Source organism: Flavobacterium esculini (assembly GCF_048284325.1).
Classification (GTDB): Bacteria; Bacteroidota; Bacteroidia; order Flavobacteriales; family Flavobacteriaceae; genus Flavobacterium.
Window position 1 is genome coordinate 230,687 of record NZ_JBLVPI010000003.1, and the last position, 56,246, is coordinate 286,932.

General features: G+C 34.2%; 53 protein-coding genes, 1 tRNA gene and 2 pseudogenes. 27 read left to right on the plus strand and 29 right to left on the minus strand.

Annotated elements, in window-relative coordinates:
* Positions 1–589: 589 nt before the first annotated feature.
* The 9 genes from moaA to ACNQGG_RS04330 all read right to left on the minus strand — a co-directional run bounded on the left by moaA (position 590) and on the right by ACNQGG_RS04330 (position 7,678).
* Entirely contained in the window at positions 590–1,597 is a 1,008-nt protein-coding gene (gene moaA, locus ACNQGG_RS04290; protein WP_417961801.1) for a GTP 3',8-cyclase MoaA, read from the minus strand.
* Positions 1,584–2,498 (minus strand): bifunctional molybdenum cofactor biosynthesis protein MoaC/MoaB, encoded by a 915-nt coding sequence (gene moaCB / locus ACNQGG_RS04295; protein WP_417961802.1) that lies wholly within the window; start codon positions 2,496–2,498, stop codon positions 1,584–1,586. Before moaCB ends, moaA begins: the two co-directional genes overlap by 14 nt.
* Positions 2,499–2,936, minus strand: coding sequence for a molybdenum cofactor biosynthesis protein MoaE (locus ACNQGG_RS04300; protein ID WP_417961803.1), 438 nt, complete (start codon positions 2,934–2,936; stop codon positions 2,499–2,501). It lies immediately after the preceding gene.
* Positions 2,937–2,954: 18 nt separating this feature from the next.
* Positions 2,955–4,034 carry a molybdopterin-synthase adenylyltransferase MoeB gene (gene moeB, locus ACNQGG_RS04305; RefSeq protein WP_417961804.1) on the minus strand — a complete coding sequence of 360 codons (1,080 nt, stop codon included), beginning with the start codon at positions 4,032–4,034 and terminating at the stop codon, positions 2,955–2,957.
* A gap of 100 nt (positions 4,035–4,134) precedes the next feature.
* The gene (locus ACNQGG_RS04310) at positions 4,135–4,371 is read right to left on the minus strand and encodes a MoaD/ThiS family protein (RefSeq protein WP_416858039.1); all 237 of its coding nucleotides are present in this window, start codon (positions 4,369–4,371) and stop codon (positions 4,135–4,137) included.
* Positions 4,368–5,165: a uroporphyrinogen-III C-methyltransferase gene (gene cobA, locus ACNQGG_RS04315; protein WP_417961805.1), complete on the minus strand. Its 798-nt coding sequence runs from the start codon at positions 5,163–5,165 to the stop codon at positions 4,368–4,370. Before cobA ends, ACNQGG_RS04310 begins: the two co-directional genes overlap by 4 nt.
* Positions 5,166–5,170: 5 nt before the next feature.
* The gene (locus tag ACNQGG_RS04320; RefSeq protein WP_417961806.1) at positions 5,171–5,734 is read right to left on the minus strand and encodes a molybdenum cofactor guanylyltransferase; all 564 of its coding nucleotides are present in this window, start codon (positions 5,732–5,734) and stop codon (positions 5,171–5,173) included.
* Positions 5,735–5,751: 17 nt separating this feature from the next.
* Entirely contained in the window at positions 5,752–6,495 is a 744-nt protein-coding gene (locus tag ACNQGG_RS04325) for a sulfite exporter TauE/SafE family protein (RefSeq protein WP_417961807.1), read from the minus strand.
* A gap of 10 nt (positions 6,496–6,505) precedes the next feature.
* On the minus strand, positions 6,506–7,678 hold the full coding sequence (locus ACNQGG_RS04330) for a molybdopterin molybdotransferase MoeA (RefSeq protein ID WP_417961808.1): 1,173 nt from the start codon (positions 7,676–7,678) through the stop codon (positions 6,506–6,508).
* Between the two features lie 619 nt (positions 7,679–8,297).
* On the opposite strand from ACNQGG_RS04330, the gene ACNQGG_RS04335 reads away from it, so the two are divergent.
* A complete protein-coding gene (locus ACNQGG_RS04335) occupies positions 8,298–9,074 on the plus strand; it encodes a ferritin-like domain-containing protein (RefSeq protein WP_416858034.1) in 777 nt (258 codons plus the stop codon).
* 28 nt (positions 9,075–9,102) lie between these two features.
* On the plus strand, positions 9,103–9,906 hold the full coding sequence (locus ACNQGG_RS04340; RefSeq protein WP_417961809.1) for a ferritin-like domain-containing protein: 804 nt from the start codon (positions 9,103–9,105) through the stop codon (positions 9,904–9,906).
* Between the two features lie 166 nt (positions 9,907–10,072).
* Here the strand turns inward: ACNQGG_RS04340 and ACNQGG_RS04345 are convergent, their stop codons facing one another.
* The 3 genes from ACNQGG_RS04345 to ACNQGG_RS04355 all read right to left on the minus strand — a co-directional run bounded on the left by ACNQGG_RS04345 (position 10,073) and on the right by ACNQGG_RS04355 (position 13,341).
* Positions 10,073–11,059: an arginase gene (locus ACNQGG_RS04345; RefSeq protein ID WP_417961810.1), complete on the minus strand. Its 987-nt coding sequence runs from the start codon at positions 11,057–11,059 to the stop codon at positions 10,073–10,075.
* Complete coding sequence (gene rocD, locus ACNQGG_RS04350) at positions 11,046–12,296, minus strand: ornithine--oxo-acid transaminase (RefSeq protein WP_417961811.1); 1,251 nt, start codon at positions 12,294–12,296, stop codon at positions 11,046–11,048. The genes ACNQGG_RS04345 and rocD overlap by 14 nt, the downstream gene beginning before the upstream one ends.
* 163 nt (positions 12,297–12,459) lie before the next feature.
* Positions 12,460–13,341: an IS982 family transposase gene (locus ACNQGG_RS04355; RefSeq protein WP_417961812.1), complete on the minus strand. Its 882-nt coding sequence runs from the start codon at positions 13,339–13,341 to the stop codon at positions 12,460–12,462.
* Positions 13,342–13,509: 168 nt separating this feature from the next.
* Between ACNQGG_RS04355 and ACNQGG_RS04360 the strand changes: the two genes are divergently transcribed.
* The 3 genes from ACNQGG_RS04360 to ACNQGG_RS04370 all read left to right on the plus strand — a co-directional run bounded on the left by ACNQGG_RS04360 (position 13,510) and on the right by ACNQGG_RS04370 (position 15,873).
* Positions 13,510–13,962 (plus strand): Lrp/AsnC family transcriptional regulator, encoded by a 453-nt coding sequence (locus ACNQGG_RS04360; protein WP_417961813.1) that lies wholly within the window; start codon positions 13,510–13,512, stop codon positions 13,960–13,962.
* 96 nt (positions 13,963–14,058) lie between these two features.
* On the plus strand, positions 14,059–14,832 hold the full coding sequence (locus ACNQGG_RS04365; protein ID WP_417961814.1) for a dienelactone hydrolase family protein: 774 nt from the start codon (positions 14,059–14,061) through the stop codon (positions 14,830–14,832).
* Positions 14,833–14,859: 27 nt separating this feature from the next.
* Positions 14,860–15,873: a M28 family peptidase gene (locus tag ACNQGG_RS04370; protein WP_417961815.1), complete on the plus strand. Its 1,014-nt coding sequence runs from the start codon at positions 14,860–14,862 to the stop codon at positions 15,871–15,873.
* A 198-nt stretch (positions 15,874–16,071) separates the two neighbouring features.
* Here ACNQGG_RS04370 and ACNQGG_RS04375 read toward each other — a convergent pair.
* The 6 genes and pseudogenes from ACNQGG_RS04375 to ACNQGG_RS04400 form a co-directional block, all read right to left on the minus strand.
* Positions 16,072–16,831 (minus strand): annotated as a pseudogene (locus ACNQGG_RS04375) (sulfurtransferase).
* A 266-nt stretch (positions 16,832–17,097) separates the two neighbouring features.
* Positions 17,098–18,294, minus strand: coding sequence for a PAS domain-containing sensor histidine kinase (locus tag ACNQGG_RS04380; RefSeq protein ID WP_417961816.1), 1,197 nt, complete (start codon positions 18,292–18,294; stop codon positions 17,098–17,100).
* A 381-nt stretch (positions 18,295–18,675) separates the two neighbouring features.
* Positions 18,676–18,751, minus strand: a tRNA-His gene (locus tag ACNQGG_RS04385).
* A gap of 74 nt (positions 18,752–18,825) precedes the next feature.
* Positions 18,826–19,542, minus strand: a complete 717-nt coding sequence (gene bshB1 / locus ACNQGG_RS04390) for a bacillithiol biosynthesis deacetylase BshB1 (protein WP_417961817.1) — start codon at positions 19,540–19,542, stop codon at positions 18,826–18,828.
* 47 nt (positions 19,543–19,589) lie between these two features.
* The gene (locus ACNQGG_RS04395; RefSeq protein WP_417961818.1) at positions 19,590–20,666 is read right to left on the minus strand and encodes a chorismate-binding protein; all 1,077 of its coding nucleotides are present in this window, start codon (positions 20,664–20,666) and stop codon (positions 19,590–19,592) included.
* A complete protein-coding gene (locus tag ACNQGG_RS04400; protein ID WP_417961819.1) occupies positions 20,666–21,103 on the minus strand; it encodes a PaaI family thioesterase in 438 nt (145 codons plus the stop codon). Before ACNQGG_RS04400 ends, ACNQGG_RS04395 begins: the two co-directional genes overlap by 1 nt.
* A 307-nt stretch (positions 21,104–21,410) precedes the next feature.
* On the opposite strand from ACNQGG_RS04400, the gene ACNQGG_RS04405 reads away from it, so the two are divergent.
* From ACNQGG_RS04405 to ACNQGG_RS04455, 11 genes are all read left to right on the plus strand, one after another.
* Positions 21,411–22,937, plus strand: a complete 1,527-nt coding sequence (locus ACNQGG_RS04405) for a hypothetical protein (RefSeq protein ID WP_417961820.1) — start codon at positions 21,411–21,413, stop codon at positions 22,935–22,937.
* A gap of 84 nt (positions 22,938–23,021) precedes the next feature.
* Positions 23,022–26,675, plus strand: a complete 3,654-nt coding sequence (gene purL / locus ACNQGG_RS04410) for a phosphoribosylformylglycinamidine synthase (protein ID WP_417961821.1) — start codon at positions 23,022–23,024, stop codon at positions 26,673–26,675.
* A 191-nt stretch (positions 26,676–26,866) separates the two neighbouring features.
* Positions 26,867–27,628, plus strand: a complete 762-nt coding sequence (locus tag ACNQGG_RS04415) for a LuxR C-terminal-related transcriptional regulator (RefSeq protein ID WP_417961822.1) — start codon at positions 26,867–26,869, stop codon at positions 27,626–27,628.
* 109 nt (positions 27,629–27,737) lie between these two features.
* Positions 27,738–28,175: a hypothetical protein gene (locus ACNQGG_RS04420; RefSeq protein ID WP_417961823.1), complete on the plus strand. Its 438-nt coding sequence runs from the start codon at positions 27,738–27,740 to the stop codon at positions 28,173–28,175.
* Between the two features lie 186 nt (positions 28,176–28,361).
* Positions 28,362–30,137: an AMP-dependent synthetase/ligase gene (locus ACNQGG_RS04425; RefSeq protein WP_417961824.1), complete on the plus strand. Its 1,776-nt coding sequence runs from the start codon at positions 28,362–28,364 to the stop codon at positions 30,135–30,137.
* 24 nt (positions 30,138–30,161) lie between these two features.
* The gene (locus ACNQGG_RS04430) at positions 30,162–31,214 is read left to right on the plus strand and encodes a proline iminopeptidase-family hydrolase (RefSeq protein ID WP_417961825.1); all 1,053 of its coding nucleotides are present in this window, start codon (positions 30,162–30,164) and stop codon (positions 31,212–31,214) included.
* A 425-nt stretch (positions 31,215–31,639) separates the two neighbouring features.
* A complete protein-coding gene (locus tag ACNQGG_RS04435) occupies positions 31,640–32,032 on the plus strand; it encodes a hypothetical protein (RefSeq protein ID WP_417961826.1) in 393 nt (130 codons plus the stop codon).
* A gap of 135 nt (positions 32,033–32,167) precedes the next feature.
* The gene (locus tag ACNQGG_RS04440; RefSeq protein WP_417961827.1) at positions 32,168–32,680 is read left to right on the plus strand and encodes a MarR family winged helix-turn-helix transcriptional regulator; all 513 of its coding nucleotides are present in this window, start codon (positions 32,168–32,170) and stop codon (positions 32,678–32,680) included.
* Positions 32,681–32,812: 132 nt separating this feature from the next.
* Positions 32,813–35,203, plus strand: coding sequence for a 3-hydroxyacyl-CoA dehydrogenase/enoyl-CoA hydratase family protein (locus tag ACNQGG_RS04445; protein ID WP_417961828.1), 2,391 nt, complete (start codon positions 32,813–32,815; stop codon positions 35,201–35,203).
* An 80-nt stretch (positions 35,204–35,283) separates the two neighbouring features.
* Positions 35,284–36,465 carry a thiolase family protein gene (locus tag ACNQGG_RS04450; RefSeq protein WP_417961829.1) on the plus strand — a complete coding sequence of 394 codons (1,182 nt, stop codon included), beginning with the start codon at positions 35,284–35,286 and terminating at the stop codon, positions 36,463–36,465.
* 143 nt (positions 36,466–36,608) lie between these two features.
* A complete protein-coding gene (locus ACNQGG_RS04455; protein WP_417961830.1) occupies positions 36,609–38,414 on the plus strand; it encodes an acyl-CoA dehydrogenase family protein in 1,806 nt (601 codons plus the stop codon).
* A 90-nt stretch (positions 38,415–38,504) separates the two neighbouring features.
* Here ACNQGG_RS04455 and ACNQGG_RS04460 read toward each other — a convergent pair whose 3' ends face one another.
* The 3 genes from ACNQGG_RS04460 to ACNQGG_RS04470 all read right to left on the minus strand — a co-directional run bounded on the left by ACNQGG_RS04460 (position 38,505) and on the right by ACNQGG_RS04470 (position 40,592).
* Positions 38,505–39,029, minus strand: coding sequence for a DUF4251 domain-containing protein (locus ACNQGG_RS04460; RefSeq protein ID WP_417961831.1), 525 nt, complete (start codon positions 39,027–39,029; stop codon positions 38,505–38,507).
* 77 nt (positions 39,030–39,106) lie between these two features.
* The gene (locus ACNQGG_RS04465) at positions 39,107–39,535 is read right to left on the minus strand and encodes an META domain-containing protein (RefSeq protein WP_417961832.1); all 429 of its coding nucleotides are present in this window, start codon (positions 39,533–39,535) and stop codon (positions 39,107–39,109) included.
* A gap of 142 nt (positions 39,536–39,677) precedes the next feature.
* On the minus strand, positions 39,678–40,592 hold the full coding sequence (locus ACNQGG_RS04470) for a YihY/virulence factor BrkB family protein (protein WP_417961833.1): 915 nt from the start codon (positions 40,590–40,592) through the stop codon (positions 39,678–39,680).
* 235 nt (positions 40,593–40,827) lie between these two features.
* Here ACNQGG_RS04470 and ACNQGG_RS04475 point away from each other — a divergent pair, with 235 nt between their 5' ends.
* The 3 genes from ACNQGG_RS04475 to ACNQGG_RS04485 all read left to right on the plus strand — a co-directional run bounded on the left by ACNQGG_RS04475 (position 40,828) and on the right by ACNQGG_RS04485 (position 43,232).
* Positions 40,828–41,355 (plus strand): superoxide dismutase family protein, encoded by a 528-nt coding sequence (locus ACNQGG_RS04475; protein ID WP_417961834.1) that lies wholly within the window; start codon positions 40,828–40,830, stop codon positions 41,353–41,355.
* Positions 41,356–41,373: 18 nt separating this feature from the next.
* On the plus strand, positions 41,374–41,943 hold the full coding sequence (locus tag ACNQGG_RS04480; protein WP_417961835.1) for a YdeI/OmpD-associated family protein: 570 nt from the start codon (positions 41,374–41,376) through the stop codon (positions 41,941–41,943).
* 86 nt (positions 41,944–42,029) lie between these two features.
* Positions 42,030–43,232: an LETM1-related biofilm-associated protein gene (locus ACNQGG_RS04485; RefSeq protein WP_417961836.1), complete on the plus strand. Its 1,203-nt coding sequence runs from the start codon at positions 42,030–42,032 to the stop codon at positions 43,230–43,232.
* 26 nt (positions 43,233–43,258) lie between these two features.
* Here ACNQGG_RS04485 and ACNQGG_RS04490 read toward each other — a convergent pair.
* Positions 43,259–43,697 (minus strand): annotated as a pseudogene (locus tag ACNQGG_RS04490) (carbonic anhydrase); the annotation flags it as partial.
* Positions 43,698–43,717: 20 nt separating this feature from the next.
* Positions 43,718–44,197: a Dps family protein gene (locus tag ACNQGG_RS04495; protein WP_417961837.1), complete on the minus strand. Its 480-nt coding sequence runs from the start codon at positions 44,195–44,197 to the stop codon at positions 43,718–43,720.
* 97 nt (positions 44,198–44,294) lie between these two features.
* Here ACNQGG_RS04495 and ACNQGG_RS04500 point away from each other — a divergent pair, with 97 nt between their 5' ends.
* On the plus strand, positions 44,295–45,239 hold the full coding sequence (locus tag ACNQGG_RS04500; protein ID WP_417961838.1) for a LysR substrate-binding domain-containing protein: 945 nt from the start codon (positions 44,295–44,297) through the stop codon (positions 45,237–45,239).
* Between the two features lie 30 nt (positions 45,240–45,269).
* Here ACNQGG_RS04500 and ACNQGG_RS04505 read toward each other — a convergent pair whose 3' ends face one another.
* Both ACNQGG_RS04505 and mnmC2 read right to left on the minus strand, forming a co-directional pair.
* Positions 45,270–45,467, minus strand: coding sequence for a hypothetical protein (locus ACNQGG_RS04505; RefSeq protein ID WP_143388061.1), 198 nt, complete (start codon positions 45,465–45,467; stop codon positions 45,270–45,272).
* Positions 45,468–45,614: 147 nt separating this feature from the next.
* Positions 45,615–46,277 (minus strand): tRNA (5-methylaminomethyl-2-thiouridine)(34)-methyltransferase MnmC2, encoded by a 663-nt coding sequence (gene mnmC2, locus ACNQGG_RS04510; protein ID WP_417961839.1) that lies wholly within the window; start codon positions 46,275–46,277, stop codon positions 45,615–45,617.
* 307 nt (positions 46,278–46,584) lie between these two features.
* On the opposite strand from mnmC2, the gene ACNQGG_RS04515 reads away from it, so the two are divergent.
* Entirely contained in the window at positions 46,585–47,652 is a 1,068-nt protein-coding gene (locus tag ACNQGG_RS04515) for a branched-chain amino acid aminotransferase (RefSeq protein WP_417961840.1), read from the plus strand.
* Between the two features lie 91 nt (positions 47,653–47,743).
* Here the strand turns inward: ACNQGG_RS04515 and ACNQGG_RS04520 are convergent, their stop codons facing one another.
* Positions 47,744–48,133: a pyrophosphohydrolase domain-containing protein gene (locus tag ACNQGG_RS04520; RefSeq protein WP_417961841.1), complete on the minus strand. Its 390-nt coding sequence runs from the start codon at positions 48,131–48,133 to the stop codon at positions 47,744–47,746.
* Between the two features lie 81 nt (positions 48,134–48,214).
* Between ACNQGG_RS04520 and ACNQGG_RS04525 the strand changes: the two genes are divergently transcribed.
* Positions 48,215–48,403, plus strand: a complete 189-nt coding sequence (locus tag ACNQGG_RS04525; RefSeq protein ID WP_417961842.1) for a hypothetical protein — start codon at positions 48,215–48,217, stop codon at positions 48,401–48,403.
* Between the two features lie 77 nt (positions 48,404–48,480).
* Here ACNQGG_RS04525 and ACNQGG_RS04530 read toward each other — a convergent pair whose 3' ends face one another.
* Positions 48,481–50,517 carry a dipeptidyl-peptidase 3 family protein gene (locus ACNQGG_RS04530; RefSeq protein ID WP_417961843.1) on the minus strand — a complete coding sequence of 679 codons (2,037 nt, stop codon included), beginning with the start codon at positions 50,515–50,517 and terminating at the stop codon, positions 48,481–48,483.
* Positions 50,518–50,807: 290 nt separating this feature from the next.
* Here ACNQGG_RS04530 and ACNQGG_RS04535 point away from each other — a divergent pair, with 290 nt between their 5' ends.
* The 4 genes from ACNQGG_RS04535 to ACNQGG_RS04550 all read left to right on the plus strand — a co-directional run bounded on the left by ACNQGG_RS04535 (position 50,808) and on the right by ACNQGG_RS04550 (position 53,581).
* Complete coding sequence (locus ACNQGG_RS04535) at positions 50,808–52,028, plus strand: SRPBCC family protein (RefSeq protein ID WP_417961844.1); 1,221 nt, start codon at positions 50,808–50,810, stop codon at positions 52,026–52,028.
* A gap of 63 nt (positions 52,029–52,091) precedes the next feature.
* The gene (locus ACNQGG_RS04540) at positions 52,092–52,634 is read left to right on the plus strand and encodes an RNA polymerase sigma factor (protein ID WP_417961845.1); all 543 of its coding nucleotides are present in this window, start codon (positions 52,092–52,094) and stop codon (positions 52,632–52,634) included.
* A 31-nt stretch (positions 52,635–52,665) separates the two neighbouring features.
* Complete coding sequence (locus ACNQGG_RS04545; RefSeq protein WP_417961846.1) at positions 52,666–53,079, plus strand: hypothetical protein; 414 nt, start codon at positions 52,666–52,668, stop codon at positions 53,077–53,079.
* Positions 53,080–53,122: 43 nt separating this feature from the next.
* The gene (locus ACNQGG_RS04550) at positions 53,123–53,581 is read left to right on the plus strand and encodes a sensor of ECF-type sigma factor (protein WP_417961847.1); all 459 of its coding nucleotides are present in this window, start codon (positions 53,123–53,125) and stop codon (positions 53,579–53,581) included.
* 252 nt (positions 53,582–53,833) lie between these two features.
* Here ACNQGG_RS04550 and ACNQGG_RS04555 read toward each other — a convergent pair whose 3' ends face one another.
* A complete protein-coding gene (locus tag ACNQGG_RS04555) occupies positions 53,834–54,007 on the minus strand; it encodes a hypothetical protein (protein ID WP_417961848.1) in 174 nt (57 codons plus the stop codon).
* A gap of 36 nt (positions 54,008–54,043) precedes the next feature.
* Positions 54,044–54,214 (minus strand): hypothetical protein, encoded by a 171-nt coding sequence (locus tag ACNQGG_RS04560; protein WP_417961849.1) that lies wholly within the window; start codon positions 54,212–54,214, stop codon positions 54,044–54,046.
* Between the two features lie 592 nt (positions 54,215–54,806).
* Between ACNQGG_RS04560 and ACNQGG_RS04565 the strand changes: the two genes are divergently transcribed.
* Positions 54,807–56,246, plus strand: a 1,440-nt coding sequence (locus tag ACNQGG_RS04565; RefSeq protein WP_417961850.1) for a hypothetical protein, incomplete at its 3' end; no start/stop codon positions are given.

The window sequence follows — 56,246 nt, forward strand, 5'->3', positions numbered from 1 at the left end:
AGGCAATACTTTTACAACTTAAAAAAAAATAGTACCTACTTATATTCCCAATCAAGAAGCAATTTTATTTCGGTGAAATAACTATATAGCGTTAAAAAGTTATTTTTCAGTATTGTACTTTCGCAAAAGTTACTTGTACTGTTGAGTTGACAAATGACGGAAAAATAAAAAGAGGTTCTGCAAATGTTATTGCGGATTATTCTGAAAAATCGATAAAACCATTATATGACCAGCATATAAGTAAAGATGCAAATATCAAAACAGACCAGTGGGTAGCTTACAAAATAATAGCAAAGACCTAAAAATTACCTAAGAGAAAAGCGTTCCTGGGAAAAGCTAATTAAGCTTTATGTCTTTTTCAAAAGTAATCCCTTTCCGTTCTGGGATTTTACGGGAAATCGCATTCACGGTCTTTTTGCACAAAATCCCTAGCCCCGGTAGCAGTGAAAACCGGATGCAGGTGGAGAACCACTTTTTCTGGTGGTGGCAGAGCGACCGCAGGGAGCTCCTGCCAGCGCAAAGAAAAAGGGTTTGAGAGCAAATGGGTTGTAACGAATAACGGGATTAGCTCCTAAAAAAAAAGCGTAAATTAACCGCCAATTGCAATCATACTGCGGTTATCTTGATTCAAAGCGGGATTGTTTACATCCTCGATAGTAGTCATTCCTGCCCGAACTTTCTTTTTGTTTTTAATAGCAAAAGCAATCAAATCTTCTATCGCTTCGCCATTTCTGAAAGGCGTCAGTAAATCTGTTTCGGAGTTGGAGAACAGACAGTTTTTTAGTTGCCCGTTTGCTGTAAGGCGAATTCTGTTGCAACCATCACAAAAAGGATTGGTTATCGAACTGATAATCCCAAAGCTTCCCAAGTAGTTTTTTATTTTGAATTCTCTTGCAGTAAAATTTTTTTCATCTTCTAATTTCTCTAAATGGGATTCCGGAAAATGATTTTGCACCTGATCCAGAATTTCATTTTGAGAAACCATTTTACTTCTATCCCACTCATTTCCTGCAAAAGGCATGAATTCTATAAACCGAATCGAAATCGGTAAAAATTCGGTGAGTTTTATAAAATCAATGATTTCATCGTCATTGAATCCTTTAATCAAAACCACATTTACCTTGATTTTGAAATCATTGTTCAGCAATAAATGTAAATTATCAATTACACTCTGAAACTGGTTTCTAAGCGTAATCGAATGAAATTTTGAAGCAACCAAAGTATCTAAACTCAAGTTGATTTTTTTGACGTTAAATTGCTTTAAAACATCTATATGCTTGTTAATCAGAATTCCGTTTGTAGTTATGGAAATCTCGGTTTGAAGTGAAGCCAGTTTGGCTATGATTTCAGGAAAATCTTTTCTTAACAACGGTTCTCCGCCGGTAAGTCTAATTTTATCAACACCATTATTGACGAATGTTTGGGCGATGGCGTGAATTTCGTCAGCCGTCATCAAGCTTGCTTTTGGACTTAATACAATTCCGTCAGCAGGCATGCAATAGGTACAACGCAAATTGCATTTCTCAATTAAGGAAATACGCAAATAGTTGTGTTTACGTCCAAAATCATCCGTTAAAACAGCATTATTTGGTGTCATGATTTTTGCCTTTTAAAATATGAAAAACATGCAGCACATGAGGAAATATAGCATCCATGGATTCCTTAGCGCCATTGGTTGAACCCGGTAAAGCCAATACCAAAGTATTCCCTAAAGTTCCTGCAACTGTTCTGGAAAGCATTGAATACGGCATGCGCTGTTGCCCATAACTGCGTATGGCTTCCTCAATTCCCGGAATTCTGGTTTCTAATAACGGTTCCAATGCTTGCGGTGTAACATCTCTTGGCGAAAGCCCGGTTCCTCCAGTAAAAATGATCAATTGATTTTCTTTTGCGAAAGTTTTAGTTCGCTCTTGAATCACATCCATTTCATCCGGTATGATTTCGTAATGCGTAGTTTCGACTCCGCTAATTTCCAGTTTTTCAACAATTATTTTTCCGGAACGATCTTGCTTATCTCCTGCAAAAATAGAATCGGAACAAACAAAAACCGCCGCTTTAATGGCGGATGGAAATCTATTTTTGAAAGACGATTTTCCGCCTTCTTTACTGATTAATTTAATGGTTGAAATCTCAATATTTTTGTCAATTGGTTTGAGCATATCATACATCGTAAGCGCCACAATGGAGGCACCGTGCATCGCCTCGACCTCAACTCCGGTTTTGTAAACCGTTTTCACGTTGAAAATAATATCAATGCTCAATTCGTTGATTTGATATTCCACCGATGTAAATTCAATAGGGATAGGATGGCAATCCGGAATGGATAAATGCGTGTTTTTCACTGCAAATAAACCCGCCGTTTTGGCCATTTCTAGTACGTTTCCTTTAGGAACCAGATTATTTACAACGGCATCAATAGTGGCTTGAAGACTCACAATTACTGTTGCCTTTGCTGTTGCTGTTCGGAGCGTACTTATTTTATGTGTGATATCAACCATTTATAACGTGTTTTTCTTCCAGGTAAAAGTACTGTTTTCAAATATTTCTTTACCAAAAATAGGTACGTCTGTTTTAATCCAATTCACGATCGTTTCCGTGGCTTCATACACTTGCTTTCTTCTGGTTGCCGAAACAAAGACAAACAAACAGATTTCTCCCGCTTTAACCACGCCCAAACTGTGATAAATGTGCATGCAAATCAAATCGAATTGCGCGAACGCTTTCTCTCTAATCACGTTCAGTGCTTCGTCAGCCATTTCTTCGTAAGCGGTGTAATCAATTGCAGCTACGGTTTGACCATCAATTGCATCGGCTCTGACTTGACCCAAAAAAATATTGTGCGCACCAATAGTGGTTTTCGATTGGTGTTTCTCAATCGACTGCCCTATAAATTCCGAAGAAATTGGTCCCTGAATGAAAACAGTTTTCTTACTCATGATCTTTATTTTTATATTTTAGGAAACAGAAACCGTTCCTTTATGCAGAATTTCATCTAATGCTTTCGCACCACCGGCAATACTTTTGGCAGTCGCAAAATTATTATTTCTAAGGATTTCAACCGCCTTTTTACTTCTAATTCCGGATTGGCAAAAAACAAATAATTCCGCATTAATATCCAACTGATGCAATGCAGATTCTAAACAATCCAACGGAATTTGAAGCCCATTTTTGATTGTTATTTTTGGATACTCCTCTGAATTTCGAACATCAAGAAAAACAACTTCCGGATGATGCATTTGTTCCAATGCAAGAGCAGCACTGATTTCAATAGTTGCACTTTCAACTGAGGTATATTTATTTTCGAAAGCTACTGTATCGATCGTATTTGTGTCTGTTTTTGAAAAATCATACTTCTGTTGTTCGTTATTCAACATATTATAAACCAATAATTTACCAGATAACAACTCCCCTATTCCCAAAACCATTTTTAATACTTCATTCGCTTGAAACATACCGATGATTCCAACCGATGTTCCCATAACCCCCGCATCATTACAGTTCCTAACTTCGCTGGCTTCCTCTGGAAACAAGCAACGGTATGTGGGTCCATTTTCATAATTAAAAATAGAAACCTGCCCTTCAAATTTATAAATAGAACCGTAAACAAACGGTTTATTGGTTACGCAACACGCATCATTAATTAAATATTTCGTATTCAGATTATCCGTGGCGTCAACCATAATATCATACTGCTCGAATAACGAAATTGCATTTTTCGAGTCTAGTTTTTCAGTAATTGCAATTATTTTTATAGAAGGATTGAGGTCCAAAGCCATTGCTGCTGCCTCCAGCACTTTACTTTTGCCCACCGAGCTGCTTTTGTAAATCACTTGGCGTTGCAAATTGCTCACTTCGATTCTATCATCGTCAATAATACCAATTTCCCCTATTCCGGCTGCAGCCAAATAAGGTAAAACAGCCGCACCCAATCCCCCGGCACCAATAATCAAGACTTTGGCCTGTTGCAGTTTTTGTTGCCCATTAATACCTACTTCTGGAAGTATAATTTGTCGGTTGTATCGTGCTGTTTCCATAAATTTATGGTTTAGTAAAAAAAATCAAAAAATTTATTACTGAATTGCTAACTTTTTTTAAATCTTCAATCAACAATCGTTAATCTGAAATCAAAAATCTCTAGCCTCCAGCAAATGGTGGTAATAAAGCAACAATATCATTGCTTTTCAGAATATAATTTGCTGTATCCTGTACTATTTTTTGATTAATTGCTACACTAAAAGAAAGTTGACTCAATTGGTACTTTTGCTCTAATGATGATAATAATTGATGTAAAGGTAAATCAGAAAAAGAAATTTCTTCTCCTTGACTTTTGGTTTTTTCAGCAATGGCGCCAAAATATTTTACTGCTATCATGCCGTTAAATTTAAATTTTGAAAAATAAACTCCTCTTCTGATAATTCCTCTTGAAAATAAGTCGTTAATTTTGAAGCATTTCGCACCACTTCACCAATGACAATAATTGCAGGAGAGGAAAGTTGTTGCTCTTCGACTAATTTCGTTATAGAACTTATGGTTCCTACCACTTTTTTCTCCGTGTCTTTTGTTCCGTTTTGAATGATGGCAACAGGCAAATCATCGGTTCTGTTCTTTTGATAAATCGAAATAATTTCGTCCAATTTATTCATTCCCATCAAAATAACCACTGTGGCTGATGATTGAGAAGCCAAAGATACGTCTTTAGATAATTTATGATCCGAAGTAGTTCCGGTAATTACCCAGAAACTTTCGGCTACTCTTCTTTGTGTCAGACTAATTCCATTAGACGCCGGCACCCCTAAAGCAGATGAAATTCCTGGAACAATAGCGGTTTCCAAATCAAATTTTTGAGCATATTCTATCTCTTCACTTCCTCTTCCAAAAACAAATGGATCACCGCCTTTCAATCGAACGACATGACCAAAACGTTTAGCCATCGTCACAATCAATTCATTAATTTGATCTTGACTGTACGCGTGACAACCAAAACGCTTTCCAACAAAAATGATTTCTGCATGGGTCGCATACTGCAACAACTCTTCATTTACAAGCGCATCATACAAAACAACATCAGCACTTTCCAATGCCTTAATTGCTTTTAAAGTGATTAACTCCACATCTCCGGGACCTGCCCCTACGATTGTCAATTTTGGTGTATTTGAATTTTTCATTTTAACTAGGATAAATTGGTATTCAATTCGTCTAACTCGGCAACAGAATTTATATTTTTAAACAGATCTCTTTTGGCATTCGGAATCGGAATCAATTGATGTTTTACATTTGAAATGAAGCGCATCATTTTCAAATCATTATCATCAATTGCCTTTTTTAAAACAGGTATTACTATTCTAGAATAAATTCCTATCAAAGGATGAATCCGATCATTATCTTTAAAAACAGAAACATCAAAATTTGTACCATGATTTTCAATCAATTCCAATAGTATTTCGGTAGAAATCATTGGAATGTCGCAACTCAATATCAAATTCATCTCCGTTTCTGAATGAACCAGTGCCGTATATATTCCGCCCAAAGGTCCTTTATCTGCTATTATATCTTTTACTTTCTTGTATGCTAAATAATCGTAATCATTCGTATTGGTAACCAATTGAATGTTACGCGATATTGGCAAAACCGCTTCAATAATATGCTCGATAAAAGGTTTGTTTTGGTACAATACCAAACCTTTTTCCGATTGCATTCGGCTGCTTTTTCCTCCACAAAGAATCGATACTTGCATACTTTTAGTTTATTGATTTAAACAATCAACTTCACGCTCGCTAATAGGATTACCGTGGCCAGCACATATTTTAACACTTTATTGGAAAAATATCCGCTCCCGTAATAGGCGCCTAACATTCCTCCGAAAACAGCTATTGGAACTAAATAAAAACTTTCTGTTGGAAACGTTTTGTCTCCCATAAAATAGCCCGAAAGTCCTGCAATAGAATTCACCAGAATAAATAAACTTGAAATGGCTGCTGTTTCTTTTAACGTTGCCCAACCCAATAATAAAATGATTGGACTCAGGATAACGCCACCACCAATTCCTAACATTCCAGATAACAAACCTATTCCAAAACCTATTGCCATAGCTAGCGGAATATTTATTTTAGTGCTTTCTGCTTCTTTCGAATTAAAAAAACCGAACAATCTTAACGCCGCCAGAATCAATACGATTCCTAACAATATTTTATAAAAACTATTTTCTAACGGAATCATTCCGCCTATAAAAGCCGCTGGTACCGAAGTAATCGCGAAAGGATAAAACAGTTTGGGTTTGAAAAAATCTTTTTTGTAATAAAAGAAAAAAGAAATTCCTGAAACAAACAAATTAAGCAATAAGGCAGAAGGCTTCATCACCGAAACAGGGAATGCAAAAATCGCCATCAATGCTAAATATCCCGATGCACCACCATGTCCTACGCTAGAATACAAAAACGCAACCACCGCTAATAATACGCCGAATAAAATCAAAAAATCATTATTTACTATTGACATCTTTAATCTATTAATTTACTGGTATAATCATTACTTCCTGATCTTTTTCAATATTTACCACATCATAGGGCAAACAAATTAATGCATTCGCTACTGCAAAAGTATTTAGCATGGCAGAACTTTGACTCTCTAAAACCGTAACTTTTTCCTCATCATAGAAACCTTTCAAAAATAAAGTTTTCCCTGATGTGTTTTCAAATTGGGTAGTTATTTTTCTTTTGATTTTTGGCAAATGAATCGCTTCAAAACCCATATTTATTTTTAGCGCCGGATGAACATAAATATAAAAACTGGTCAATGTCGAAGCTGGATTTCCAGGCAAAGCAAAAACTATCGTTTTGTCTTTTCTTCCAAAAAATAACGGTTTTCCCGGTTTCTGATTAATTTTATAAAATAACTCTTCTACTCCATTAGACAAAAGCGCTTCTTTGACAAAATCATAATCCCCAACCGAAATTCCACCGGAAACAAGCACAACATTAAAAGAAGCAAGACAACTTTTTAAAACTCTTTTTGTTGCTTTCAAATTATCCTTTACCCGAAATGTTTCTATTTTTTTAATCCCAATTCCCTGCAAGGCAGCTTCAAGCATAATGGAATTACTTTCGTAAATCTTTCCTTCCGATAATTTTTTGCCCACTTTTACCAATTCGTTTCCAGTAACCACAATTGCTACTTTTGGTTTGGCATAAACTGTTATTTCCGTAATTCCCAAACAAGCTAAAAACCCTATAGCTGCCGGAGTAATTACCGTACTATTTTCAAGTACAAGTTCGTTTTCTTTTATTTGCTCACCTTTGTTTCTGACATTCGCAAAACGGTCAGGCATTTTGGTAATTTCAACCGTTTCATTTTTAACCGCAGTATGTTCCTGCATGACAACTGTGTCCAAATTATCTGGAACATAAGCTCCAGTGAATATTCGAACCGCCTGATCTTTCTTTATTTTCTTATTCGAAAAATCACCTGCCTGTGAAGTGCTAACCACGTTAAACTGTTGCAATTCACCATGCATAAAAGCGTAGCCATCCATCGCTGATTGACGGAAAGGCGGCATATCCATTGGAGAATAAATTGCTTCCGCCAAAATAAAACCAAGTGATTTAATCACTTTAATTTTTCTAATAGGCATCTTGCAACTATTTTCTGCAATAATCGATAAGGCTTGGTCCACTTGTATCATACATTTTTGAATAAAACTAAGTAAAAATACTTATTGCAAATATACGTAAATATGTGAAGTTGAACCAACAATTAACTATAATTGCATGCAAAATGAATATAGCAAGATTTAAACCGTTTTATTTATTAAAAAATGAACAAAGCAATACCAAATCTATAAAATCCGTAAAAAAGAAATCCTAAAATCTTGAAAATATTTTGAGAATTATTTTTTACAGATTTTTATCCAGTCCAGAAATAGGATATTTAAAAAAGAAACTTAACCCTATTATAATCCAAAAACATAAATCATAAAGCAAAAAAAGATGATTCAATATATTAGCAAGCATTTTCCTAAAAAAATCATAACTTTTTGAATTTAAGATACTTACTTTAATTATGTTGATTTTTTTTATTAATTTTATACCCCTCAAAAAAAAACCGTTTTAAAAATAACCAACCTGCTCGATTTAAATTTACTAATGTTAATCAATTATTGTTTAACTGGGATTGTCATCGAAATTACTTAATAACTATTAAATAAAACTTGTAAAACACTCATCTCAGAAAATACCCTCAAATATAATACACCTACTAAGTCATTTATTAACACAATTAATAACTTTTTAAATGTTTAAATTATGAAAAATGTAGTACAGATTAAAGAAGTGAATTCTTCTATCAAAAACAGGAGGGAATTCCTCAAAATTAGCGGTCTTACCGTTTTGAGTACTGGTTTATTATTATCTAGTTGTAACAATGACGACAATTTAATTCTTAGTCCAAATAGTACCGCCCTTACATCTAAATATGGAAAAGGTCATTTTCCAGGAACAAAAGATGGTGTGTTTGATTTAGGTGCAGGCGACTTAGGTATATTGACATATGCCTATGCTCTGGAACAATTAGAAGCAGATTTTTATACCAAAGTTGTAAATGCAAGTGGATTCACAAGCAATTTTACAGCTGAAGATCAACAAGTGCTACAGGATCTGTACTATCATGAAGTAATTCACCGCGAATTCTTTAAAACAGCGTTGACTGGAGCTCTTCCTAATCCAAAAAAACAGTTACTGCCTGATTTAGAATTTAATTATGGAAGTTTAAATTTCAGCAGTCGTTCCCAGGTATTAGCTACTGCCAAAGCACTAGAAGACACAGGTGTAGCAGCCTACAATGGTGCAGGAAGATTAATTAGCAATCCAGATTATTTACTTCTAGCTGGTAAAATAGTTTCTGTAGAAGCAAGACACGCATCTGCAATTAGGAGTTTAATAAATCCAAATTCTAAAGATTTTGCAGGAGATGATGTTGTTGATACTACTACAGGACTTGATGTAAAGAAAAACCCATCAGAAGTTATTACAATTGCAGCAGGATTTATCACAACTACTTTCACGGCCTTATACTTACCGTAATACAAAAAACATTAAAAAATTAGAAATTATGAACATATTAAAATTTATAGCGTCTTTTACTAATGACGAATTAATGCAAAGTAAAGGATCAAGAAGAGATAGTTTTGGAAAAATAAGTCAATTAGGGAAAAATTTAGCATTAGCCTCAATTCCATTTGGGCTTTCATCACTAACAAATGTGGCTTATGCTGGAAAAATAAAACCTACTCCTAGCAACCCTATAGGAGCATTACAGCTGGCATTAACATTAGAATATCTTGAAAAAGAGTATTATATCATGGGATTAGAATCTGGTGTAATTCCTACCGGAGGAAGAGATGAAAAAATTTTCATGCAGATTTCAGACCATGAAACCGATCACGTTACTTTTTTGATTAATGGTTTAGGAGGTGTTGGAAGTCCAAATTTTGTTGAGAAACCAACTTTTGATTTTACCGTCAATGGAGCTTTCGATCCGTTTAATCATTATCCTACATTTTTAGCTTTAGCTCAGGCTTTTGAAGATACAGGTGTAAGAGCTTATAAAGGCCAGGCCACTAATTTAATGTCTGCTCCAGATTTGTTGACAGCAGCACTACAGATTCATTCTGTGGAAGCACGTCATGCCTCCGAAGTAAGAAGACTTCGTGGTCTTAAAGGATGGATTACATTAAATCAAAGAGGAGCAGGAATGCCTGAGGCAACGCAAGCAGTCTACAATGGTGAAGAAAATATCATTCAAGCAGGTTACAACACATCATCATTATTTGGTGCAAACGCAGGATCAGAATCCTACGATGAACCTTTGACTACGGAACAAGCAGTTGCTATTGCAGGATTATTTATTGTGTAAATATTTGAATATTATAAAATAGAGTGTAGTATACTGATGTAAAAGATCATAGTTATTCTATTATCCTTTGAGATTTATATTACTTAAAATTTTATTAAAAAATAAGAAGCCCAAAATCTAATTGTAGATTTTGGGCTTCTTTGCATACGTTAATTATTAGATACGTTTATTCAATAGGTAAAATAAGTGTTGAAGTTACTGCCTCCAAAACCTCAAAAGCCGTTTCAGCCATCTTGTTTCCTTTAGTGTCCAAAAGTGGATTTATTTCTACAAATTCGAGGCAAACCACCTTTTTACTTTCGATAATCTGGTTAATAATTGCAATGACCTCGTATTGATCAAACCCTTTTGGTACCGGAGTTCCTGTCCCATAGGAAATCATATCACAATCCATGGAATCCACATCAAAAGAAATATAAATCATGTCACAATTCGTTAGCTCTGCCAAAGCTTCAGTAACACAAATTTGAAGTCCTCTATAGCGCACTTCATGAACCTTATAATTCCTCATATGCAACTTTTCAATCTGCTTATCTTCGGCTTCTTCGGTATCTCGAACACCAAAATAAATAATGTCTTCAGCCATTACTTTAGCACCTTCACTACCGATATTTTTCATTTTCTCCCAATGCTGTTGCGTTTCAAGAGGCACTTCATTATTCTGACAACTTAAATTATCATCCGCAAGAGCCGCCGATAATGGCATGCCATGAATATTTCCCGAAGGTGATGTGTAAGGCGAATGCAAATCAGCATGAGCATCAATCCAAATCACTCCTAAGGTCTGTTCCGGATAAGTCGCTTTTATACCACTTATAGTTCCTAGCGCTGAGGAATGATCTCCTGATAAAACTATGGGGAAATAATTCTGTTCCAGATTTTTCTTTACCGTATGACAAACTCTGGTACACTGCTCCACAACATGTTCAATCCTTTTGGCAGAAGTGCTTCGGTTTTTATCATAAATGGATTCGTTATGCGTTTTCACATCCTCAAACTCAAATTGATTAAAATAGTCGCTGTCTTGATTAATTGCGGCTATTTCAATAGCATCGATCCCTAAATCCGAACCTCGGGTTCCAGCACCGATATCAGACCGGTTTTTGATTAATTTTATTGCTTTTTCCATGACAATTAAATTATCTGAAATCATTTAATGCTCTTTCGATAATTCCAAGACACTCATGAATTTGAGTTTCAGTAATAACTAATGGCGGTGCCAAACGTATTTTATTTCCGTGTGTAGGTTTTGCCAATAAACCGTATTCGCTGAATTTCATACAAATATCCCAAGCCAAATCCGAGTCTTCATCACAATTGATAACAATCGCATTAAGCAATCCTTTACCTCGAACTAATGTAATTAGAGGATTTCTAGAAGCAATTTCGTTAAGGCCTGTTCTTAAAACAACGCCTAAATAAGCGGCATTTTGCGATAAATTTTCATCACGAACCACTTCAAGTGCTGCAATAGCAACCGCTGCAGCCACTGGATTTCCTCCAAATGTAGAACCGTGCTGCCCTGGTTTGATGACATTCATAATCGCATTATTCGCCAAAACTGCCGAAACTGGATAAACGCCACCTGAAATCGCTTTTCCTAAAATTAAAATGTCAGGTTGAACATTTTCATGATGTACGGCTAATAATTTTCCGGTACGTGCAATTCCTGTTTGCACCTCATCAGCTATAAATAAAGTATTATAGTGTTCACAAAGCGCTTTGGCTTTCGCCAAATAACCATCGGCTGGAACATAAACTCCGGCTTCTCCCTGAATAGGTTCCACTAGGAAACCAGCGATATTATTAGTTGATTTCAAAGCGTTTTCCAATGCTTCGATATCATCATATGGTATTTTGATAAATCCTGCTGTGAAAGGACCGAAACTTTTACGCGCATTTTCATCATTGGAAAACGAAATAATCGTAGTCGTTCTTCCATGGAAATTGTTCTCACAAACAATGATTTGTGCTTGATTTTCAGGAATTCCTTTTACTTCATACGCCCATTTTCTACAGATTTTCAAAGCTGTTTCCACTGCTTCTGCACCAGTATTCATTGGTAAAACTTTATCGAAACCAAAATATTCTGTTATAAATTCTTCGTAAGGTCCTAATTGATCGTTATAAAAAGCACGAGAAGTCAATGTCAATGTTTGCGCCTGTTTTACCATTGCTGCAACAATTTTTGGATGACAATGTCCTTGATTTACCGCCGAATAAGCCGACAAAAAATCATAATATTTTTTTCCGTCAACGTCCCAAACATACACGCCTTCCCCTTTTTCTAAAACTACCGGTAAAGGATGGTAATTATGAGCGCCATACTTATTTTCTTTTTCTATAAATGCTTCAGATTTTGAAGAAAGTGCTTGATGTGATTGTTTCATGACTTGTTATTTAATAAAAATTTTAAACAAAAATATATAATATTTTTTATTTTACAACAAAAAATGATAATTTTGACTTAATTTAATCATCTAAAAATAAATAATCACTTTTATTTGTACGAAAATAAGTCATTAAACAATATAGGTTACCCGTAGTGCATTATTAAATTAAATTGATTTTCAAATTATTTATGTTTCTATCAAACACGAACATGTTTAGATATTGAACCATTGTTAAAGCGAATAATTTGCTTAATATTCTTGTTTTAAAACCATGAAAAGATTTAGCATAATTCCTTCTAATCATAAATTGGTCGCACAATTGAGAGAATAAAGTTTCTATTCTTTTTCTGGATTTCATAAAAATATAAGCTTGGGTTTTATAGTTTTTTTGGTTGGCTCTCATTGGAGTTTCTAATTTTATATTTACTGTTTCAAAAAGATTTAATTGTATCTCAGCAGACAAGTAACCTCTATCTCCAAGCAATACACAATCAGTCATTTGTGTTTTAATATCTTTCAAGTAATGAATATCATGAACCGATGCGGGACTTATATCAAAATTTTGAAAAACACCTGCAACAGAGCAAACTGCGTGAAGTTTATAACCATAAAAATGACTTTTTTGAGAAGCACAATATCCTCTATTGGGTATTGCATTTTCAATCTCTTTACATATTTTTGAACGTGTTGCTCTAGATAATTTGCATACCTCTAATGGCATCGAATCAACTACATAATAATCTTCAAATTTATTTAATTTCAAGGCTAATTCTTTTCTAATTTCTTCCATCCAATTGAACAACTTTCTCTTTCGTTTATTATAAACACTTCTTTCAATTTTATCAGACAAATAAGTCCCTTTCAAATTTCTAAATAATTGATATTCAGAATCTATTGATAAATATTCTGCTGTAATATTAATTGCAACCAATTCTAAATCAGATAGTTTTGGTTTTATAGGTTTGAAATAACAATTATCACTAAACTCTAATTTTTGTAATTCATTTAAAATTAATTTGTAATTTACTTCAAAGTTGCTCATAATGTATTTGATTGGTAGTCAATACAATATACTATTTTTTAGTGTAATGAGCAACTTTTTTATAATGCACTACGGGTATAGGTTTGTAATTTTACTTTCAATTAGATGAGAAATAATAGTTACTTTTATAAATAGTAGAAAATACCTTTTCAATTTAAAATAAACTTCATGGATGCATTAGATGAATTTGATATCAATATCATTAAAGAATTAGAAAAAGATGGTCGTATGGCATTTTCAGCTATTGCCACTACGCTAAAAATATCCAATACTATGGTTCATCAGCGGGTAAATCGATTGACAGAGCAAGGAATTCTGGCAGGAATAAAACCCATTATCAACGAAAAAAAAATTGGGTACGACTGGGCTTCTTTTACCGGTATCACCTTAAATAAAGACCAAGATTCCAACAGAATTATCGATGAATTAAAGAACATTCCTGAAATTACGGAATGCTATTATGTTACCGGTTCTTTTACTCTTTATATCAAAATAGTAGCCCAGAACCATGAACACATGAGAAAAATCCTGTATGAAAAAATTGATAATATTCCTGGAATTTCAAAAACGGATTCAATTATAGAATTAGGCTGCGCTTTCAAACGTAACATAACTTTATAATTCAAGTAATTATTTTTTGTTATAAAAAAATCAAAAAAAGGGTGTTTATATACAAAAATCACAATTTATTTAGATATTTGTTTAAAAAATAAAAATATGAAAAGTATAGCCTTGTTTATTTTAGGATTTGTCTTGTTTTCAAATAGCACTTTTGCTCAACTGAAACCAGTAAAATATAGTGATGGCGCTCAGGTTTTGAATGGATTCCAAATTCAGCCAATGAAAAAAAGCCTCCAAAAACCAGGCATTCTAATTCTTCCGGCTTGGAAAGGAATTGATAAACATGCAAAAACTACCGCAGAAACTTTAGCTAAATTAGGATATTATGCCTTTGTTGCCGATATTTATGGTGCTGGAAACTATCCAAAAAACAATGCCGAAGCAGGTCAAAAAGCAGGATTTTACAAAACCAACTACAAGGAATACCAAAAACGAATTTCATTAGCATTAGAACAATTAATTAAATCTGGCGCAAATCCTAATAATATTGTCGTAATGGGATATTGTTTTGGTGGAACGGGAGCACTTGAAGCGGCTCGTGCCCACTTAAATATAAAAGGCGTGGTTTCCTTTCATGGCGGATTAGGAAAAGATGCTACCCGTCCTACTGAACCTATAATTACCAAAGTTTTAGTTTGCCACGGTGCTGATGATCCGTATGAATCTAAAGAAGAAATAACTGCATTCCAACAAGAAATGAGAGATACAAAAGCAGACTGGCAAATGATTTATTATGCTAATGCCGTACACGCTTTCACAGATCCAGATGCAGGAAATGACACTTCAAAAGGAGCTGCCTATAATGAAAAAGCAAACAAACGTTCTTTTGAACATTTCAAAGTTTTCTTGAATGAAGTTTTGAAAAAATAATTTTAGATTTAATTTACATTAAATATCATGAAAAAAATATCCCTATTAAGTTTGCTTTTGATTTTAAGCATCAGTTGTACGACTCAAAAAAAGAGTGTAACCGCTGTTGAGCCTACAAAATACATGAATACCATTACAGCCAGTGATTTAAAAACACATCTTTATATTGTAGCGGCTGATTCCATGGAAGGACGCGAAACAGGCTCAGCAGGTCAGAAAAAAGCTGGTGTTTATCTTATCAATCAATACAAGAAAAATAACATTCCTTTCCCTAAAGGCGCCACATCGTATTACCAGAAAGTTCCTGCTGAATTCATGAATAAAAAATACGGCGAAAAATTAGACGATTCAGAGAATATCTGGGCATTCATTGAAGGTTCCGAAAAACCAGAAGAAGTCTTGGTTATTTCGGCTCATTACGACCACGTAGGTATAAAAGATGGAGAAGTATACAACGGTGCCGATGATGATGGTTCCGGAACAGTTGCTTTACTGGAAATTGCACAAGCATTCGAAACTGCCAAAAAAGAAGGTCATGGTCCAAAACGTTCGATTATGTTTTTTCACGCAACAGGTGAAGAGCATGGATTACATGGTTCCCGTTATTACTCGGAAAACCCTTTATTTCCAGTCGCAAACACAATTACCGACATCAACATTGACATGATTGGCCGTCGTGACGAGGCACATGCAAATACAAATAATTATGTATATCTAATAGGCGCGGATCGTTTATCAACGGATTTAGATAACATTTGTACCATCGCAAATGCCAAGTATATCAAAATGGATTTAGATTATAAATTCAACGACCCTAAAGATCCAAATCATTTTTATGAGCGTTCTGACCATTATAATTTTGCAAAACATGGAATTCCAGCCGTATTCCTTTTCAATGGAGTACATGCTGATTACCATCAAAAAACAGACGAAGTCGACAAAATTGAATTTGATGCTTTGGCCAAAAGAACTCAACTTGCTTTTGTAATCGCTTGGGAATTGGCAAACAGAGAAAATCGCCCTGTAGTCGATAAAAAATAGTTTTAGCATTAGGGCACATCCCGCCGAAAAAAGCGGGTCGGGCTATACGTTGCAATCTTTAACACCCTGTCAGGGTTTTGAACCCTGACAGGGTGTTAAAGGATTTCCACTGCTATCCCTTGTGCAAACCTGATACAACAAGAGCTTTGAAGGAATTCAAAGCTCTTGTTGTGTTAACACATACAGAAAAACCAACCACTATTCTTTCTGCGAAGTCGCAATTGGTCTATTATTTCTAGACCACTCACTCCAAGAACCAACATACAGTTTTGGGATTTCTAGGCCTGCGTAGGCTAGTGCCAAAAGCGTATGACAAGCTGTTACACCGGAACCACAATGCACGATAACATTTTCAGCTCCTCTATCTTTAAGTTCTTTTAAATAATTATTTTTCAAATCTTCAGGTGATAAGAAAAAACCATTAGAATCTAAATTAGTGGTAAAAGGAATATTTATGGCACCCGGAATATGACCGGCGATTATCTGCTAACGGCAACAACCAATTTTGAATTTCATACGGTTCCTTTTTCAATGGAAATTCTGTTTTTGAGCTTGTAGGAAATCCAACTTTAATAGCCGCTTGAAATCCTCCATCCAACACTTGGACTTTCTGGTGTCCAACAGATTTTAGCATCCACCAAAACCGCGCAGCTGCATTCGAACCATTTTTATCATCATAAACCATTACATGACTCGTAGGCGTTATGCCAAGACTCGTTAATGTTTCAGAAAATTGTTCAAGTGTTGGCAGAGGATGTCTGCCTCCTATGGATACATCCGCGTTTATATTGGCTAACTGCGTGTTTAAGTCAACATACAATGCGCCATCTAAATGTTCAGTACCATAATTTTCTTTAGCACCATTACCGTTACTGGCATCAATAAGAATTAATTCACTTGTCTGATGCAATGCTATTAGTTCATCAGGCTTCATGATTGGTGAAATGTCTTGAGGCATATTTCTTAATTTTACAATTAGTATCATTATATTTCACTCATAAACAGCTGATTTTATATCAAATACAACAGCAACAGTTTTTAAGTACTGCTAATTTATGTTATTATTTACAATTCTCAAAAATGCAATTAAACTCAAAAATGCACAAGAGATAATTGTTCTCACGATAATTTATTCAAAAAAAAAGCCCACTAATGTGGACTTTAAAGTTATATTTTCTTGAATAAATGTAACATCCTTATATGCTTCAACTTTAGAATTATTCTTTAAGCGCTTTCATCGAACTCAATTTTGTCTGCGCTATCTATTTTGTGTAATGGTTTCTCCATTGGCAATGTAAAATAAAAAGAAGAACCTTCACCTTCTATGCTTTCTACCCATATTTCACCACCATTTTTTTCCAAAAACCCCTTCACTAATAATAGTCCTATTCCTGCACCTTTATTTTCTGTCCTTGCTTTTGAAAGTATATTCATTTGTGGCGTAAAAAGTTTGTCTTGGATTTCTTTTGACATACCAACACCGGAATCTTTTATCTGAACTATTATTTTATCCTCTTTAGTTTTTGCCGAAACTACAATTTCTCCTCCAGGTCGCGAATGTTTAATCGCATTCGAAACTATATTCTGAATAACGGAAAGTAACATTTTTCCATCAGCAAAGACTTCAGTATTCGCATCAATTTCATGATGAAGATTTATTGTATTTAAAGAAGCGGTATCATTTAAAGTATCAAAAACTTTTTGAACATACTGAACCAGTTCAATTTTTCTTGGAGAAAACACTTCTGCTGCGTATTTAATTCTTGCCCATTCCACTAGGTAGTCTAACATATTTAACTCATCTATTGATGCTTTATAAAGGAGCTCAAGCATTTCTTTAACTGTATTTGGCTCCATCCTTTCAAAATTTGATTTCAAATATCCTGTAGTAGCAATAATACTGGATAATGGACTTCTCAAATCATGCGAAAGTATGGCAAGAACACTTTCTTTATGAGTATTTAAATCTTCAAGGTCTTTTACATATTTTTTTATAGCATCTTCAGATTTTTTTCTTTCAGTCAAGTCGCGTAGGATTTTAACATATCCTAGCATCTGACCATCAATTCCAGTTAGTGGAAAAACTAAGCCATAGGCATAAAATTCACATTTGTCTTTACAAATATGCCATCTATTATCCGTTGCTCTTCCCTCTTTTAATGCAGTTTCAATTTCATTTTTTGGAATACCATTCTTTATATCTTCTGCAGTAAAAATTATATCAAAATGTTTTCCTATAATTTCATCCGGTTCATAACCAAAAATTTTTGTTGCCCCTGAACTCCAACTGTTGATTACAAATTCATTATCAAGAGTAAAAATGGAGTAATCTTGCAGACTGTCTATTATCTGGCTATAAAATTCGGCAGTTGGAATATAATTACTTTTAAGAATTTTAGAATTAATTTGCTCGTTTTCCATTTGATGAATTAAATGATATTTAAAAAATTTGAATGCAGAATAGTATTTGAAAATCAGGTATAAATGCGCTCAAAGATATACAAAAATATTCCCCAAACATAAATGTCCCTCTACTAGGCAGTCTATTCCTGAATTAATTTTCAGTTTATGTTTTTACTACCTACTTTATATTGACTCATGAACTATTGGCACCAATATTTGGTGTTAATTTTTCAAAAACATTTATTTGCTTATGAAATCCTAAACGACTTTTTCAAGTTCCTAATTTATAGTATACGCTTTCTCTTTAACAATATTCAAGCCAATAAATAAAACCGAGCAATCACACGAAAGTTTACCCCACAAAAAAAGCCTTGAATTTCTTCAAGGCTTTTGCTTTCTGGGTGGGAGACGGGGCTCGAACCCGCGACCCTCGGTACCACAAACCGATGCTCTAACCAACTGAGCTACAACCACCATTTGCTTAGCGGTGGCAAATATACAACATAAGTTTACTTCTGCAAATAATTTTTTTAAAAAATTACAGCAAAATTATATCAAATCTCCTAAGCTATTGACTGCCAAATATCTTTCAACCGTAAAACCTTCCGCATAATCCACTCCTACAAGCCTTCCTAAATCCTGTGAACGGTAATTCAGACTCTCAAAGAAGTTCTTACTCGTTATTGGCGATTCCGGTTCTTTGGAATTTGCGTCATAAAACTGCGAACGGTAAGCCAAGATAGATTCGATTTTCTTATCGGTAAAACCTGTAATATCTACTACAAAATCAGGTGCTATGTTTTTCCACTGAATGTAATGATACACAAGTTTTGGTCTCCAGGCATCTTGACTTTCACCATCAACTGTAGTTTCTATCTTTCTCAATCCTGATAAAAAACAAGCATCCGAAACTAATTTGCTTCCCTTTCCGTGATCAATGTGCCGGTCGTCGATTGCATTACACAAGACAATTTCGGGCTGATACTTGCGAATCATTTTTATGATTTCCAATTGGTGTTTTTCGTCATTTACAAAAAAACCATCGCGCATTTCCAGATTTTCCCGTACCGAAACACCTAGAATTTTTGCGGCAGCATTCGCCTCCTCGTCTCTAATTTCAGCCGAACCACGCGTTCCTAACTCGCCACGGGTCAAATCAACGATTCCCACGGTTTTCCCTAAGGAGATTTCTTTTAGAATAGTTCCCGAACAGCCTAATTCAACATCATCAGGATGCGCACCAAAAGCAAGTATATCTAATTTCATATTTTTCATTATTACTATTCTGTTATCTATTTTGTGTAAACTTTCGTTTATAACACCTTTTTCATCGTCATTGATTTATTGATGCTTTCGCTCCATTCCTTTTCCGGAATACTGTCTTTTGTGATGCCGCAGCCCATATACAAATACGCTTTGGTCATTGCGCGTTCCAAAGCAACCTCAATTTGCATACAGCGTAAATTTACAAACAAATTAGAACTTACGGAATCTGTTGCAAAACTGCTGTTCAATTCTCCTAAAAAACCAGTGTAAAAACTCCTGTCGTAATTTTCATTTTCCAAAATAAAAGCTTTCGATTTTTCTTTGGGTAAACCACAAACTGCAGGTGTGGGATGCAATAAATTGATTACTTGCTGCAAAGTTGAGTTCGAATTCAAAACGCCCCAAATATCCGTTTTTATATGCCAAATACTTCCCGCTTTGACGCTGTAGGGTTTGGTAACCGAAACTTCCAAAGCCACGCCTTGCAAGGCTGAGACTATATAATCCGTAACATATTGCTGCTCTTCTTTCTCTTTTTTATCCCAAACTATTTCCACCGAACCACTATCTTTTTGAGTTCCCGCCAAAGCCATTGTTTCAAATACATTTACATTGGCTTTTAATAATTGCTCGGGTGAAGCGCCGAGCCAGATTCCCACTTTTGGATGAAAAAAACAATACACAAAAGTAGCGGGATACAAGCGAACCAACTTTTCGAATACCGTAACCAAATCAAAATCAACCAACTCAACAATTTCTTTTCGGGATAAAACCACTTTCTTGAATTCGTCATTTTCAATAGCTTGAATTCCTTTGGCAACCAATCTTTCAAAATTATTTTTAGTTACTCCATTTGGTTCCTTAAATTCCCTATTCAAAACGTCAACTTTTTTTTTGTCCCAAATAACACCAACTATTTCGGATTGATTTTCAGGAATCAAATAGGTTTGATTTCCATCAAAAGAAGCAAAAACAAAGCCTTTTTCGGTAAAATCATTAACTTTATATAATTCATCATTTTGCTGAAAAAGTCCGATTACCATATCCGAATTGGGTTTGCAATACAATACAAAAGGTAAATTTTGTGCAAATTGATTTTTGGCTTTATCTAAAATTACATCCATTATTTGTCCTCACTTTTTCTTTTTGGCAAAACCATATTTGTCAATTTACAAAGCGAAATCAAATTGTCTTTTTCATCGGTAATTCGTATTTCCCAAAGATGAATGCTTCTCCCCTTGTGAACGATTCTTGCCGTTGCCATTACGATTCCGTCTCGTTTTGCTTTCAAATGATTCGCTGATATTTCAATTCCGCGCACTTCACTGTGTTCTGAATTTATATATAGCATCGATGCCGCACTTCCCACACTTTCCGCCAAAGCTACCGAAGCGCCTCCATGTAATAATCCCATAGGTTGATGCACCGATGGATTTACCGGCATAGTAGCCACTAAATAATCTTCTCCTGCATCAGTATATTCAATATTCAGGGTTTGCATCAGTGTGTTTTTTGAAATTTGATTGCAATATTGAAGGATTTTTTCTTTGTCGAAAGTCATTTTTATTTTTTTGTAAAAGTATAAATAGTATGCTTATGTTTAAACCAAAAAAGCGTCAGACTGTACATATATTTTTCGTCACTATAGAATAATTTGTTTTTTCACCACAAAAGATACAAAAGCTTCTTATTACTTTTCAAAACACAAAAGACTGTAGGATTAATTACTAAATCTTTTTATAATACATAAAAGACCATAAATTTTCAGTATTGTTTTTCCGTTCATTTATGACTTCCTTTTCCTTTTGTGACTTTTGTAATTATTTTTTTTCAAATTAATCCCTATTTTTACAAAAAAACTAACGAAAATGCGTCCCATAACTTTACTACTTTTTATTGGAATATTGGTATCTGTTTGCGCTTGTCGTTCTGATTTTGAGACTGTAGCCAGCACGGGAGATTTGACCTTTTCGAAAGACACTATCTACTTAGACACCGTTTTTACAAACATAGGTTCCAGTACGTACCGACTTAAAGTGTACAATCACAGCATAAATGACATCACTATTCCAACCATAAAACTAGGAAAAGGATTGAGTTCTAAATATAGAATGACAGTAGACGGAATGCAGGGAACAAATGGAAAAATATTCACCAATGTAGACCTTCTCGCCAAGGACAGTTTGTATATTTTCATAGAAACCACCGCTAATCTTGCCGATGCCAACCCAACCGACTTTTTATACACAGACCAAATTCAGTTTGATGGCGGCGAAAATTTGCAAAAAGTAGAATTAGTGACGCTTATTCAGGATGCCGTTTTTCTGTATCCAAAACGGTTTGCGGATGGGACAACAGAAACACTCCCTATCGGCGATGAAAAAATTGATGGTTTTTATCTCGATGAAAATGATCCTGTAAATGGCAATGAATTGCTGTTCTCCAATAAAAAACCGTATGTTATTTATGGTTACGCTGCCGTTCCTTCGGGGAAAACGGCAACTTTTGGTGCGGGAACCAGAGTCCATTTTCATGCAAATTCAGGTCTTATTGTGTCTAATAATGCATCGATACATATAAATGGAACAGCTTCAACCACAGATAAATTGGAAAAAGAAGTTATTTTTGAAGGCGATCGTCTAGAACCCGAATACTCAGATGTGCCGGGACAATGGGGAACAATATGGCTTACCAATGGCAGTACCAATAATCAATTGAATCATGCTACGATCAAAAATGGAACTATCGGATTACTGATTCAAAACAACGACGGAACGACTACAACTATAAAAAATACCCAAATCTATAATTCAGCCAATTATGGTATTTTGGCGCAGACCGCAAAAATTAATGGCCAAAATATGGTCATCAATAATGCAGGACAAGCCAGTTTAGCTTGCTCGTATGGCGGAAATTACAACTTTACCCATTGCACGTTCAACAACAACTGGAATAGCTCTGAACAAGTGGCGGTTTTGGTAAGCAATTACATTTTAGGAGCAGTTCCTGAAGCAAAAGACTTGACCGAAGCAACATTCAATAATTGTATTATTTACGGTTCGTACTCCAATGAAATGATTTTAAACAAAAAAACAAGTGCTGCTTTTGTATACCAATTCAATAATTGTCTCTTAAAATTCGACAATACTTCTAATCAATTTACGACCAATCCAGACTATCAATTTGAAACGGATGCAACACATTACAGAGCAATTATTTTAAATAAAGACCCAAAATTCCTGAAGGTTTCCCAAAACAAATTCAACATTGACCAGGCTTCCGCCGCTTTCGAAAAAGGGAATTCGGCATATTTGATTCCGTTGGATATTACAGGAAACACCAGAACTTTTCCTCCTGATTTAGGGGCGTATCAAAACAAACCATTTCCTAAATAATTTTTTAAAGTCTTTGCTTTTCACATTTGCTCGTACTATATATTTAAACTAAATTTGCATCGCAATACAACAAACTAAAAAACAATGATCCATTTCTTTGAAAACCAAAGCAAAACTGTTTTTGCAGTGCAAACGCAAAACGAAATTTCGGCTCAAGACATTTCAAAACTCAACTGGCTTTTTGCCAACTCCTATAAAATAGAAAAATCCGTGTTGACGGATTTTTTTGTTGGTCCTCGCGCCACTATGATAACGCCTTGGAGTACCAATGCAGTGGAAATCACCCAAAACATGGGAATTTCCGGAATCATCCGAATTGAAGAATTTCACAAAGCAACAGCTGATTTTTCGGATTTTGACCCGATGCTTTCGCAAAAATACGCCGAGTTAAATCAAGATATTTTCACTATCAATGTACTTCCGGAAGCTATTTTGGATATCGATGATATTGCTGCCTACAATAAAAAAGAAGGATTGTCTTTAAGTCCGGAAGAAGTCGATTATTTAGACACTTTGGCGCTTAAATTAGGACGCAAACTAACGGATTCTGAAATTTTTGGTTTCTCACAAGCCAATTCAGAACACTGTCGTCATAAGATTTTCAACGGAAAATTTATAATTGATGGCGAAGAAAAAGAATCTTCTTTGTTCAAATTAATCAAGAAAACGTCTCAGGAAAACCCTAACGATATTGTTTCGGCTTACAAGGACAACGTTGCTTTTGTAAAAGGGCCACGTGTACAACAATTTGCTCCGAAAAGTGCTGACAAACCTGATTTTTATGAAATAAAAGAATTTGATTCGGTTATTTCATTAAAAGCAGAAACACATAATTTCCCAACAACCGTAGAGCCTTTCAACGGAGCTGCAACGGGTTCTGGTGGGGAAATCCGTGACCGTTTAGCAGGTGGACAAGGTTCTTTACCAATGGCAGGAACGGCAGTTTACATGACTTCATACTCTCGTTTAGCCGAAAACAGACCGTGGGAAAATGGTATGACCGAAAGAAAATGGTTGTATCAAACCCCAATAGATATTTTAATCAAAGCATCCAACGGAGCTTCTGATTTTGGAAATAAATTTGGACAACCATTGATTACAGGTTCTATCCTGACTTTCGAACACGAAGAAGATGCCCGTAAACTAGGTTTCGACAAAGTGATTATGCAAGCGGGTGGAATTGGTTACGGGAAATTAGATCAGGCGATTAAGAAAAAACCACAAACAGGCGATAAAATTGTTATCCTTGGTGGGGAAAATTATAGAATTGGAATGGGTGGAGCTGCAGTTTCTTCAGCAGATACCGGAGCTTTCAGTTCAGGAATTGAATTGAATGCGATCCAACGTTCGAACCCAGAAATGCAAAAACGTGCTGCCAATGCCATTCGTGGTTTGATAGAAAGTGATATCAATCCAATTGTCTCTATTCACGATCACGGAGCTGGAGGACATTTAAACTGTCTTTCGGAATTAGTGGAAGATACCGGTGGATTAATTGATTTAGACAAATTGCCTGTGGGAGATCCTACGCTTTCGGCAAAAGAAATCATTGGTAACGAATCTCAGGAAAGAATGGGATTGGTTATCGCGAAGGAAAATATCGATTTATTGCAAAAAATTGCCGACCGTGAACGTTCGCCAATGTATCAGGTGGGAGACGTAACTGGAGATCACCGTTTTACTTTCGAATCAAAATCAACAGGTGCTAAACCAATGGATTTTGCGTTGGAAGACTTTTTTGGAAGTTCTCCAAAAGTGGTGATGACGGACAAAACAATCAAAAGAAATTATACTGATTTAAGTTACGACAAGAAAAACATCTCAACGTATTTAGAGCAAGTACTTCAACTGGAAGCAGTAGCTTGTAAAGACTGGTTGACCAATAAAGTAGACCGTTGTGTAGGTGGTAAAGTAGCCAAACAACAATGTGCCGGACCCTTGCAATTGCCATTGAACAATTGTGGTGTAATGGCCTTAGATTACCAAGGAATAGAAGGAATTGCAACTTCAATAGGTCACTCTCCTGTTGCAGCATTAATTGATCCTGTTGCGGGAAGCAGAACAGCTATTGCAGAAGCATTGTCTAACATTGTCTGGGCACCAATAAAAGATGGTTTAGACGGACTTTCATTGTCTGCTAACTGGATGTGGGCTTGTAAAAACGAAGGGGAGGACGCTCGTTTGTATGCCGCAGTAAAAGGTTGTTCTGATTTTGCAATCGAATTGGGAATCAATATTCCAACCGGAAAAGATTCCCTTTCCATGAAACAAAAATATCCAAATGATGAAGTAATTGCACCGGGAACGGTAATTATTTCAGCAGGTGGAAATTGTACCGACATTAGAAAAGTAGTGGAACCCGTTTTACAAAGAGAAGGCGGTTCTATTTATTACATCAATTTGTCACAAGATGATTTCAAATTAGGCGGTTCTTCGTTTGCACAAACATTGAACACTATTGGAAATGAAGTACCAACGATTAAAGACGCTGCTTTTTTCAAAAGAGCCTTCAATACCATTCAGGAATTAATTTTAGAGAATAATATTCTTGCAGGACACGACATTGGAAGTGGTGGTTTGATTACTACTTTATTGGAAATGTGTTTTGCCGATGTGAATTTGGGAGCTAAAATAGACTTTTCAGTTTTCGAAGAAAAAGACATTATCAAATACCTTTTTGCAGAAAATATTGGAATTGTTTTCCAAGCAAAATCGGATGCTGAAGTAGAATCTAAATTAAACGCCAATACTGTTTCTTTCTACAAATTAGGAACCGCTACCAAGGAAGCGACTTTAGATTTTGGTCCTTGTACATTAGACATTGCTAAATACAGAGATGTTTGGTACAAAACTTCGTTTTTATTAGACCAAAAACAATCGAAGAACGGAACGGCTCAAGCGCGTTTTGATAATTACAAAAACCAAGCGTTACATTATACTTTTCCAACACATTTTACAGGGAAAAAACCAGTTATCGACAATTCAAAACCTAAACCTAAGGCAGCTATTATCCGTGAAAAAGGAAGTAACTCGGAGCGTGAAATGGCAAACGCCATGTACTTAGCCGGATTTGATGTCAAAGACGTTCACATGACCGATTTGATTTCAGGTCGTGAAACCTTGGAAGACATTCAGTTCATTGGGGCTGTTGGAGGATTCTCTAATTCAGATGTCTTGGGTTCTGCCAAAGGTTGGGCCGGAGCCTTTTTATACAATGAAAAAGCAAAAACAGCCTTAGACAATTTCTTCAAAAGAGAAGACACGTTGTCTGTTGGAATCTGTAATGGGTGCCAATTGTTTATGGAATTGGAAGTAATTAATCCAGAGCATGAAGTACACGGAAAAATGCTTCATAACGAAAGTAACAAACACGAAAGTATTTTTACATCGGTAACCGTACAGGAAAACAATTCAGTGATGCTTTCTTCATTAGCGGGAAGTACACTTGGAGTTTGGGTTTCGCATGGAGAAGGAAAATTTGAATTACCAATGGGTGAAGAAAATTATAACATTGTTTCTAAATATGCCTATGAAGGCTATCCTGCTAATCCAAACGGATCGCATTTTGATGTTGCGATGCTTTGCGACAAAACAGGACGTCACTTGGTAATGATGCCACACATCGAGCGTTCTACGTTCCAATGGAACTGGGCACATTATCCAAAAGATAGAGACGATGAAGTTTCGCCTTGGCATGAAGCCTTTGTCAACGCCAGAAAATGGATGGATAAAAAATAATTATATTTTTATAGATTTTATAAAAGCGTTCCTGAAAAGGAGCGCTTTTTTTGTTACTAAATAAAAATTAATGATACTGAAATTTAAAATTTTCAGTATTATTCCCTTCTTTTTCAAAACCTAATTTATTTTTCTTAAAATCGTAAAAATAATTGTATTTTTAACAAAATTTTATGTTAAAAACCTAAGACATGACCCAAGAATTACAAAAACTTCATTCGGTTTGGATTAGTACTCAAAAAAGAGCCAACGAGAACACTTTATTACCACAAATAAAGTTTGACGAAATTGCTAGTTCGATAATAAGCTCTGGTCCTTTTTATTTTTACATCATTGATTTTTACGATATGTCATTGTCTAACATCAGTTCAAATATAACTGATATACATGGATTTGACCCAGAAACCGTATGCTTTAATGATATTCTTGGAACAATACATCCTGACGATATTGACTTCATAGTAAAAGCCGAAGCTTCAATACTTAACTTTTTTTATACCAATATAGGAGCGGAAAAATTGACTAACTATAAAATGAATTACAGTTTTAGAAGTCGAATGAAAAATGGGGAGTATTGCTTGCTCAATCATCAAGCCATAATACTTACTCTAGATGCAAAAGGCGGATTTGGAAAATCACTGAATATTCATACCAGAATAGATCATTTGACTAAAAACAATACCTATCAATATTCCATGATAGGGCTAAAAGGTGAACCCTCCTATATGAATATTGATGTTTTTGAAGAAGGACAATCTTTTTCAGAATTTTCAAAAAGAGAAATTGATATCATTAAGCTAATTGCAGAAGGTTTTGATAACAATGAAATTGCCAATACCCTTTTTATCAGTGTTAATACCGTAAAGCAGCATCGTAAAAACATTTTAAAGAAATCCAGCTCTAGAAATACTGCCCAATTAATTAGAAAAAGTACATTACAAGGCTTATTATAAATAAATTTTAAATTTATTTATTGAAAATCAAATAATTATACAAAAAAATATTAAAAAAAGCATACTCTTACTTTTTAGCTATCCAACAAACATAAAATAACTTACAATAATGAAATCTCTAACTTTACTATTTTTCACCCTATTGCTGACTGTAACTTATTCTTCTGCCCAAAAAATCGAAAAAATTACCTCCAAAGACGGAATCCATTACATTACTACAACTATTGATTATCCTATAATAGGAACCTATCTTTCAGAAGGTGGAACGGAACCCGTCGTACAATTAAATCCAGATGGAACCGGTACATTTCAATTGGATGATTTGTCAAAAACAACAATGGTTTGGGGAATAGAGTGTTTTGAAGACGGTACTCCAAAATACCAAAAAGGATTTAATTATGCCGTTTACTCGCTTTGGTATAAAAACAGAGAAGTAAATTCAGAAATGGATACTAAAGAAGAATGGACTTATGCTCATTTTTCTATCCATTTTCAAAAAAAGAAAATGTTCATCTTAGGGGAAAGAAGCAAAGACTATATTGAGTAATCTAATACCTTAGTTAAATTTATAAATGAAGGATATTTTAGCTCACAATTAACGGCTTAATCTTTATTTCAAGAAAACGATTTCGTTAAATAATATAATTCTGGTTTAATTTCCATTTAATTTTTTGAAAATTAATAATTATCATTAATTTTTAATTAATTTGCGATAAAATTCAACCTCAGAATAATGACTTCTATAACCAGACTTTTTGATTTTCCTTATTATCAGCAAGATAAATATACTTCAATCCCAGATGCTTTAACAACAAAAAAAAATGGGGTTTGGATAAAAACTTCTACACAAGAATATATTGCTAAAGCCAATGCAATCTCAAGAGCACTCTTAAGGATGGGCATTCAAAAAGATGACAAAGTTGCCATCATCTCTTCTAATAACAGAACAGAATGGAATATTATGGATATTGGTGTGTTACAAACTGGCGCACAAACAGTACCTATTTATCCAACTATTTCTGAAGATGATTACGAATATATCTTAAATCATTCTGGTGCCATGTATTGTTTTGTATCAGATGCAGAAGTGCTTCGGAAAGTAAATTTGATTAAAGATAAAGTCGGTACGCTTAAAGATGTCTATTCGTTCAACGAAATCGAAGGCTGTAAAAATTGGAATGAACTGTTAATTCTTGGCGAAGACTTAAGCAATCAAGATGTTGTTGAAGACCGAAAAAACAATGTAAAAACAGAAGATTTAGCTACTATTATTTATACTTCCGGGACAACAGGAAAACCAAAAGGAGTCATGCTTTCGCACAAAAATATAGTGTCTAATGTGTTGGACAGCGCTTCGAGAATACCTTTTGAAGCAGGTAAAAGCCGTGCATTGAGCTTCCTTCCTATTTGTCATATTTTTGAAAGAATGATTTTATATTTATACCAATATTATGGTGTTTCGGTATATTTTGGTGAATCAATAGATAAAATTAGTGATAATCTCAAGGAAGTAAGACCTACAGTTATTACAGCCGTTCCCCGACTTCTTGAAAAAGTATATGATAAAATTTACGCCAAAGGTACCGAACTGACTGGGGTTAAAAAGAAACTATTCTTCTGGGCAATTGATTTGGGATTAATCTACGAGCCTTATGGAAAAAATGGTTTGTGGTATGAATTACAACTCAAAATTGCCCGCAAACTGATTTTCAGCAAATGGAAACAAGGTTTGGGTGGAAATCTGGATTTAATGGTTTCCGGAAGTGCTGCTTTACAACCCAGATTAGCCAGAGTTTTTGCTGCTGCCGAAATTCCCGTAATGGAAGGCTATGGTTTGACTGAAACTTCCCCTGTAATCTCTGTTAACGACATGAGAAATCACGGTTTCAAAGTAGGAACTGTAGGTAAAATAATAGATAACGTAGAAGTCATAATTGCCGGAGACGGCGAAATCCTTTGCAAAGGACCAAACGTAATGATGGGCTATTACAAAGATGAAAAATTGACAAATGAAGTAATTACAAACGGTTATTTTCATACTGGAGACATTGGAATATTTGATGAAGACGGATTCTTGAAAATTACGGATCGTAAAAAAGAAATGTTCAAAACATCCGGTGGAAAATATATTGCACCACAACTAATTGAAAACACGATGAAACAATCGCGGTTCATTGAACAAATAATGGTGATTGGTGACGGACAGAAAATGCCGGCAGCAATCATTCAGCCAAGTTTTGATTTCATTAAAGAATGGGCTGTAATCCACGGAATTGATGTTGGGAAAAGCAATGAAGAACTTATCTCGAACGAAAAAGTTATTGCAAGAATTCAGGAAGAGATGAATACCCTAAATGAAAAATTTGGTAGTTGGGAGAAAATCAAACGTTTTGAACTTACTCCGGATGTTTGGTCCATTGAAGGTGGACAATTAACCCCTACACTAAAACTGAAACGAAAAATCGTAATGGAAAAATACATTGATTTATTCCATAAAATCTACGGTTAGTATTTGATAAAACCAATACAAAACATGAAACTAAAAGTCCTAATTTGTTCCGTTATAAGTATCTTCTTTTTTTCTAATTGTCAAGAAAAATCGAAAGAAGATCCTATAAAAGCAAATTACTTAGATTTCTCAAAACGGGACGACCAGGGGACTGGCGGTATCAAAATGATTCCGATAAAAACGCCAAAAGGGACTTTCAACGTTTGGACCAAAAGGGTTGGAAACAATCCAACCATAAAAGTCTTATTGCTTCATGGTGGACCTGGTCTTACACACGAATTGTATGAATGTTTTGACGGTTATTTTCCTAACGAAAGCATCGAATATATTTATTACGACCAATTGGGTTCGTATTACAGCGACCAACCCAAAGATAATAGTTTATGGACCAATGAACGCTTTGTGGAGGAAGTCGAGCAAGTACGCATTGCATTAGGCTTAGACAGTTCTAATTTTTACCTGATGGGACAATCATGGGGCGGAATCCTGGCAATGGAATATGCGTTGAAATACCAAAAAAACCTAAAAGGCTTGATTATCTCTAATATGATGGCTAGCGCTAAGGAATATAACGCTTACGCAAAAGACGTTCTGGCACCTCAAATGGACCCGAAAATCCTAAAGCAATTGCAGGATATCGAGAAAAATAATGATTTTGATAATCCAAAATACAGCGAGCTGCTGTTCAAATATTACTATACGGAGCATATTTTAAGAAAACCACTGGAAGAATGGCCAGAATCCATCAACAGATGTTTCAAACACATCAATCCTGATGTATATGTGTTTATGCAAGGTCACAGTGAATTTGGTATCACCGGAAATGCCACACTAAAAAATTGGGATGTAAAAGCCAGACTAAAAACCCTCACAGTTCCAACACTGACAATTGGTTCGAAATACGACACGATGGATCCCGAACACATGAAATGGATTGCCCGCGAAGTGCAAAACGGACGTTTTTTGTTTTGTCCTAACGGAAGCCACCTCTCGCAATACGATGATCCTAAAAACTATTTTACAGGCGTGATCAAATTTTTGAAAGATGTGGATAAGGGGGAATTTAAAAAAAAATAAAACAACAATTTCCAACAAATAATCGTTTCCTTTATTAGTAAATTTGATATCAGTATAGAAATTCATTATTCACTCCAAAGGATTAGTTCCCAGAAATAACTTCAGAGGAGAATAAACCACTTACAATTACGGTAAACCACAATCCCACTAATTAAACTACAAATCTCCATTATTCTCAAGGTAGCAGAATTTGCGTAAGGGATGGGAGTGGCATCCTTTTGTGGAGTCCCGATCCCGAAGCCTCGGGACGAGACTTCATAAAAGATACAACGTACAGCCCGGCCCGCAGGGATACGCCCAAAAAAACAGCATCCAACTCGTTTAGCCTGACAATTATTTCGTATTTAATTGTTATTTAACACTTTAGTTATTATTTTGTTATTTTTCAATACCTTTATTGTATCAACCCATAAAATCAAAAAATTATGAATGTGAAAAATTTTTTAGTTTCAGGTATTGTAGGCGGTATAATCTACTTCCTTTATGGATGGTTGTTCTACGGGATTCTATTTAAACAAGCATTTCCTTCCAATGGGAACGAAAATTATGTAATGATTTTTTTAGGATGCCTCACATTTGGATTATTTACAGCCTATATTTTTACAAAATGGGCAGGGATTTCAAATTGGATAACCGGTTTTGTTGCTGGTGCCATAATTGGATTATTTATGGCTCTATACATGGATTTTTTTGCCAATTCAATGAAATTAACACCAGATATTAACTTTCAGATTATGGCATTGGATATTGCAATCACTGTTATAATGTCTGCATTGACCGGTGCAGTTATCGCATTTGTTAATGGAAAACTAAAATAAATGAAAATTCTTACTAAAAAACTCTTCATTTTATGGGGAGTTTTTTAGTTTTGACAAAAATTTAAAAAAATAATTAAACTTATTATGCATGCATAGTATTTTTTTATTATATTTGAAATCGATATAGTTAGAGATATGAAAGATAAAACAATAGATTATATTTTAAGAGCGACTTGGCAGGCAGTTTCCAGAATGTACAATGAAGAAGCTTCCAAATATGGTGCAACTATGGCAACAGGTTTTGCCCTGCTGAGTATGGATAAAGAAAAAGGAACGCCCTCTACCGCTTTAGGCCCAAAAATGGGGATGGAAGCGACGAGTCTTACCAGAACCTTGAAATCAATGGAAGATAAAGGGCTAATCTTAAGAAAGAAAAATCCTTATGATGGTCGTGGCGTTTTGATTTACCTGACAGAATTTGGCAAAGAGAAAAGAGAATTGTCAAAAAATACCGTTTTGAAATTCAATGAAACCGTACGAAAACATATATCGGAGGAAAAACTGCAACATTTTATTGAAGTGGCAGAAACTATCAATGAATTAATTCAAGATAAAAATATATTTAATCATACGAGCGTCAGCGAACTGGGGGAGCAAACTGAAAAACCAGAAAATGACAATGCCACAATTCAAAAAAACAATCAGTAAATAAAAATGGCGACGCCATATTCCTTATAAAAAGCAAATAATAACTACGTATGAAATCGCCATGAATCAATATCACAGAATAATACCACTTGGCGATACCATATTCCTTTAAAAAACAAATATAAACTACGTATGAAACGCACAATTAAAAAAGTTGCAGTAATTGGATCCGGAATTATGGGTTCAGGAATTGCTTGCCATTTTGCCAACATTGGAGTTGAAGTTTTACTTTTGGACATTGTTCCAGGAGAACTCACCGAAGCTGAAGCTAAAAAAGGACTCACTTTAGAAAGCAAAATTGTCAGAAACCGATTGGTGAATGAGCATTTGGCTAATTCTTTAAAATCGAAACCCTCCCCTATTTACAATACCAAATTTGCCAGTAGAATTACTACTGGAAACACAACGGATGACATGGCGAAAATCGCTACTGTTGATTGGATTATTGAAGTGGTAGTGGAACGTTTAGACATCAAAAAATTAGTTTTTGAGCAAATTGAAAAATTCAGAAAACCGGGAACTTTAGTCACTTCAAACACATCAGGAATTCCTATTCACTTTATGAGTGAAGGAAGAAGTGATGATTTTCAAAAACATTTCTGTGGTACACATTTTTTTAACCCTGCGCGATATTTAAAATTATTCGAAATCATACCTGGTCCACAAACTGCAACGGAAGTATTGGATTTCCTTACTGATTATGGTTCAAAATTCTTAGGGAAAACTTCGGTCGTTGCCAAAGACACTCCAGCATTCATCGGAAATAGAATTGGGATTTACGGCATTCAGAGTTTGTTTCATTTGGTAAAAGAAATGGGATTAACGATTGAAGAAGTGGATAAATTGACCGGTCCCGTTATTGGAAGACCAAAATCAGCCACTTTCAGAACGGTTGACGTCGTTGGATTGGATACTTTGGTACATGTTGCCAACGGAATCTACGAAAACTGCCCAAATGATGAGCAACACGAATTGTTCAAATTGCCAGATTTCGTCAACAAAATGATGGGAAACAAGTGGTTTGGAAGCAAAACAGGTCAAGGTTTCTATAAAAAAGTAGACAAGGATATTTTGTCTTTGGATTTAGACACTTTAGAATACCGTCCGGCTAAAAGAGCTTCTTTTGCGACATTAGAACTGACAAAAACAATTGACAAACCCATTGACCGTTTTAAAATTTTAGTAAAAGGGACAGATAAAGCTGGAGAATTCTACCGAAAAAGTTTTGCTGGAATGTTTGCTTACGTTTCGAACAGAATTCCTGAAATCTCAGATGAATTATACAAGATTGACGATGCGATGAAAGCCGGTTTTGGATGGGAAAATGGTCCTTTCGAAATTTGGGATGCCATTGGTGTCGAAAAAGGAATCGAAATCATGAAAGCCGAAGGTTTAGCACCAGCTACTTGGGTAAATGAGATGCTGGCTTCTGGAAGTTCCAGTTTTTACACTATCAAAGAAGGCGCTACTTTTTTCTACAATATCCCTACAAAATCACAAGCTAAAGTTCCGGGTCAGGATGCCTTTATCATCTTGAACAACATTCGCGAAAGCAAAAAAGTATGGAGCAACAGTGGAGCGATTATACAGGATCTAGGAGACGGAATTTTGAATTTAGAATTCCAATCTAAAATGAATACGATTGGTGGCGATGTTTTGGCAGCCATCAATAAAGCGATTGACTTATCTGAAAAGGAATACCAAGGATTGGTTATTGGAAACCAAGCGGCGAATTTCTCGGTGGGAGCCAATATCGGAATGATATTCATCATGGCAGTCGAGCAAGAATACGATGAATTAAATATGGCCATAAAAATGTTCCAAGACACGATGATGCGCGTGCGTTATTCTGGAATTCCTGTTGTGGTTGCACCACACGGAATGACTTTTGGTGGTGGTTGCGAAATGAGTATCCATGCCGACAAAGTTGTTGCTGCGGCGGAAACCTATATGGGATTAGTGGAATTTGGTGTTGGAGTAATTCCTGGCGGTGGCGGATCGAAAGAAATGACCTTGCGTGCGGCTGATTTATTCCATAAAAATGATGTGGAATTAAACGTATTGCAAGAATATTTCTTGACTGTTGCTATGGCAAAAGTATCCACTTCGGGTTACGAAGCTTTTGATACCGGGCTATTACAACACGGTAAAGACATCATCGTTGTGAACAAAGACCGCCAAATTGCTGAAGCGAAGAAACATGCTTTACTAATGGCCGAAGCGGGTTACACACAACCGATTCGCAGAAGCGATGTGAAAGTATTAGGAAAACAAGCTTTGGGAATGTTCTTGGTGGGAACCGACCAAATGGTTGCCGGAAAATACATCTCAGAACACGACAAAAAAATCGCTAATAAACTGGCGTATGTAATGGCCGGTGGTGATCTATCAGAACCGACTTTAGTATCTGAACAATATTTATTGGATTTGGAACGAGAAGCTTTTTTGAGTTTGTGTACGGAAAGAAAAACATTGGAGAGAATCCAGTTTATGTTAACCAAAGGGAAACCGTTACGCAATTAATTTTAAATTATAAATTATGAATTATAAATTAAGAATGAGCTTCATTTAAAATTTACAATTCAAAATTCAAAATAATAGTCATGAAAACAGCCTATATAGTTAAAGCATACAGAACCGCCGTGGGGAAAGCCCCAAAAGGTGTGTTTAGATTTAAACGTCCTGATGAGTTGGCGGCAGAAACCATTCAGTTTATGATGAATGAGTTGCCCGATTTTGACAAAAAACGTATTGACGACGTGATGGTAGGAAATGCCATGCCGGAAGCGGAACAAGGATTAAACGTGGGACGATTGATCTCTTTGATGGGATTGAAAATCGAAGATGTTCCGGGTGTAACCGTAAACCGGTATTGCGCTTCAGGATTAGAAACAATCGGAATGGCTACAGCTAAAATCCAGTCAGGAATGGCGGATTGTATTATTGCCGGTGGAGCCGAAAGCATGAGTTTTATTCCAATGGGAGGCTACAAACCTACTCCGGATTATGCTGTTGCAAAAGCAGGAAACGAAGATTATTATTGGGGAATGGGACTAACTGCTGAAGCGGTTGCCAAACAATATAATGTATCTCGCGCTGACCAAGATGAGTTTGCGTATCAATCGCATATGAAAGCTTTGAAAGCACAAGCCGAAGGCAGATTTGACAAACAAATTGTTCCCATAACAATTGAACAAACGTTTATCAATGAAAATGGCAAAAAAGAAACTAAATCCTATATCGTAAATAAAGACGAAGGTCCAAGAGCAGTAACTTCTGTAGAAGCACTAGCCGGTTTAAGACCAGTTTTCGAAGCGAATGGAAGCGTAACTGCGGGAAATTCATCCCAAATGAGTGATGGAGCCGCTTTTGTGCTAATCATGAGTGAGGAAATGGTGAAAGAATTGAATTTAGAACCAATTGCACGTTTGGTAAACTTTGCTTCGGCAGGAGTCGAACCAAGAATCATGGGAATTGGACCTGTAAAAGCAATTCCAAAAGCATTGAAACAAGCGGGTTTAACCTTGAATGATATTGATTTAATAGAACTTAACGAAGCTTTTGCATCACAAGCATTAGCAGTAACGAGAGAACTAAACCTAAATCCTGATATTATCAATGTCAATGGTGGAGCGATTGCATTAGGCCACCCACTGGGTTGTACAGGTGCTAAACTTTCTGTTCAATTATTCGACGAAATGAAACGCAGAGGAAGCAAATACGGAATTGTTTCCATGTGTGTAGGAACTGGACAAGGTTCAGCAGGAATTTACGAACTTTTATAGTCAAAGATTTCCATCCGATTGTCATTGCGACAAAGGAGGAATCTTCACCAATATTCCAGAATTAACTATTCAGATTCCTCCCCGTGTGAATGACAATATTGAGGATTTAGATTATAAAGAAAAACATATTAAAAAATAAAAAAATGGCAGATACAATTGAAAAAAACGTAACCCGTGGTGGTCAGTTTTTGGTTAAAGAAACAAAGTGCGAAGATATCTTCACTCCTGAAGATTTTAATGAAGAACAATTAATGATGCGTGACTCTGTAAAAGAGTTTGTAGACAAAGAAATCTGGCCTAACAAAGATCGTTTTGAAAAAAGAGATTTTGCCTTAACGGTAGAAAGTATGCAAAAGGCGGCTGAAATGGGATTTTTGAGTATCGCAGTTCCTGAAGCTTATGGTGGAATGGGAATGGGATTTGTAAATACTGTTTTGGTTTGCGATTATATTTCGGGAGCAACAGGTTCATTTTCCTCTGCTTTTGGAGCGCATACAGGAATTGGAACATTACCAATTACTTTGTACGGAACTGAAGAACAAAAGCAAAAATACGTAACCAAATTAGCCTCTGGCGAATGGTTTGGAGCCTATTGTCTGACTGAACCAGGCGCTGGTAGTGATGCCAATTCCGGGAAAACAAAAGCAGTATTGTCTGAGGATGGAACGCATTATAAAATCACAGGACAAAAAATGTGGATTACCAATGCAGGATTTTGTAATGTCTTTATAGTTTTTGCTCGTATCGGAGAGGATAAAAATATAACTGGCTTTATCGTAGAAAACGATCCAGGTAATGGCATTTCCATGAACGAAGAAGAACATAAATTAGGAATTCGCTCCTCTTCTACGCGTCAGGTTTTCTTTGCAGATACAAAAGTTCCTGTTGAAAACATGTTATCCGAAAGAGGAAATGGTTTCAAAATAGCCATGAATGCCTTGAATGTAGGTCGAATTAAATTGGCAGCTGCCTGTTTGGATGCGCAACGCAGAGTTATTTCAAACGCAACAAAATATGCTAACGAAAGAATACAATTCAATACCGCTATTTCTCAGTTTGGAGCCATCCGAGCAAAATTAGCCGAAATGGCAACTTCCTGTTATGCCGGAGAAAGTGCTACTTATCGTGCTGCAAAGGATATTGAAGATCGTATTGCGTCACGTGAAACCGAAGGAGCTACACACCAAGAAGCAGAATTAAAAGGGATTGAAGAGTATGCCATTGAATGTTCAATTTTGAAAGTGGCTGTTTCTGAAGACATTCAAAATTGTGCAGATGAAGGAATTCAAATCTTTGGAGGAATGGGATTTTCTGAAGATACTCCAATGGAAAGTGCTTGGAGAGATGCCAGAATTGCTCGTATTTACGAAGGAACCAACGAAATCAACAGAATGCTATCTGTAGGGATGTTGATCAAAAAAGCCATGAAAGGTCATGTTGATTTACTTGGACCAGCATCAAAAGTACAAGAAGAATTAATGGGAATACCTTCTTTTGATACTCCTGATTATTCTGAATTATTTGCTGAAGAAAAAGAAATGATTGGCAAATTGAAAAAAGCATTTTTAATGGTTGCAGGTGGAGCTGTTCAAAAATACGGTCCGGATTTAGATGCTCACCAACAGTTATTAATGGCAGCTTCAGATATTTTAATCGAAATCTACATGGCAGAAAGCACTATTCTTAGAACTGAAAAATTAGCCAAAAAAGAAGGAGAAGCCAAAGTACAGGAGCAAATTGCCATGGCAAAATTATACTTGTATAAAGCAGTAGATACCGTTACTCAAAAAGGAAAAGAAAGTGTAATTTCTTTTGCGGAAGGGGATGAACAACGTATGATGTTAATGGGTTTACGCCGTTTTACAAAATATACGAATATGCCAAATATTGTAGGATTAAGAGAAACAATCACGACAAAATTAGTCGCTAAAAATGAATATTGTTTCTAGAATATAAAGCTAGTTTTTAGTTTATTTATTTATCAAAAAAAACCGCCTTGTTTTCAGAAACAAGACGGTTTTTTTATTTTAATTGAAAAATCATTTGACTTCTTTTTTTTCTATTGCTCTGATTTCACCATTATAGGAAATCGGACTTCGATTATTAGAATTAATGGTAAGTGTTGCGTCACCTTCAAAAAAAACAGAAAGAAATAGTATGTATACATCCGTTTCTCCCTTAACAGTCGCTTTTATTTGATACGCTTTTTTCCCTTTTTCAATAGTAAATTCTTTTGGACTTCCTTCAAAATTTAAGCCACCATCACTGCTGCCATAGGCAATACCACTGTAGCCTCTACCAAAAAAAGGCATTACACTCTTAATTTTATCTGGCTTAAATTCCACATAATTAGAATTAGTGGTCAAATCTATACTTCTAAACCCTTGACCTAATGCTGTTCTTCCAATAAAAACAAACTCTTTAGAATCAACCAAAGATGCTATTTGTCTCTCTTTTTCAATTTTACGTTCCGCTCTTAATTGTTTCTTACTTTTTTCCTGAGCATAACTTGCCGTTACTATCAGCGAAAGAAACAGTACTAAAATTACTGTTTTTGTTTTCATGGTATCCATTTTTAATATTAAGTTATACCTATTTTATAATTTGTAAAATAGTAAATGCACCTTCAAAAAATTTGAATTTATTTTTTCTCAAAACGCATCATCGCGATATCACCCATGATGAAATTTAATGTCTTTCCATCTTCTGAAATGGAATAGGAATCTATTTTTTGAAGCGTTGACATGTAAATACGCTCTCCTTCTCCGGGACAAAACATTTTAGTCACTGCCATCGGTTCTTTGAAACTGATTTTATTTTCAACCACATTTAATTTTCCGGAATAACGGTTGCAACTGTTGCTTCCTGAAATACTATTGTCCTTCAAATCGAAAGTGATTGTTGGCTTTTTGTTTGGATATAATCCCTCGAAAGCTATTCTTGGTCCTGTAACATAATTTAATTCCCAAGTTCCTTCAAGTGAAGCTGTTTTATTCGTAGTTACTTTTAATGAATTGCAGGAAATGAATGCCAAACAGAAAACAGTTAACACCAAAATTATTTTTTTCATGTGATTTTTTTTATTTTATATTATCAAAAAGAAAGCAAAAACACTGCCATTTTTAAGGTTTTTAAAAAAAATATTACAAAAATAAAGCGTTTAAAAAATCGTGTCCACAGCTTCAAAAATCTTAAGAAACCGAAACAATTTATTACTTTTTAATCTCTATAACTTCCACCTTAATACTAACAGCATATCCATTTGGAATGATTTTTTTTCCGTGTGCATTGGCATACACTTTAGTGAATTCGGCTCCAAAATATAAGATTATAGCGGAATAATACACCCAGATTAAAATTATTATTATCGAACCCGCAGCGCCATAAACAGTTGCTACCGTTGAACTTCCTAAATAAAAACCGATAGCAAATTTACCAAACATAAAGAAAAAGGAAGTGAAACTGGATCCTATCAAAGCATCTTTCCAAGCAATATTTCCATCAGGAAGTGTTTTAAAAATAATGGAAAACAATAATGTTGTAGTCGCAAATAAAACCAAGGTGTTAAAAAAATAAAATATATAAACCATCGTGTCAGGAAAATAAACAATTAATCGCGTGTTTATAATGTCCATTACTGTATTTACCATCAAACTGACCATTAATAAAAAACCAACTGAAGCAATCATAGAAAATGACATCAGTCTGTTTTTAATAAATTTCATAATTCCTTTATTGGGTTTAGCTTTCAATCCCCAAATAAAATTTATGGAGCTTTGTATTTCGGCAAAAACACCCGAAGCACCAATCAACAACATAATTCCTCCAAATATCGTTGCAAATGTTACACTATCAGACAATTCAATATTCTTAATGGTTTCCTGAATTTGGTGTGCAGCTTCATTACCGACCATTCCGTTAATTTGTCCAAAAAACCTTCCGGTAACTGCATCTCTTCCAAAGAAAAAACTAAAAATAGATAAAATAATAATTAACAACGGAGGCAATGAAAATATCGTATAATAGGACAATGAAGCACTTAATTTTATTGCGTTATCATCATCAAATTCCCGATACGTCCGCTTTAATAAGTCCCAGCTTATAATGGCTATTTCTTTGTGCTTCATGTTGTAATGATATTATATTCTTCCGTAAAAAAGAATCGACATATTGGTTTATCTTATTTGACACAAAAGCACATTCCGATTAGAGGTCTATGTCAATTGCTGCTTTTTCAAAACTACAAATAAATCGATTAGGTATTTAAAATGAATATTGCAAAATTCCCATAAATTGAATTATTAAAACACAATCCTATTATCCGTAATACAAAATTTTCTTACCTTTGAAATAAAACATCTCATGAAAAAATTAGCTTTATTGTTCAGCATAGCATTAGCCCTTTTTATTGGTTGTAAAACCAATTCCCTTTCTAATCCTGATAAAAAATTAGTTATTGCTTTCGAACCAAAAAGCGAAAGCCATGTTTCCGGAACTGCAACTTTTGTAGAAAAAGATGGTAAAGTGACTTTCGTTGCAAAATTATCCGGACTAAAACCGGGTGTTCATGCCATACATATTCATGAGAAGTCCGATTGTACGGCTGCCGATGGAAGTTCAGCTGGTGGACATTGGAATCCAACATTCAAAAAACATGGTAAATGGGGAGTTGGCGAATACCACAAAGGTGATATCGGAAATTTTATTGCTGATGAAAAAGGAAACGGAGCCATAACCTTAACAACTGATGAATGGTGTATCGATTGTGGAGATACAAATAAAGATATTTTAGGAAAAGGACTAATCGTTCACCAAGGAACTGATGATTTTGTTTCTCAACCTGCCGGTAATGCTGGTGCAAGAGTAGCTTGTTCCGCTATTATTAAGTAGTTTTTTTAAAGATTTAAATTGGAAGATAAAGAACAACTCTATTTTAAAAATACAACAGAATGGCGTGATTGGTTGTACCAAAATCATCATTCTTCAAAAGGTGTGTATCTAATTTTTTATAAAGTGACCAGTGAATTTGAAAGTATGCGATGGGAAGAAGCGGTTCAAGTTGCCATTTGTTTTGGTTGGATTGATTCAACAGTAAGAAAAATGGATGAAGACCGCAGAAAACAAGTTTTTTCTCCACGAAAAGATAAAAGTGTTTGGAGCAAACGCAATAAAACGTATATCGAAAAACTAATCAAAGAAAATCTAATGCATGAAAGTGGATTAGCCAAAATTGAAATAGCCAAAAAAAACGGTACCTGGACTTCATTAGATGCGGTAGAGGATTTGATAATGCCAACAGATTTAGAAATAGCTTTTAATAAAAGTAGTGCTGCATTCGAAAACTACAAAAAATTTAGTCCTTCCTACAGGAAAAGTTATCTTTATTGGCTCAATCAGGCTAAAAGAGAGGAAACTAGAAACAATAGAATAACCGAAATCATAAATCTTTGTTCTCAAAATAAAAAATCAAGAGATTAATATTTTTACTAAAATATTTAAAACTTAACCTAAACTTTTCTACACAACCATAAAAAAACATAGCTTTGTAGCTTCAAATTAAAGTAATGATTAACCCTTCGGCATCAGGTTGGATAGATAAATTTTTTATTGAACAAAAATTTTCAAAAGAAACTGTTTCTAAAACTACTGATTCATTTTATCAAAAAGTTAGAAATACAGGTTTTATATACGGTCACATCATTACATTTGAGACAGTAAACACTATTGAAACCAAAGGCTGGTTTAAAGAAGAGATTTCAAAAGTTGCGTTATTAAATACTTTATATGATATTTTTTGCCTGACTAGGGAAGAAATTAATCCTGAAAATTTCATAAAAGAAGCGGTTACTTTTTACAATCAAATGAATCCTCAAGGGTTTAATTTATTCAAAAAGATTCTTCCTAAAAATTCCCTTTCCTTAACACTGGAAAAAATAATTGATGAACGTGTTCAAACCAATGACACTATCATCAGTAAAAATTTCTCACACCTTGTAACCAATGCCCTTTTGTTTATTGATGTTGTTGCTTTTCGCCAATATTTAATTCATGGAGCAATTCCTGAAAAATATTTAAAAAAAATTGAAGAGACAATAGTTAATCTTGTCACACTCGCGCTAAAAATTAAATCAAACAAATCTCAATATGATGATTTATTAATCAAACTTTTTGAAGCTTCCATACGCTACAGCAAATTTTCAAGAGTTTCTGTTCAAAGTCTGGAAACCCTTCAACTGGATTATTTTACGCATGAATTAGAAAAATATTATTTAATCGACATCGCCGGCATGGCGCTATGGAGTGATGGAATAATTGAGAACAATGAAGCCTATTTTTTACATTCATTAGCTGAAATGGTATCGATTTCGGATTATTTTGTTGATGAGAGTATCAATAGCACTAATGAATTCATTACCAAGCATAAAAAAGAAATTCCTTATTTCAATTACTCGAATCCAGTCAAACACTTTTATGACCAAACTACTCAAAGTGTTGTTACTTTAGTAAGCCGTAATAAAAGCAGGTTGATAAAGGAAATTGTGCAAAGCAAAGAATTAATGCTTCTGTTAGCCAATTCTACCCGAAGAGATTTGGATGAAAAGGAAAAGAAAAAAGTAAAAAAACAATTATTGGATATTTGTAAAACCATTCCTTCTTTGACCATATTCTTACTACCGGGCGGAAGTCTATTATTACCTATTTTGATAAAATTCATCCCTACCCTTTTACCATCAGCTTTCAATGAAAATCTGGAAGAAATCGAATAAAAAAATCACCTGAAAGAGTTTTTTTTTTAAAATTTCAATTGACACACATTATCTAATCTTTATTTGAACTGATATTAACATTCAAATCCGTTACAATTCCGGAATTCAATCCGTAAGCCCAATCATGTAATGTTAATTCCTGCCCATTTTTCCATGCGGATTGTACGATTGATGATTTAGCCAAATCAAATACTTGTTCCTTTACATTAATTTCTACAAAAGCATTTATATCGATCATTCTCTTCAACAATAGAATCTAAACATTCATGATGTAGCCTATAAACATCTTTAATATGACGAATCCAGTTGTCAATGATACCTATTGATTCATTTCCCATAGCGGCTTTCACACCACCACAACCATAATGTCCGCATACCAGTACATGTTTTACTTTCAAAACATTGACTGCATAATCCAGAACACTTAACATATTCATATCAGAATACTACCATATTAGCAATATTTCACATAAACTCTAGTATTCTTATAACTCTTCTTCTAACCAAGCTTGCATCATCCAAATCGTTTTTTCCTGCTCAGCAATAAAATCACTCATCATAGAATTTGTCCCTTCATCATTAATTTCTGAAGATTTATTAAGGATTTCTCTTTCAATTTTTAACAAATGAGATAATGAATTTACAATTAAATGAATTGCTTTTTCATCTATCGAAATATTTTTCCCTACTGCTAATTGACTATTTTTAATATAATCCTCAAAAGTATGGAGCGGTGTTCCGCCAAGGGTAAGAACACGCTCAGCAATCATATCAATTTTCAATTGCGAGTCATTATATAATTCTTCAAACTTCACATGTAAATCAAAGAAACGCTTTCCACGAATATTCCAGTGAATCCCTCTTAAATTTTGATAATACACTTGAAAATTGGCTAACAGTGTATTTAATTCAGTCACAATTAATTCCGTTTCTTTAACGGGTAATCCTAAAATATTTATTTTCATGATAGTTCTTTTGAACAAATTTAAACAACAAAATAACATTTTACACTATAAATTAAATTGATTGTTTTTATATTTGTATTAGATATTACTATAAAAAATGACAATCACTCAACTAAAATATGTTTTGGCTGTAGCCGAACATAAAAACTTTACTCTTGCTGCTGAAAAATGTTTTGTAACCCAACCTACTTTGAGTATGCAAATTCAAAAAATTGAGGAAGAGTTAAGTATACAAATATTTGACAGAACAAAAAAACCAATTCAGCTTACTGATATTGGGCAAAAAATTGTCAATCAAGCTAAGAATATTGTTATCGAAGCCGATAGAATTCAAGATATTGTAGAGCAACAAAAAGGGTTTATTGGCGGTGAATTCCGATTAGGAATAATTCCTACTATTATGCCAACATTATTGCCGATGTTTTTGAATAATTTTATCAAAAAATATCCAAAGGTAAAGCTCATAATTGAAGAGTTAAATACCGAAGAAATTATTACTAAACTCATTAACGGTCATCTTGATGCAGCGATTGCAGCAACTCCATTGATGGAGGAAAAAATCAAGGAAATTGTTTTATACTTTGAGCCTTTTGTCGCTTATATTCCCGAGAGTCACCATAATTTTCAAAAAGAAGAAATAGAAGTCTCTGATTTGAACTTAGATGAAATTCTATTATTGCAAGATGGCCATTGTTTTCGCGACGGAATATTAAACTTTTGTAAAAATACTGGAGGTCGAAATGAAATTAATCATTTTCAAATAGAAAGTGGAAGTTTTGAAACTTTAATAAAATTGGCCGATGAAGGTTTAGGAACAACTTTATTGCCTTATCTACACACTTTAGATTTGAAAGAATCGGACAAAAAAAAACTACGCCAATTTAAGGAACCAAAGCCAGCAAGAGAAGTTAGTTTGATTTTCCCTAAAAGCGAATTAAAAATTCAGATAATTGATGCACTTAGAAGCACAATTGCAGGTGTTGTAAAAGGTGCAATTGTTTTTCAAAATGTCCAAATTATAAGTCCACTTCAAAAAAAATAAAAAAAGGAACTAATTTTGGTTCCTTTTTTTTTATGAATTAACGATAAGCAGACATTGTTTTAATTCTGGTTTTCCAATTGTAAAATTTAGTAACCATTCTCGCAATTGTTCCATTTCGTATGGCAATAGCGTTTTGATTGCTTTTTCTAATTCTTTGCAAAAAAGCATCGGGTCAAAACTTACTCTTTCAAGTACTGATTTTGTGTAATCGAACATAATTTTCGACATAATAAATTAAGATTTTGGGTTATCAAATATTATTAACTTCTGTAAAAGTACATTTTTAAAATAGACAACATAATAAATTAACGTTCTTTTTTGTATTTTATTTCATTTCAAAAAAAGCATACTTTTAAACTCAAAAATTCTATTTCTCTATTTTTTACTAGCACGAAACATTTCTCTTTTCCCAGGAGGACCAGCTAATTTTTCCACTGTAAAACCTACTTCAATCATACTTCTTTTCACAACTCCACGTGCAGCATATGTTACCAGTACACTATTGGGCTTAAGCGCATTATGCATTTTTTCAAAAATGGCTGTACTCCATAATTCAGGCTGAACCCGATACCCAAAAGCATCAAAATAGATTAAATCAAATTTTTCAAAATCATCAATTTCTTCAAAAAATTGTTTCCTTTTGGTTAAAGTAAAATCATCCCTTAAAATAATCTTTTCTTCCCAATTACTTTCATGCATTTTTTTAAACACAGCACTTTCATTAGCGGCATTCAGTTCATCAACATAATTCATCGATACAACTTCCTCAGTTGATATCGGATAGGCCTCCACTCCAACATAATCGATTACTTGATTCATTTTGGATGCTTCCAAAAAAGTAATAAATGCATTTAAGCCTGTCCCAAAACCAATTTCTAGAATTGAAATTTGCTTATTTTGAAATAAAGACAATCCATTTTTGATAAAAACGTGTTGCGCTTCCTGTATTGCCCCGTGTTTAGAATGATAGCATTCATCCCATTCCTGTAAATGAATCGTTGTGGAACCATCTAGTGTTTGGATTATTTCTCTTTTCAAAATTATAATTTGAGGTTGTTCTTCGTTTTATAGCTTTATCTGAGCATCAAATTTAATCAAAACTAAAACGTAATAGTCTCAAAAAATCTATATTTTTTATAAATTTCATATAAATTAACTCTATTTATTTCCATTTTTTAAAAGATAAATAAATCACAGTTAAATGCTATAATTAATAGAATAATCATAAGTATTTCAGTGATTTTTATTTAATTTTGCAAACATTAAAGTTGGTTTTGTAAAAAAAACAATGATTTTAATACCCAAGCATATCACTTATAAAAAATAAAATAAACAATACCTTATTATGAGTACAACTCAAACTAGCAAAATTGAAATAATTAAAGCTTCTACTTCAAAAATAAATGAGGTAGATTTTGAAAACTTAAGCTTTGGTTCTGTTTTTACAGATCATTTATTCGAATGTGATTTTAAAAATGGTGAATGGCAAAAACCGGTCATTAAGCCGTACGCTCCTTTTTTATTAGATCCATCTACAAGAGTTTTTCATTATGGCCAAGCTATTTTTGAAGGTATGAAAGCATATAAAGATGACAACAATGACATTTGGCTTTTTAGACCTGATGAAAATTACCACCGTTTTAATAAATCTGCTGTTAGGATGGCTATGCCAGAAGTTCCGGAAGATATATTTATGAATGGTCTAAATCAATTGTTACAATTAGATGAAGCTTGGATAAAAAAAGGAAAAGGAAATTCGATGTACATTAGACCGTTTATGATTGCTACAGGCACTGGAGTAATTGCAAATCCATCTGATGAGTATAAATTTATGATTATTTTATCGCCTGTAACCTCGTATTACGCTGGTGATGTGAAAGTCCTTATTGCAGAACATTTCAGCAGAGCTGCAAATGGCGGAATAGGAGCTGCAAAAGCTGCTGGGAATTATGCAGCACAGTTTTACCCTACTGATTTAGCTAATAAAGAAGGATTCCAACAAGTAATTTGGACTGATGATGCAACACATACCAGACTTGAAGAAGCGGGTACAATGAATGTTTTTTTCAGAATCAATGATACGTTGCTAACTGCTCCTATAAGCGAACGAATTCTTGATGGAGTAACCAGAAAAACGCTGATTGATTTAGCAAAAAGTGAAGGTATAGATGTAGACATTCGTCCAGTTTTAGTTTCTGAGCTTGTTGAGGCTTCTAAAAACGGAACCTTGAAAGAAATCTTCGGAGCAGGAACTGCTGCTGTGGTAAGCCCTATTTCTGGATTCTCTTATAAGGATGTTTATCATGAATTACCAAAAATTGAAAAATCTATGGCATCGCAATTAAAAGATAAATTGACCAATATTCAAAATAAATTGGAAGAAGATACTTTTGGTTGGACTGTTAAAGTATAATTTCTAATTTTAGAATTATAAAAAAGCGATTTTCAATAAGAGAATCGCTTTTTTATTTTATTTTTTTCTGCAAACTGAAATTTGAAACCTGCTATTTTTCCTCAAGTATTTTAGAAAAGTCGGGTTTGAAATAATTAGGACCTTTCATTACTTTTCCATCTTCACGGTAAATCGGTTTTCCGTCTCCATCTAATTTACTCATATTACTACGTTGAATTTCATCAAAAACTGCTTCTATTTTATGTTGTAAACCATGTTCGATAATGGTTCCGCAAAGGATATACATCATATCCCCCAATGCATCCGCAATTTCTATCAAGTCATTATTTTGAACTGCTTCCAGATATTCTTCGTTTTCTTCTTTCATCAGGTTGTACCGAAGCGTGTGCTTACTTTCTCCTAAGTTCGCTGTAGGAATTTCATTATGTCCAATTTTAAATGCAGTATGAAATTCCTTAACAGAGTCTATTTGTTTTTGCATGTTTTTATTTTATTAAATGAAAAGGCAAATTAGCAACTATTTCTAAACAATTAACTAAATTTGCCCGAAATAATTTAAACTATGTTTAGTCAAGGACAATTAGTGTTTGCAGGCTGTTTTTTTGTTGCTTTTGTTATTGCAGCAATATATGCCTACCAAAAAGATTTGGGAGTACATAAAGAGTTTTATAAGGGAAACTACAAGATATTAATCGGTTTCTTAATTTTTATTGGAATTCTGTTTATGATAAAAATATTTTTCAAACGTTAATCTCTTTATTTTTGGAATAAAAAGATGCCCACTATATTATTTATATGTGAGCATTTTTTTTTTTGAAATTTACACTTCTAATTTTCCAAAGGTAAAAATCCAAAGTTTTTAGAATATTTCAACATTTGTTCTGCAAATGTTTTTGGTTGTTGTACTTCTATCGAAATAATTTTACCCGTTTTGTCTAATTTTGGAACCAATACCGGATTTACAAAACCGCTATAAGCAGCCGAAGCAAATTGTTTATTTCGATCTAAAACTTCAGCGTGCAGTTTTTGATCGACTTTCACACCATAATTTTCCACTAATGCTTTTCCTGCATTAAAATCCCCTTCTGATTTGATTCTTTGTACCTCTCTTAACAATTGCCCAAATAAATTGTGTAACTTTTCATAATCAGTAATATTGAAATACGTTTTTCCATTGCGTGTGATTTTCTCAATAACATTGTCTTTTTTTCCTTTTTCAAAAGCCCATGAACTTACCCACTGACGGTTTCTCATGTGTGCTTCCTCTATATTCGCACCCAGTTCTAAACGCACTAACTGAGTCATTAATCCATTTCTGATGTAACTGTCATAGGACTCCATTCCGAGTTTTTTCCAATCATCAACTAACCCTAATTCCTGTAATTTAGGGTTGTACAAATAATACAAACCCACTAGATCTGCCCTTCCTTCTTCAAGTGTTGAAGCATAACTTTTCAATGATTCTTTTGGAGTTCCCACACCTGGATTAATTTGTCCTGAAGCATGTCCCACCACTTCGTGTAAAGCAGTATGCATCTTATCCCCTATTTCGCCATATTTTTTTGCCAAAGCAATTTCTTGTTCATCATTAGCAAATTCTTCTAATTTTCCCTTTCCGGCAGCTTTAGCATACGAATCAATAATATTTCCTAAAGAAACTGATTTCGAACCATGTTCTGCACGAATCCAATCTGCATTTGGAAGATTTACTCCAATAGGCGTACTGGGCGAAGCATCACCCGATTCTCCAGCTACAATAACCGTTTTATATGAAACACCAACAACATTTTTCTTTTTATGTTCTGGCATTAATGGTGAATTATCCTCAAACCATTGGGCATTTTTGGAAACTACTTCCATTTTTGCCGACATATCAAAATCTTTTATTTGTGTAATACTCTCATAAGAACCTCTGTACCCTAATGGATCATTGTACACTTCGATAAAACCATTGATATAATCAATATTACCATCAGTTGCATCTAACCAAGCTATATTATAGTCATCCCAAGTTTTTAAACTACCCGTTTTGTAATAACTAATCAGTAATCCTAAAGCATCTGCTTGCTTTTTATTTTCGGCAACAGCCTTTGCTTTTTCTAACCAATAAGTAATTTTATCAATCGCAGCACCGTACATGCCGCCACTTTTCCAAACTTTTTCTGTTAATTGCCCTTTAGCATCGCGAACTAATTTAGAATTCAAACCGTGAGAATAAGGCTTCTTAGGATCGGGACTTGTTTTTTTAGCATAAAAATCTTCTGCTTCTTTTAATGAAATTCCCTTGTCATAAAAGTTAATGGCTGACCCTTCTAACAAGCCTTTTGATTCATCAAGATTAACTCTTTTAGCATCAACATCATTAAAAATAATAGCAGCAATTGTAGGTGACAAAGCTGTTTTAGTCGCTTTCATCAAGCTCGAAAAATAGTCTGCAGAGAAACTTGGCTTAATTTTATCACTGGAATAATGATGGTGGATTCCATTGGAAAACCAAACTCTTTTAAGGTATATTTCAAAATTTTTCCAGTCTCCAGAAGTTTTATCCCCTTTGTAATTTTTATAAATATTCTCTAATGCTTTTCTGATTTTTAGATTGTATTTATAATGTTGGTCCCACATTATATCACGTCCTGAAGTTCCTGCCTGAGTCAAATAATAAACTAATTTCTGTTCTTTTAGTGTTAGATTTTTCCAGTCATGAATTTGATAACGCAACACTTTAATGTCGGCAAATTGTTCTACAACATAATCGAAAGGAGCTTTCTCAGTAGTTTTTACTGCTATGTTTTTTGTTACTTGTGCATTACAAATAACAGAAACCGCAAGAGTCGTGAAAAATCCAGCAATTTTAAGTAATTTCATTATTAATATAATTTAGAGGTTAAAAAAAATATTATTTAACAAATGTACACATTCTTTGAATAAATAATAAAAACAACTCCTTATATTGTTGATATTTTGAAACAAATAAAATAATAGTTCCAATATCAAGCCAATATTTTTTTGGATTCTGAGTTAAATAAATAGAAATTGAGTTTAAAAAAAATCATTCCTACTGCCGAGGATAGAAATAACAAATTTTATAATTTTTTAATAGTTACTTACAGTATTAATAAAATTTCTAACTTTACAAGTTAAAACAGCCTATTACCATGAGGATTTTAAAATATATATTTCTTTTATTATTACTTAGTTTAGTTGCATTATCTATTTTTATTGCTACGCAAAAGGGAGATTTTGCTGTAGAAAGAAGTAAAATCATTAATTCCCCAAAACCGGCGGTCTTTAATTATGTAAATGATTACAAAAATTGGCAAGATTTTGGCTCTTGGGCTACAGAAGATCCTGAAATGAAAATAACTTATCCCAAAAATACAATTGGAAAAGGCGCATCTTATTCTTGGGAAGGCAAAGATGGTAATGGGAATATGAAAACAATTTTTGTGAAGGAAAACGATAGTATTTCCCAAAAAATGAATTACAACGGAACCTCTTCAGATGTTTCCTGGAGTTTCAAAGATACTATAGGAGGAACGAAAGTAACTTGGAAAACAAAAGGAAAAATGAGTTTCCTTTTCAAAATATATTCTGCATTTAATGGGGGTGTTGATAAAATTATAGGTGGCATGTATGAAAAGAGCTTAGCCAACTTAGATAAAACCTTAGATTATGAAATAAATACCTATTCCGTTAAAGTAGACGGTTTGGTAAAAAAATCGGAGACTTTTTATTTACATCAAACTTTCACCAGTAAAATCACCAATGTTACTAAGAATTTTAAAATTGTTGCTCCAAAGATCATAACTTTTTGTAAAAAAAATAACATTATAATTACTGGAAAACCTTTCATACTCTATCATACCTATGATTTAGTAAACGGACTTACTAAAATCTCTATTTGTGTGCCAATTAAAAATCAAATTTACACAAGTGAAGGAAGTGATCTTTATTCTGGAAAATTAGAAGCATTCGAGGCAGTAAAAACTATCCTAACCGGTGATTATTCCCATAAAGATAAAGCTTTGAGTAAAACAACGCAGTATCTTAATGCCAATCGTTTAACACATGATGCGGCATTTTCACATCTTGAAATTGCCTTGATGGGTAAAACCGAAATAAAAAATCCATCAAAATGGGTTACTGAAATTTATTATCCTATAAAATCAAAAGTGGAAGCTATTAAAATTTACAAACCGGCAATCATAAAAGCAGATGAAGTCCTAACAACTGAGCCTGTTGCAAAAACAACAGAAGCTGTAAAGACAGAACCCGTTGCGAAACCTAAACCAGTAGCGAAACAAACTATAAAAACGGAACCAGTTATAAAAAAAACAACTGCTCCAAAAAAGGAAGAGGAACAATCTGAATTTTAAATATTTTTTTATCACAGATTAAACCTATTTGATAAATTCCATTCTAACTGATAAATAATAGCTTTGCAAGAGGAAAAGGAATTCATCCAAAAACTATTGAACCCTAAAACGCAAAATCAAGCGTTTCAACAACTCTTACAAGATTATCAAAAACCGTTGTACAATCACATTCGTACTATTGTATTGAGCCATGATGATGCAGACGATGTTTTACAAAATACTTTTATAAAGGTATTTCAACATTTGAAAAACTTCAAAGGCGACAGTAAACTTTTTTCTTGGATGTATCGCATTGCAACTAATGAAGCGTTAACTTTTTTGAATCAAAAAGCAAAAATTAACGGAATTTCATCTGAAACATTACAAAACAAAACCATTGATAATCTAAAAGCCGATGTGTTTTTTGACGGAAATGAAATTCAAATAAAATTACAAAAAGCCATTGCCGTTTTACCCGAAAAACAAGGATTAGTTTTCAAAATGAAGTATTTTGAAGAATTAAAATATGAAGAAATATCAGAAATATTAGGAACATCAGTCGGTGCTTTGAAAGCCTCTTATCACCATGCCGTAAAAAAAATAGAAGCCTTTGTAACGGCAAATTAAACCTTTTGTAATTAATTAAGTCTAATGAATCATGAAAGCATTTAAATTAGAAAACGAACCAAAAATTGAATCTGGATTTAAAACCCCAGATAATTACTTTGAAAATTTTTCGGTAAAAGTTTTACAACAATTACCAAAAGAGGAACCGAAAGTAATTTCTATTTTTCAAAAAAGGAAAATAGTACTAATGATGGCAGCTGCAATTTTAGTAATTGCGTTGATGATACCTATTGTAAATACCCATACAACAAAAACAAAGGAATTAGACTCCACTACTTTAGAAAATTATCTAACCTATCAATCTAATATGAATCAATACGATTTGATAAGTGAGCTAGACTCCGAAGACATTAACAAAATAAAAACTACCGTAGTGATTGAAGATAAGATAGTTGAAGATTTATTATCTGTGAATTCCAATGCTGAAAATCTTATGATAGAATAAAACAACACCCTTTAATACTGAAATTGAACTTAAAAATACAACAATGAACATTAAGAAACTTTTACCGATACTACTGCTACTTTTCTCTTTCAATTTTTACGCGCAAGTCGAAAAAATGAAAGAAAAAAAAGAACAAATCAAGGCTTTAAAAGTAGCTTTCCTGACCACCGAATTAGATTTAACGACTAGTGAAGCTGAAAAATTTTGGCCACTCTATAACACATTTGATGACAAACAATTTGAATTGAGACATCAAAAAATGAAAACTTTGAAGAGAAGGATAAATGATGGAGGCTTAGATAAAATGTCAGAAAAAGAAGCTGGTACTTTTCTTGCTCAAATGGAAAGTAATGAAGAAGAATTATTTTTATTACGAAAAAAATTCACAGCAAATCTCAAAACAGTCATTCCAGCAATTAAAATCATAAAACTGAGAAAATCTGAAGAGGATTTCAATAGAAAATTATTGCAGCAATACAGAGATAAAGGTCCTAGAAAATAGTATTTAAATTGTGTTAATTCAACTAAACACCTTACTTAATGTTTATTCATTAGTTAAGGTGTTTTATTTTTTAAAATTTAAGTGAAACCTTTTATTTTTGCCAGCTGCGACAGCAGTGCTTATCTAAAAATCGGATTGTAAAAAGACTGGAATCTGTAGATAATTGCCTCCATGAATTGCCACTATTCGATGAACAATACACTCCAGATGCACTCACCAAAACTAATTCTCTTCACTACTATTTTGAACATATTACACGCAGGAAGCGTAACCAAAACCTTGATTTTCTGCTTGTAGTTTCCATGTTTTTCCTCCGTTACCAGTTGATGCTTTGTTTGAGAAATTTTGATTCGGTAACTCATAATTCCCTCCTGTTATAAATCCTTTTTGGGAATCATAAAAATGAGCTGTAAAAATCCCAGTCATCGTTTTTCCTTGAACTATAGGCGTATCATGTACTTCCTAAATTTTTCCTTTATCGGATGAATAAAAAACTCTGGCTTTTTTTCCGCCTGTAACAATCCAAGTCTTATTTCCTTTGATAACAATATTAGTATTGCATGCCACAAAAGCTGCCTCACCATCAATTATTTTGGGTAATTTATCATATTTTATTCCACGAATTGTCACCATCGCGTGTTGTTATATTGAAAGACAATTGGTTATTGGATTTCCAATGCTATTCCCTCTGTATCGTTCCAAAATTGCATACTATCATAAAATACTTTTTCGTGGCTTTCCTGATAAACCAATTTTGTTTCTAAGCCATCTTTAGAAATTTTATATAATAAAACCGGATTTGAAACGTTAAGTATAAAAATTACTGAAGATGTTTGTGCAATGCTTCGAACTTCAAACTATCATTCCTAATATGGCTTTCCTTTTTTTATTTTTTTGCAAATCATAAAAACCAAAGCTGGAATTATCCGCAGCATACCAAATTTTATTTGCATCAATTAGAATGGCTCTAATATTGACTTTATCTTGAAACAATGTATCAATTTGAACAGACTGAAAACCGATATCATTAGGATATTTACTAACATAACTACTTATTTTTCAATATATAAAACATTAAAAACCAATACAATCAAAATATTTTTTTTCATTTTATATAATTTTTAAAAGCTAATTTACAATTAAAAAATGTTAATACTAATGGCCTCTAAATTTATTGGCACAGTAATTGGATAATGAAAAAATATTAAACTTAATACTATTAATTATGAAAACTAAAATACTTCTGTTAAGTCTTTTGACTTCTGTTTTCGCCACACAAATACATGCGCAAGATAGAACTACAGTAAATGCAATGAATAATGAAATTAGTGATAATTTAGATTTACGCGCAGTTGCATCAATTTTTGGAGATTCAAGAGATCTTCAAGATTTTGAAAGACGGTTAAACGACCCACAACTTCAAATATCAAATTTAGATTTGAATAATGATAACGAAGTTGATTATTTACGAGTAATTGAATCCGTAGAAAATAGAACTCACGTGATTATCATTCAATCCGTTATTGATCAAGATGTATATCAAGATGTCGCGACAATCGATGTTGAGAAAGACAGATACAACAATATCCATGTTCAAGTTGTAGGAGATGTGTACATGTATGGTCAAAATTACATTTACGAACCTGTGTATTACAATACACCGCTTATATATGCTTCTTTTTGGGCTTCTAACTACCGTCCGTATTATTCAACTTGGAATTGGGGTTACTATCCTTCTTACTATTATGCTTGGAATCCATTCCCTATTTTCAGATATAGAAACAACATCAATATTTGCTTGAATGTAAACAACAATTACAATTATGTTACCTCAAGAAGAAGTAGTATTGCCATTGGATTATACAGTACCAGACGTTCAAATGGATATGAAAGACAGTACCCAAATTATGCTTTTTCAAGAAGAAATTCTCAAGTAACTAATCGTTATGAATTAGATCAAAGAAGAGGATCGAGAAATGTTGGTTCTAGAAATGAAAATGGTTATCAAAACAGAACCAATTCACAAAGAATAGGTAATCAAAGAGATTATTCTCAAAACAGAACGAATTCTTCTAGAGAATCAGCACCACAAAGAACACAGCAACAAAGAGACTATTCTCAAAGCAGAACGAATCCTTCTAGAGAATCGGCGCCACAAAGAACACAACAACAAAGAGATTATTCTCAGAATAGAGGTAATTCAGCTGGGGAAGCTGCTCCACAAAGAGCACAGCAACAAAGAGATTATTCTCAAAACAGAGGTAATTCATCTGGAGAAGCTGCTCCACAAAGAGCTCAGCAACAAAGAGATTATTCTCAAAACAGAGGTAATTCAGCTGGAGAGGCTGCTCCACAAAGAGCGCAGCAACAAAGGGATTATTCTCAAAACAGAGGTAATTCAGCTGGAGAAGCTGCTCCACAAAGAGCGCAGCAACAAAGGGATTATTCGCAAAACAGAGGTAATTCAGCTGGAGAAGCTGCTCCACAAAGAGCGCAGCAACAAAGGGATTATTCGCAAAACAGAGGTAATTCAACTGGAGAAGCTGCTCCACAAAGAGCGCAGCAACAAAGGGATTATTCGCAAAACAGAGGTAATTCAGCTGGAGAAGCTGCTCCACAAAGAGCGCAGCAACAAAGGGATTATTCGCAAAACAGAGGTAATTCA

What these genes read in the sequence shown, in the direction of transcription:
- ACNQGG_RS04365 (WP_417961814.1), top strand. Translation starts at nt 14,059, where the DNA reads ATGAAAAGTATAGCCTTGTTTATTTTAGGATTTGTCTTGTTTTCAAAT.
- ACNQGG_RS04360 (WP_417961813.1), top strand. Translation starts at nt 13,510, where the DNA reads ATGGATGCATTAGATGAATTTGATATCAATATCATTAAAGAATTAGAA.
- ACNQGG_RS04440 (WP_417961827.1), top strand. Translation starts at nt 32,168, where the DNA reads ATGAAAGATAAAACAATAGATTATATTTTAAGAGCGACTTGGCAGGCA.
- cobA (WP_417961805.1), bottom strand. Translation starts at nt 5,165, where the DNA reads ATGAAAAATTCAAATACACCAAAATTGACAATCGTAGGGGCAGGTCCC.
- ACNQGG_RS04435 (WP_417961826.1), top strand. Translation starts at nt 31,640, where the DNA reads ATGAATGTGAAAAATTTTTTAGTTTCAGGTATTGTAGGCGGTATAATC.
- ACNQGG_RS04525 (WP_417961842.1), top strand. Translation starts at nt 48,215, where the DNA reads ATGTTTAGTCAAGGACAATTAGTGTTTGCAGGCTGTTTTTTTGTTGCT.
- ACNQGG_RS04425 (WP_417961824.1), top strand. Translation starts at nt 28,362, where the DNA reads ATGACTTCTATAACCAGACTTTTTGATTTTCCTTATTATCAGCAAGAT.
- ACNQGG_RS04320 (WP_417961806.1), bottom strand. Translation starts at nt 5,734, where the DNA reads ATGCAAGTATCGATTCTTTGTGGAGGAAAAAGCAGCCGAATGCAATCG.
- ACNQGG_RS04545 (WP_417961846.1), top strand. Translation starts at nt 52,666, where the DNA reads ATGAAAGCATTTAAATTAGAAAACGAACCAAAAATTGAATCTGGATTT.
- ACNQGG_RS04310 (WP_416858039.1), bottom strand. Translation starts at nt 4,371, where the DNA reads ATGATAGCAGTAAAATATTTTGGCGCCATTGCTGAAAAAACCAAAAGT.
- ACNQGG_RS04355 (WP_417961812.1), bottom strand. Translation starts at nt 13,341, where the DNA reads ATGAGCAACTTTGAAGTAAATTACAAATTAATTTTAAATGAATTACAA.
- ACNQGG_RS04470 (WP_417961833.1), bottom strand. Translation starts at nt 40,592, where the DNA reads ATGAAGCACAAAGAAATAGCCATTATAAGCTGGGACTTATTAAAGCGG.
- ACNQGG_RS04420 (WP_417961823.1), top strand. Translation starts at nt 27,738, where the DNA reads ATGAAATCTCTAACTTTACTATTTTTCACCCTATTGCTGACTGTAACT.
- ACNQGG_RS04505 (WP_143388061.1), bottom strand. Translation starts at nt 45,467, where the DNA reads ATGTCGAAAATTATGTTCGATTACACAAAATCAGTACTTGAAAGAGTA.
- ACNQGG_RS04340 (WP_417961809.1), top strand. Translation starts at nt 9,103, where the DNA reads ATGAACATATTAAAATTTATAGCGTCTTTTACTAATGACGAATTAATG.
- ACNQGG_RS04550 (WP_417961847.1), top strand. Translation starts at nt 53,123, where the DNA reads ATGAACATTAAGAAACTTTTACCGATACTACTGCTACTTTTCTCTTTC.
- ACNQGG_RS04465 (WP_417961832.1), bottom strand. Translation starts at nt 39,535, where the DNA reads ATGAAAAAAATAATTTTGGTGTTAACTGTTTTCTGTTTGGCATTCATT.
- moaA (WP_417961801.1), bottom strand. Translation starts at nt 1,597, where the DNA reads ATGACACCAAATAATGCTGTTTTAACGGATGATTTTGGACGTAAACAC.
- ACNQGG_RS04460 (WP_417961831.1), bottom strand. Translation starts at nt 39,029, where the DNA reads ATGAAAACAAAAACAGTAATTTTAGTACTGTTTCTTTCGCTGATAGTA.
- ACNQGG_RS04300 (WP_417961803.1), bottom strand. Translation starts at nt 2,936, where the DNA reads ATGAGTAAGAAAACTGTTTTCATTCAGGGACCAATTTCTTCGGAATTT.
- ACNQGG_RS04325 (WP_417961807.1), bottom strand. Translation starts at nt 6,495, where the DNA reads ATGTCAATAGTAAATAATGATTTTTTGATTTTATTCGGCGTATTATTA.
- purL (WP_417961821.1), top strand. Translation starts at nt 23,022, where the DNA reads ATGATCCATTTCTTTGAAAACCAAAGCAAAACTGTTTTTGCAGTGCAA.
- ACNQGG_RS04445 (WP_417961828.1), top strand. Translation starts at nt 32,813, where the DNA reads ATGAAACGCACAATTAAAAAAGTTGCAGTAATTGGATCCGGAATTATG.
- ACNQGG_RS04455 (WP_417961830.1), top strand. Translation starts at nt 36,609, where the DNA reads ATGGCAGATACAATTGAAAAAAACGTAACCCGTGGTGGTCAGTTTTTG.
- ACNQGG_RS04400 (WP_417961819.1), bottom strand. Translation starts at nt 21,103, where the DNA reads ATGACTTTCGACAAAGAAAAAATCCTTCAATATTGCAATCAAATTTCA.
- ACNQGG_RS04395 (WP_417961818.1), bottom strand. Translation starts at nt 20,666, where the DNA reads ATGGATGTAATTTTAGATAAAGCCAAAAATCAATTTGCACAAAATTTA.
- ACNQGG_RS04500 (WP_417961838.1), top strand. Translation starts at nt 44,295, where the DNA reads ATGACAATCACTCAACTAAAATATGTTTTGGCTGTAGCCGAACATAAA.
- ACNQGG_RS04380 (WP_417961816.1), bottom strand. Translation starts at nt 18,294, where the DNA reads ATGGAAAACGAGCAAATTAATTCTAAAATTCTTAAAAGTAATTATATT.
- ACNQGG_RS04535 (WP_417961844.1), top strand. Translation starts at nt 50,808, where the DNA reads ATGAGGATTTTAAAATATATATTTCTTTTATTATTACTTAGTTTAGTT.
- ACNQGG_RS04520 (WP_417961841.1), bottom strand. Translation starts at nt 48,133, where the DNA reads ATGCAAAAACAAATAGACTCTGTTAAGGAATTTCATACTGCATTTAAA.
- ACNQGG_RS04370 (WP_417961815.1), top strand. Translation starts at nt 14,860, where the DNA reads ATGAAAAAAATATCCCTATTAAGTTTGCTTTTGATTTTAAGCATCAGT.
- ACNQGG_RS04345 (WP_417961810.1), bottom strand. Translation starts at nt 11,059, where the DNA reads ATGATTTCAGATAATTTAATTGTCATGGAAAAAGCAATAAAATTAATC.
- rocD (WP_417961811.1), bottom strand. Translation starts at nt 12,296, where the DNA reads ATGAAACAATCACATCAAGCACTTTCTTCAAAATCTGAAGCATTTATA.
- ACNQGG_RS04475 (WP_417961834.1), top strand. Translation starts at nt 40,828, where the DNA reads ATGAAAAAATTAGCTTTATTGTTCAGCATAGCATTAGCCCTTTTTATT.
- moaCB (WP_417961802.1), bottom strand. Translation starts at nt 2,498, where the DNA reads ATGGTTGATATCACACATAAAATAAGTACGCTCCGAACAGCAACAGCA.
- moeB (WP_417961804.1), bottom strand. Translation starts at nt 4,034, where the DNA reads ATGGAAACAGCACGATACAACCGACAAATTATACTTCCAGAAGTAGGT.
- bshB1 (WP_417961817.1), bottom strand. Translation starts at nt 19,542, where the DNA reads ATGAAATTAGATATACTTGCTTTTGGTGCGCATCCTGATGATGTTGAA.
- ACNQGG_RS04430 (WP_417961825.1), top strand. Translation starts at nt 30,162, where the DNA reads ATGAAACTAAAAGTCCTAATTTGTTCCGTTATAAGTATCTTCTTTTTT.
- ACNQGG_RS04415 (WP_417961822.1), top strand. Translation starts at nt 26,867, where the DNA reads ATGACCCAAGAATTACAAAAACTTCATTCGGTTTGGATTAGTACTCAA.
- ACNQGG_RS04450 (WP_417961829.1), top strand. Translation starts at nt 35,284, where the DNA reads ATGAAAACAGCCTATATAGTTAAAGCATACAGAACCGCCGTGGGGAAA.
- ACNQGG_RS04530 (WP_417961843.1), bottom strand. Translation starts at nt 50,517, where the DNA reads ATGAAATTACTTAAAATTGCTGGATTTTTCACGACTCTTGCGGTTTCT.
- ACNQGG_RS04485 (WP_417961836.1), top strand. Translation starts at nt 42,030, where the DNA reads ATGATTAACCCTTCGGCATCAGGTTGGATAGATAAATTTTTTATTGAA.
- ACNQGG_RS04330 (WP_417961808.1), bottom strand. Translation starts at nt 7,678, where the DNA reads ATGATACAAGTGGACCAAGCCTTATCGATTATTGCAGAAAATAGTTGC.
- ACNQGG_RS04515 (WP_417961840.1), top strand. Translation starts at nt 46,585, where the DNA reads ATGAGTACAACTCAAACTAGCAAAATTGAAATAATTAAAGCTTCTACT.
- ACNQGG_RS04555 (WP_417961848.1), bottom strand. Translation starts at nt 54,007, where the DNA reads ATGACTGGGATTTTTACAGCTCATTTTTATGATTCCCAAAAAGGATTT.
- ACNQGG_RS04560 (WP_417961849.1), bottom strand. Translation starts at nt 54,214, where the DNA reads ATGGTGACAATTCGTGGAATAAAATATGATAAATTACCCAAAATAATT.
- ACNQGG_RS04335 (WP_416858034.1), top strand. Translation starts at nt 8,298, where the DNA reads ATGAAAAATGTAGTACAGATTAAAGAAGTGAATTCTTCTATCAAAAAC.
- ACNQGG_RS04405 (WP_417961820.1), top strand. Translation starts at nt 21,411, where the DNA reads ATGCGTCCCATAACTTTACTACTTTTTATTGGAATATTGGTATCTGTT.
- ACNQGG_RS04495 (WP_417961837.1), bottom strand. Translation starts at nt 44,197, where the DNA reads ATGAAAATAAATATTTTAGGATTACCCGTTAAAGAAACGGAATTAATT.